The sequence below is a fragment of the Microbacterium zouquanmingi genome, from assembly GCF_052266695.1.
Lineage (GTDB): Bacteria > Actinomycetota > Actinomycetes > Actinomycetales > Microbacteriaceae > Microbacterium.
Genome location: NZ_JBQPQZ010000002.1, coordinates 395,455 through 453,125, shown reverse-complemented (window position 1 = coordinate 453,125; position 57,671 = coordinate 395,455). Strand labels below are relative to the sequence as shown.

Annotated in this window: 54 protein-coding genes and 1 tRNA gene (2 of these 55 only partly in view); 49 read left to right on the top strand and 6 right to left on the bottom strand. The window is 65.0% G+C overall.

Annotation, left to right across the window (positions count from 1 at the left end):
* Nucleotides 1-921 carry the 3' end of a RelA/SpoT family protein gene (locus ACTU6U_RS06365; RefSeq protein WP_443468313.1) on the top strand. It extends 1,329 nt beyond the left edge of the window, so 921 of the gene's 2,250 nt are visible here — the last part of the coding sequence; its start codon lies beyond the left edge, outside the window; its stop codon occupies nt 919-921.
* A 2-nt stretch (nt 922-923) separates the two neighbouring features.
* Here the strand turns inward: ACTU6U_RS06365 and ACTU6U_RS06360 are convergent, their stop codons facing one another.
* The gene (locus ACTU6U_RS06360; RefSeq protein ID WP_443468312.1) at nt 924-1,460 is read right to left on the bottom strand and encodes a hypothetical protein; all 537 of its coding nucleotides are present in this window, start codon (nt 1,458-1,460) and stop codon (nt 924-926) included.
* Nucleotides 1,461-1,510: 50 nt separating this feature from the next.
* Nucleotides 1,511-2,863, bottom strand: a complete 1,353-nt coding sequence (locus tag ACTU6U_RS06355; RefSeq protein WP_443468311.1) for a DUF349 domain-containing protein — start codon at nt 2,861-2,863, stop codon at nt 1,511-1,513.
* Nucleotides 2,864-2,972: 109 nt separating this feature from the next.
* Here ACTU6U_RS06355 and ACTU6U_RS06350 point away from each other — a divergent pair, with 109 nt between their 5' ends.
* Nucleotides 2,973-3,188 carry a hypothetical protein gene (locus ACTU6U_RS06350; RefSeq protein ID WP_443468310.1) on the top strand — a complete coding sequence of 72 codons (216 nt, stop codon included), beginning with the start codon at nt 2,973-2,975 and terminating at the stop codon, nt 3,186-3,188.
* Between the two features lie 112 nt (nt 3,189-3,300).
* Here the strand turns inward: ACTU6U_RS06350 and ACTU6U_RS06345 are convergent, their stop codons facing one another.
* Nucleotides 3,301-3,588: a hypothetical protein gene (locus ACTU6U_RS06345; RefSeq protein ID WP_443468309.1), complete on the bottom strand. Its 288-nt coding sequence runs from the start codon at nt 3,586-3,588 to the stop codon at nt 3,301-3,303.
* Between the two features lie 86 nt (nt 3,589-3,674).
* Between ACTU6U_RS06345 and ACTU6U_RS06340 the strand changes: the two genes are divergently transcribed.
* The 15 genes from ACTU6U_RS06340 to ACTU6U_RS06270 all read left to right on the top strand — a co-directional run bounded on the left by ACTU6U_RS06340 (nt 3,675) and on the right by ACTU6U_RS06270 (nt 20,804).
* On the top strand, nt 3,675-5,006 hold the full coding sequence (locus ACTU6U_RS06340) for a replication-associated recombination protein A (protein ID WP_443468308.1): 1,332 nt from the start codon (nt 3,675-3,677) through the stop codon (nt 5,004-5,006).
* 190 nt (nt 5,007-5,196) lie between these two features.
* The gene (gene rpsD, locus ACTU6U_RS06335; RefSeq protein WP_443468307.1) at nt 5,197-5,826 is read left to right on the top strand and encodes a 30S ribosomal protein S4; all 630 of its coding nucleotides are present in this window, start codon (nt 5,197-5,199) and stop codon (nt 5,824-5,826) included.
* Nucleotides 5,827-5,932: 106 nt separating this feature from the next.
* Nucleotides 5,933-6,121: a hypothetical protein gene (locus ACTU6U_RS06330; protein ID WP_443468306.1), complete on the top strand. Its 189-nt coding sequence runs from the start codon at nt 5,933-5,935 to the stop codon at nt 6,119-6,121.
* A 66-nt stretch (nt 6,122-6,187) separates the two neighbouring features.
* Nucleotides 6,188-8,848 carry an alanine--tRNA ligase gene (gene alaS, locus ACTU6U_RS06325; protein WP_443468305.1) on the top strand — a complete coding sequence of 887 codons (2,661 nt, stop codon included), beginning with the start codon at nt 6,188-6,190 and terminating at the stop codon, nt 8,846-8,848.
* Nucleotides 8,845-9,318, top strand: coding sequence for a Holliday junction resolvase RuvX (ruvX, locus tag ACTU6U_RS06320; RefSeq protein WP_443468304.1), 474 nt, complete (start codon nt 8,845-8,847; stop codon nt 9,316-9,318). Before alaS ends, ruvX begins: the two co-directional genes overlap by 4 nt.
* Before the next feature lie 2 nt (nt 9,319-9,320).
* On the top strand, nt 9,321-10,724 hold the full coding sequence (gene mltG / locus ACTU6U_RS06315; RefSeq protein ID WP_443468303.1) for an endolytic transglycosylase MltG: 1,404 nt from the start codon (nt 9,321-9,323) through the stop codon (nt 10,722-10,724).
* A 4-nt stretch (nt 10,725-10,728) separates the two neighbouring features.
* Nucleotides 10,729-11,550 (top strand): shikimate dehydrogenase family protein, encoded by an 822-nt coding sequence (locus ACTU6U_RS06310; RefSeq protein WP_443468302.1) that lies wholly within the window; start codon nt 10,729-10,731, stop codon nt 11,548-11,550.
* A gap of 4 nt (nt 11,551-11,554) precedes the next feature.
* Nucleotides 11,555-12,784: a chorismate synthase gene (gene aroC, locus ACTU6U_RS06305; protein ID WP_443468301.1), complete on the top strand. Its 1,230-nt coding sequence runs from the start codon at nt 11,555-11,557 to the stop codon at nt 12,782-12,784.
* Entirely contained in the window at nt 12,771-13,289 is a 519-nt protein-coding gene (locus ACTU6U_RS06300; protein ID WP_443468300.1) for a shikimate kinase, read from the top strand. Before aroC ends, ACTU6U_RS06300 begins: the two co-directional genes overlap by 14 nt.
* Nucleotides 13,286-14,374 (top strand): 3-dehydroquinate synthase, encoded by a 1,089-nt coding sequence (gene aroB, locus ACTU6U_RS06295; protein WP_443468299.1) that lies wholly within the window; start codon nt 13,286-13,288, stop codon nt 14,372-14,374. Before ACTU6U_RS06300 ends, aroB begins: the two co-directional genes overlap by 4 nt.
* A complete protein-coding gene (locus ACTU6U_RS06290) occupies nt 14,371-14,808 on the top strand; it encodes a type II 3-dehydroquinate dehydratase (protein ID WP_443468298.1) in 438 nt (145 codons plus the stop codon). The genes aroB and ACTU6U_RS06290 overlap by 4 nt, the downstream gene beginning before the upstream one ends.
* Before the next feature lie 55 nt (nt 14,809-14,863).
* Complete coding sequence (gene efp / locus ACTU6U_RS06285) at nt 14,864-15,424, top strand: elongation factor P (protein ID WP_417512101.1); 561 nt, start codon at nt 14,864-14,866, stop codon at nt 15,422-15,424.
* Between the two features lie 3 nt (nt 15,425-15,427).
* The gene (gene nusB / locus ACTU6U_RS06280; protein ID WP_417511913.1) at nt 15,428-15,838 is read left to right on the top strand and encodes a transcription antitermination factor NusB; all 411 of its coding nucleotides are present in this window, start codon (nt 15,428-15,430) and stop codon (nt 15,836-15,838) included.
* Between the two features lie 37 nt (nt 15,839-15,875).
* Nucleotides 15,876-19,148 carry a DEAD/DEAH box helicase gene (locus ACTU6U_RS06275; protein WP_443468297.1) on the top strand — a complete coding sequence of 1,091 codons (3,273 nt, stop codon included), beginning with the start codon at nt 15,876-15,878 and terminating at the stop codon, nt 19,146-19,148.
* Nucleotides 19,149-19,226: 78 nt separating this feature from the next.
* Nucleotides 19,227-20,804 carry a Rieske 2Fe-2S domain-containing protein gene (locus ACTU6U_RS06270; RefSeq protein ID WP_443468296.1) on the top strand — a complete coding sequence of 526 codons (1,578 nt, stop codon included), beginning with the start codon at nt 19,227-19,229 and terminating at the stop codon, nt 20,802-20,804.
* A gap of 3 nt (nt 20,805-20,807) precedes the next feature.
* On the opposite strand, the gene ACTU6U_RS06265 is transcribed toward ACTU6U_RS06270, so the two are convergent.
* The gene (locus ACTU6U_RS06265; protein WP_443468295.1) at nt 20,808-21,491 is read right to left on the bottom strand and encodes a TMEM175 family protein; all 684 of its coding nucleotides are present in this window, start codon (nt 21,489-21,491) and stop codon (nt 20,808-20,810) included.
* 107 nt (nt 21,492-21,598) lie between these two features.
* On the opposite strand from ACTU6U_RS06265, the gene pyrR reads away from it, so the two are divergent.
* The 27 genes from pyrR to pyk all read left to right on the top strand — a co-directional run bounded on the left by pyrR (nt 21,599) and on the right by pyk (nt 52,263).
* On the top strand, nt 21,599-22,129 hold the full coding sequence (gene pyrR, locus ACTU6U_RS06260; RefSeq protein WP_417511907.1) for a bifunctional pyr operon transcriptional regulator/uracil phosphoribosyltransferase PyrR: 531 nt from the start codon (nt 21,599-21,601) through the stop codon (nt 22,127-22,129).
* Nucleotides 22,126-23,091, top strand: coding sequence for an aspartate carbamoyltransferase catalytic subunit (locus ACTU6U_RS06255; RefSeq protein ID WP_443468294.1), 966 nt, complete (start codon nt 22,126-22,128; stop codon nt 23,089-23,091). The genes pyrR and ACTU6U_RS06255 overlap by 4 nt, the downstream gene beginning before the upstream one ends.
* Nucleotides 23,088-24,392, top strand: coding sequence for a dihydroorotase (locus tag ACTU6U_RS06250; RefSeq protein WP_443468293.1), 1,305 nt, complete (start codon nt 23,088-23,090; stop codon nt 24,390-24,392). The genes ACTU6U_RS06255 and ACTU6U_RS06250 overlap by 4 nt, the downstream gene beginning before the upstream one ends.
* Entirely contained in the window at nt 24,389-24,898 is a 510-nt protein-coding gene (locus ACTU6U_RS06245) for a PH-like domain-containing protein (RefSeq protein WP_443468292.1), read from the top strand. The genes ACTU6U_RS06250 and ACTU6U_RS06245 overlap by 4 nt, the downstream gene beginning before the upstream one ends.
* The gene (carA, locus tag ACTU6U_RS06240) at nt 24,895-26,046 is read left to right on the top strand and encodes a glutamine-hydrolyzing carbamoyl-phosphate synthase small subunit (protein WP_443468291.1); all 1,152 of its coding nucleotides are present in this window, start codon (nt 24,895-24,897) and stop codon (nt 26,044-26,046) included. The genes ACTU6U_RS06245 and carA overlap by 4 nt, the downstream gene beginning before the upstream one ends.
* Nucleotides 26,046-29,333: a carbamoyl-phosphate synthase large subunit gene (gene carB / locus ACTU6U_RS06235; RefSeq protein WP_443468290.1), complete on the top strand. Its 3,288-nt coding sequence runs from the start codon at nt 26,046-26,048 to the stop codon at nt 29,331-29,333. The genes carA and carB overlap by 1 nt, the downstream gene beginning before the upstream one ends.
* Nucleotides 29,330-30,190: an orotidine-5'-phosphate decarboxylase gene (pyrF, locus tag ACTU6U_RS06230; RefSeq protein WP_443468289.1), complete on the top strand. Its 861-nt coding sequence runs from the start codon at nt 29,330-29,332 to the stop codon at nt 30,188-30,190. The genes carB and pyrF overlap by 4 nt, the downstream gene beginning before the upstream one ends.
* Nucleotides 30,183-31,088: a guanylate kinase gene (gene gmk, locus ACTU6U_RS06225; protein WP_443468288.1), complete on the top strand. Its 906-nt coding sequence runs from the start codon at nt 30,183-30,185 to the stop codon at nt 31,086-31,088. The genes pyrF and gmk overlap by 8 nt, the downstream gene beginning before the upstream one ends.
* A 65-nt stretch (nt 31,089-31,153) precedes the next feature.
* Nucleotides 31,154-31,411 carry a DNA-directed RNA polymerase subunit omega gene (gene rpoZ, locus ACTU6U_RS06220; RefSeq protein WP_033107065.1) on the top strand — a complete coding sequence of 86 codons (258 nt, stop codon included), beginning with the start codon at nt 31,154-31,156 and terminating at the stop codon, nt 31,409-31,411.
* 14 nt (nt 31,412-31,425) lie between these two features.
* A complete protein-coding gene (metK, locus tag ACTU6U_RS06215; RefSeq protein WP_443468287.1) occupies nt 31,426-32,622 on the top strand; it encodes a methionine adenosyltransferase in 1,197 nt (398 codons plus the stop codon).
* A gap of 43 nt (nt 32,623-32,665) precedes the next feature.
* Nucleotides 32,666-34,627: a primosomal protein N' family DNA-binding protein gene (locus ACTU6U_RS06210; protein WP_443468286.1), complete on the top strand. Its 1,962-nt coding sequence runs from the start codon at nt 32,666-32,668 to the stop codon at nt 34,625-34,627.
* A 34-nt stretch (nt 34,628-34,661) separates the two neighbouring features.
* A complete protein-coding gene (fmt, locus tag ACTU6U_RS06205) occupies nt 34,662-35,579 on the top strand; it encodes a methionyl-tRNA formyltransferase (RefSeq protein ID WP_443468285.1) in 918 nt (305 codons plus the stop codon).
* Between the two features lie 59 nt (nt 35,580-35,638).
* Nucleotides 35,639-36,997, top strand: coding sequence for an RsmB/NOP family class I SAM-dependent RNA methyltransferase (locus ACTU6U_RS06200; protein WP_443468284.1), 1,359 nt, complete (start codon nt 35,639-35,641; stop codon nt 36,995-36,997).
* Nucleotides 36,998-37,001: 4 nt separating this feature from the next.
* Complete coding sequence (gene rpe / locus ACTU6U_RS06195; RefSeq protein WP_443468283.1) at nt 37,002-37,682, top strand: ribulose-phosphate 3-epimerase; 681 nt, start codon at nt 37,002-37,004, stop codon at nt 37,680-37,682.
* A complete protein-coding gene (locus tag ACTU6U_RS06190) occupies nt 37,679-37,942 on the top strand; it encodes a phosphoribosyl-ATP diphosphatase (protein ID WP_417511882.1) in 264 nt (87 codons plus the stop codon). Before rpe ends, ACTU6U_RS06190 begins: the two co-directional genes overlap by 4 nt.
* A 38-nt stretch (nt 37,943-37,980) precedes the next feature.
* Entirely contained in the window at nt 37,981-38,820 is an 840-nt protein-coding gene (hisG, locus tag ACTU6U_RS06185) for an ATP phosphoribosyltransferase (RefSeq protein WP_443468282.1), read from the top strand.
* On the top strand, nt 38,820-39,581 hold the full coding sequence (gene hisF / locus ACTU6U_RS06180) for an imidazole glycerol phosphate synthase subunit HisF (RefSeq protein ID WP_443468281.1): 762 nt from the start codon (nt 38,820-38,822) through the stop codon (nt 39,579-39,581). The genes hisG and hisF overlap by 1 nt, the downstream gene beginning before the upstream one ends.
* Nucleotides 39,578-39,934, top strand: coding sequence for a phosphoribosyl-AMP cyclohydrolase (gene hisI / locus ACTU6U_RS06175; RefSeq protein ID WP_443468280.1), 357 nt, complete (start codon nt 39,578-39,580; stop codon nt 39,932-39,934). Before hisF ends, hisI begins: the two co-directional genes overlap by 4 nt.
* Complete coding sequence (locus ACTU6U_RS06170) at nt 39,931-40,521, top strand: Trp biosynthesis-associated membrane protein (protein ID WP_443468279.1); 591 nt, start codon at nt 39,931-39,933, stop codon at nt 40,519-40,521. Before hisI ends, ACTU6U_RS06170 begins: the two co-directional genes overlap by 4 nt.
* A gap of 47 nt (nt 40,522-40,568) precedes the next feature.
* Nucleotides 40,569-40,799, top strand: a complete 231-nt coding sequence (locus ACTU6U_RS06165; protein ID WP_443468278.1) for an HGxxPAAW family protein — start codon at nt 40,569-40,571, stop codon at nt 40,797-40,799.
* 2 nt (nt 40,800-40,801) lie between these two features.
* Nucleotides 40,802-41,599, top strand: a complete 798-nt coding sequence (gene trpC, locus ACTU6U_RS06160) for an indole-3-glycerol phosphate synthase TrpC (protein ID WP_443468435.1) — start codon at nt 40,802-40,804, stop codon at nt 41,597-41,599.
* Nucleotides 41,596-42,813 (top strand): tryptophan synthase subunit beta, encoded by a 1,218-nt coding sequence (gene trpB, locus ACTU6U_RS06155; RefSeq protein WP_443468277.1) that lies wholly within the window; start codon nt 41,596-41,598, stop codon nt 42,811-42,813. The genes trpC and trpB overlap by 4 nt, the downstream gene beginning before the upstream one ends.
* Nucleotides 42,810-43,613, top strand: coding sequence for a tryptophan synthase subunit alpha (gene trpA, locus ACTU6U_RS06150; RefSeq protein WP_443468276.1), 804 nt, complete (start codon nt 42,810-42,812; stop codon nt 43,611-43,613). Before trpB ends, trpA begins: the two co-directional genes overlap by 4 nt.
* A gap of 10 nt (nt 43,614-43,623) precedes the next feature.
* A complete protein-coding gene (gene lgt, locus ACTU6U_RS06145; protein WP_443468275.1) occupies nt 43,624-44,622 on the top strand; it encodes a prolipoprotein diacylglyceryl transferase in 999 nt (332 codons plus the stop codon).
* Nucleotides 44,623-44,730: 108 nt separating this feature from the next.
* Nucleotides 44,731-49,299, top strand: a complete 4,569-nt coding sequence (gltB, locus tag ACTU6U_RS06140) for a glutamate synthase large subunit (RefSeq protein WP_443468274.1) — start codon at nt 44,731-44,733, stop codon at nt 49,297-49,299.
* Nucleotides 49,292-50,749, top strand: coding sequence for a glutamate synthase subunit beta (locus ACTU6U_RS06135; RefSeq protein WP_443468273.1), 1,458 nt, complete (start codon nt 49,292-49,294; stop codon nt 50,747-50,749). Before gltB ends, ACTU6U_RS06135 begins: the two co-directional genes overlap by 8 nt.
* Before the next feature lie 65 nt (nt 50,750-50,814).
* Entirely contained in the window at nt 50,815-52,263 is a 1,449-nt protein-coding gene (gene pyk / locus ACTU6U_RS06130) for a pyruvate kinase (protein ID WP_443468272.1), read from the top strand.
* 49 nt (nt 52,264-52,312) lie between these two features.
* Here pyk and ACTU6U_RS06125 read toward each other — a convergent pair.
* Nucleotides 52,313-52,398 (bottom strand) — tRNA-Leu (locus ACTU6U_RS06125).
* Between the two features lie 102 nt (nt 52,399-52,500).
* On the opposite strand from ACTU6U_RS06125, the gene ACTU6U_RS06120 reads away from it, so the two are divergent.
* The 3 genes from ACTU6U_RS06120 to ACTU6U_RS06110 are packed head-to-tail and all read left to right on the top strand — an operon-like array spanning nt 52,501 to nt 53,524.
* On the top strand, nt 52,501-53,121 hold the full coding sequence (locus ACTU6U_RS06120) for an ANTAR domain-containing response regulator (protein ID WP_298036184.1): 621 nt from the start codon (nt 52,501-52,503) through the stop codon (nt 53,119-53,121).
* On the top strand, nt 53,118-53,312 hold the full coding sequence (locus tag ACTU6U_RS06115; RefSeq protein ID WP_443468271.1) for a hypothetical protein: 195 nt from the start codon (nt 53,118-53,120) through the stop codon (nt 53,310-53,312). The genes ACTU6U_RS06120 and ACTU6U_RS06115 overlap by 4 nt, the downstream gene beginning before the upstream one ends.
* The gene (locus tag ACTU6U_RS06110) at nt 53,312-53,524 is read left to right on the top strand and encodes a GNAT family N-acetyltransferase (protein ID WP_443468270.1); all 213 of its coding nucleotides are present in this window, start codon (nt 53,312-53,314) and stop codon (nt 53,522-53,524) included. Before ACTU6U_RS06115 ends, ACTU6U_RS06110 begins: the two co-directional genes overlap by 1 nt.
* A gap of 4 nt (nt 53,525-53,528) precedes the next feature.
* Here the strand turns inward: ACTU6U_RS06110 and ACTU6U_RS06105 are convergent, their stop codons facing one another.
* Nucleotides 53,529-53,933 (bottom strand): hotdog fold thioesterase, encoded by a 405-nt coding sequence (locus ACTU6U_RS06105; protein WP_443468434.1) that lies wholly within the window; start codon nt 53,931-53,933, stop codon nt 53,529-53,531.
* A gap of 60 nt (nt 53,934-53,993) precedes the next feature.
* Between ACTU6U_RS06105 and polA the strand changes: the two genes are divergently transcribed.
* Together polA and ACTU6U_RS06095 are read left to right on the top strand one after the other, a co-directional pair.
* Nucleotides 53,994-56,627, top strand: coding sequence for a DNA polymerase I (polA, locus tag ACTU6U_RS06100; RefSeq protein ID WP_443468269.1), 2,634 nt, complete (start codon nt 53,994-53,996; stop codon nt 56,625-56,627).
* 34 nt (nt 56,628-56,661) lie between these two features.
* A protein-coding gene (locus ACTU6U_RS06095; RefSeq protein WP_443468268.1) for a DUF885 domain-containing protein crosses the window boundary here: on the top strand, nt 56,662-57,671 show its 5' portion. It continues 670 nt past the right edge of the window; 1,010 of the gene's 1,680 nt are visible here — the first part of the coding sequence; its start codon is at nt 56,662-56,664; its stop codon lies beyond the right edge, outside the window.

The following is a 57,671-nucleotide window of genomic DNA, read 5'->3' as shown; positions in this document are numbered from 1 at the left end:
ATCGGCCACCGCACCATGGGCGCGAAGGTCAATGGTCGTCTGGTTCCGCTCGAGACGGTGGTCAACAGCGGCGATGTCGTCGAGGTGTTCACGTCGAAGAATCCGGATGCCGGTCCCAGCCAGGATTGGCTGTCTTTCGTCAAGAGCACTCGTGCCCGCAACAAGATCAAGGGGTGGTTCACCAAGGAACGCCGTGAGGAGGCGATTGAGCAGGGTAAGGAGTCCATCGCTCGCGCGATGCGGCGTCAGAACATGCCGCTGCAGCGTTTGATGAACCATGACTCTTTCGCTGAAGTGGCACTCCAACTTCGGTACGAGGATGTCTCTGCCCTGTATGCCGCAGTCGGCGAAGGGCACGTATCCACGCAGTCGGTGCTCGAGAAGGTCACCGCGCTCATCGCTGCGAACGACACGAGCACTGGTGCGATCGATATTCCCGTGCGGCCGCGTGCGCACGTACCGCGAACCGGGGATTCCGGGATTCTGGTGCGGGGTGCGTCTGACATTCTCGTGAAACTCGCCAAGTGCTGCACCCCAGTGCCGGGTGACAAGATCGTCGGGTTCGTGACGCGCGGCAGCGGAGTCTCGGTGCACCGCGCCGACTGCGTCAACGTTCACGCGCTCAGCGACCAGGAGCAGCGCTTCATCGATGTGGAGTGGGGCTCCACGAGCAAGAGCGTGTTCCGGGTGCAGATCCAGGTCGAAGCCCTCGATCGTGGCGGATTGCTCTCAGATGTGACCCGAGTGCTCAGCGAGCACCACGTCAACATTCTCTCGGCCACGGTGAACACCAATGATGAGCGCCTCGCGATCAGCCGGTTCGTGTTCGAGATGGGTGATTCCGTGCATCTTGACCGTGTGCTCAACGCGGTGCGCCGGATCGACGCGGTGTACGACGTCTACCGGGTCACCTCTTCGTAGGGTCACACGCTCCTCAACGCTGATAGTGCCGCGTGCTTCCCTGGCAGGCGTGGTCGGGATTCCACGCGCGCGATCGCACGAGCGACGAGATCGTGTCGACTATCTGCAAGGCACCGCATCCAGTGTGCGGCGGCTTCGTCACTGCTGGCAGCGAGAGCAAGGTCAGTCAGCGTGCGCAGCACAGTGGTGACAGGTGCGCCGCCCACGACCTCGAAGTCGTCCGTGTCAAGAAGCACATCGTGCAGCACGACACCGGGCGGAGCATGCACGCGCTGGCGGCGGGCGATGACCCGCTGCAGGTGGTGCTGCGCTGGGGGAGCATTCCCCGTGCCGTGCACCCACGCCGCCGTCGGCCCACTCGCGGCATAGCCGGGAACCAGGATCGGCTTCAGGGATGCCACGCGTGCGGCCGCATCCTCCGGAAGATCGGGTGGCATGTAGCCGTCGCCGACCTCGAACAGCAGACCATCCAGGCGCGCCGAGTTCAGTTCGGGTTGGGACAGCAGAGCCCCAGGAAAGAAGAGCAGCGATGGATGCACACCTTCAGTGTGCCGCGCTCTGTCCCTTCCCGGGGCTGCTGTGGATAACGTCAGTTACCGAGGGCTCCCAGCCAGGCGCGACGGGCTTCCAGCGCGTCAGCTGCTTCCTTCACGGCCTTCTTATTGCCGGACTTCTCAGCTGCTGCCAGTTCGCTCTCGAGCTTGTCGATCGCGTCCTGCAGCTGCTGGCTCATGTCGTTCGCACGCGCCTTGGTCTCGGGGTTGTTCCGCTTCCAGTCGACCTCTTCGCGTGACTTGAGCGCCTGCTCGATCACGCGGAGCTTGTCATCGAGGGCACGCTCCTGCTCGCGCGGGAAGATGCGGCCCACCTCGTCCCACTGACGCTGAATCTTGGTGAGCAGCGCACGAGCCTGCTTGATGTTCGATTCGTCAGCGACAGCCTTGGCGTCTTCGAGGAGCGCCTTGCGTGCCTCGATCTTCGGTGCAGACTCAGCCTCTTCTGCGGCGGACTGCTCAGCGCGAGCAGCGTACAGGGCGTCGCCGGCCGCCTTGAAGCGAGCCCACAGGGCATCATCGGCCTTGCGTCCGGCACGACCGGAAGCCTTCCAGTCCTCGAGCAGGTTGCGGTACGCGGGGATTCCGTCCACGCCCTTCGGCGCGAGGGCTTCTGCGCGTTCGATCAGCGTGTTCTTGCGCTCACGCGCAGACTTGTGCGTCTCGTCGAGCTCGGCATAGAACGTGCGACGGTTCTTGTCGATGACGGAGCGAGCGTCACGGAATCGCTTCCACAGCTGCTGCGAGATGCCCTTGGGAAGGCGCGGACCGTTCTGCTGCTGGGACTGCCACGTCTCGAAGAGCGTGTTGACCTCTTCAGTGACCTGCTTCCACTGGACCTTGCTGAGATCACGAGCGGCGATTGCCTCGATGCCCTCAACGACGACCGTGCGATCGGCGATCGCCTTGTCAACCTGCTCCTTGGCCTCTTTGGCTTCGGCCTCGCGTGCCTCAGCGAGAGCCGCAGTGAGAGCGCTCAGTCGCGCGTTCAGTGATGCGAGATCGCCGACAGCGGCAGCATCCGTCACCTCGGTGACGAGCTTGCCCGCCTGGCTGGTCAGATCGCTTGCCGAGGCGCCACCTGACTGGTGACGCTGCTCGAGCGTGTGCACCTTGAATGCGAGGTCGTCGAACTTGCGGACGAAGTACGCGAGCGCCTCTTCGGGCGTGCCGTCGGGATACTGGCCGACGACGCGCCACTGCTCGCCTTCGCGCACCTCGACGACGCCGTCGTCAGTGACACGGCCCCAATCGGCGGAGTCGGCCGCAGCCACTGGGGAAGCCGCGGCCGCGGGGGAAGCGACCGGCGCCGATGCGCGAGGTGGCATCGGGATGCGCGGAGGCGCGGGAACGGGCGGTGTGGGCTTGGGGGTCTCGGCTGCAGACACGATGTGCTCCTTGCGCGGTCAGCCCGCGTGAGGGTGGAAAGGACTTCGCTCAGCCTAGTACGCCTGGGGCCAGCCCGCGGATGCAGTGATTGTCGTAGTGGGAGCGGGCATGGTCGCGCACCGCCTCGTGGAGAGCCTGGTCAGCTGCGCGGACGAAGACTTGCAGATCACCGTGATCGGTGGGGAGGGCCGTCTGCCGTATGACCGTGTCGGCCTCACCGGCGACTTCTCCGGTGTGACGCCGAGCGAACTGGGCGGTGGACGGCGCCGACCTGCCCGGATGCTTCGTCTATCGGACTCTCGACGACGTGCAAGCGGTGCGTGACTTCGTGCAGCGGCGACGCAGCCAGCTCGGGCTGGAGACGGCCGGAGCCCTGCAGAGCCTCGACGTCGACACGACCGTCTCACAGACGCGCATCAGGAGTGTGAGATCTCGTCTATTCGATCGGCGTAGCAGCAGGGAACAGGTCTGCGAACGGGTTCTCGAGGACCGCAGGAGTCGACGCCTCGCTCGGCTCGGGCTCGGGGGCGGTCACAGCCGCGTGGACGGACTGGCTGACGATGGCACCCACGATGACGAGCCCTCCGATGACGGCAGCGATCGTGTTGTCCCGTACTCGACGGCTGATCTGGCCCTCATGCCACGAAGTCCGTGCTGCGTACATCCGTGCGCGCTCGGCAGAGGCCTTCGAACGCTGGGCGTCCTTCGATCCACGACTCGCCATCATCTTCCTTCCCACGGCGCGCGGGGTCCGCGCCACAGGTGAGCCTACCGGTGAGCGTTGTCGCCGGTGAGCATTAGCCTGGGTGTATGACCTCCGCTCCGCTGCTCTCGGGACAGACGCCCCTTGCCGTGCGGATGCGCCCCACCTCGCTCGACGAGGTGGCAGGCCAGCAGCACCTGCTGCGCGCAGGATCGCCCATTGTCGCGCTGGCCGATCCGGATGCCGCATCGCCCGGTGCCGTCTCGATCATTCTGTGGGGTCCGCCGGGCACAGGTAAGACCACCCTGGCGCAGGCGATCGCTCGGTCGTCCGGCCGCCGCTTCGTCGAGCTCTCTGCGATCACCGCGGGCGTCAAGGATGTTCGTGAAGTGATGCAGGAAGCGATCACCCAGCGCGACCTGTACGGCCAGACCACGATCCTCTTCCTCGATGAGATCCACCGGTTCACCAAAGCTCAGCAGGATGCTCTTCTACCAGGGGTGGAGAACGGCTGGGTCATCCTCATCGCAGCCACAACCGAGAACCCCTCGTTCTCGGTGATCTCGCCGCTGCTCTCGCGGTCTCTGCTTCTCACTCTTCAGCCCCTGACCGATGCCGATGTCGCACTTCTGATCGAACGCGCGACGACCGACGCGCGTGGGCTCAACGGCAGCGTCTCCGTTGAAGACTCGGCGCGCGCGGCGCTCGTGCGGCTCGCTTCCGGTGACGCGCGCCGCGCGCTCACCGGCCTCGAAGCGGCCGCAGCCGTCGCAGTGTCGACGGCCGAAGCAGGCGCTGATAGCAGCGTCGTCACAGCAGACGACGTCGCCCAGGCGGTTGATCGCGCGCTGCTGCGCTACGACCGTCAGGGAGATGAGCACTACGACGTGATCAGTGCGTTCATCAAGTCCATCCGCGGTTCCGATCCGGATGCCGCGCTACACTACCTCGCCCGAATGATCGAAGCGGGGGAGGACCCGCGCTTCATCGCTCGGCGTCTGGTGATCTCTGCGGCAGAAGACATCGGTCTCGCTGACCCGCAAGGACTGGTCATCGCGACTGCGGCAGCCGACGCGGTCGCTTTCATCGGCATGCCCGAAGGGCGGATTCCGCTCGCTGAAGCGACGGTCTACCTCGCGACCACAGCGAAATCCAACGCGGCTTATTCCGGGATCAACGCCGCAATTGCCGACGTTCGGGCGGGCAACTTCGGTCGGGTGCCGCTGCACCTTCGCGATGCCCACTATGCGGGAGCCAAGCGGCTCGGACACGGCAAGGGCTACAAGTATCCGCATGACGACGATCACGGCATCGTCACTCAGCAGTACCTTCCTGATGAGCTGCAGGGCCGCCGTTACTACCAGCCCAAGGCACTGGGCGCAGAGCGTGAAGTCTCCGCTCGGCTCGAGCGCATCCGTCGGATCCTTGACGGTCGCTGACCACTCACAGGGCGCCGAAACCGCCCGCGACCCGTTCTGTTAGACTTGAGCGGCTCGAAACACAGTTTTCGGGCATCTCTGCGTTCACACCCCACCTTTTGGGCGCCCCGGCGTGCGCACATCAGGCAGAGCGTCGAGATACGTCCGTGAGACGTGAAAGACACGTCCACGTCATCGGAAGGAATACTTCGTGGTTACGAAGTCCCAGGACCGCCGCAAGGTGCGTCTCTCCCGCGCCCTCGGCATCGCCCTCACCCCGAAGGCTGCCCGCTACCTCGAGAAGCGTCCCTACGCTCCGGGTGAGCACGGCCGCACCAAGCGCAAGGCTGACAGCGACTACGCTGTCCGTCTCCGTGAGAAGCAGCGTCTGCGCGAGCAGTACGGCATCCGCGAGAAGCAGCTGCGCATCGCGTTCAACGAGGCACGTCGCGTCGACGGCCTGACCGGTGAGAACCTGGTCGAGCTGCTCGAAATGCGTCTGGACGCCCTCGTGCTCCGTTCGGGCTTCGCCCGCACCACGGCACAGGCTCGCCAGATGGTCGTGCACCGTCACATCATGGTCGACGGTCAGCTCGTCGACCGCCCGTCCTTCCGCGTGAAGCCGGGTCAGATCATCCACGTCAAGCCGCGCAGCGAGGGCACCGAGCCTTTCCAGGTGGCAGCAGCCGGCGGTCATGCCGAGGTGCTTCCGCCGGTTCCCGGCTACCTAGAGGTCGAGCTCGACAAGCTGCAGGCCCGTCTGCTTCGTCGTCCGAAGCGCGCCGAGGTCCCCGTGACCTGTGAAGTGCAGCTCGTCGTCGAGTACTACGCAGCTCGCTGATACAACGTTTCACTCAGAAGGCGCCGGGAGAGATCCCGGCGCCTTCTGCCGTTTCCGCCTACGATGGAAAGGCCGCGTGCCGCGGCCCAATCATGAGGATGGCGACATGAAGAGCTTTCTGTGGTTCCTGATCGGCGTGATCGGCGGATTCGTCGCCGCGCACTTCATGAACAAGGACCCGCGAGGACACGACCTTCTCTCAGAGGTCGACGCGCGGATCACGGGTTTCACCGCGATCCTCTCGGACGCGTACCGTGAGCAGGAAGCCCGTCTCATCGAGCTCCGCGAGAACTGATCACCCTCCCGGATGCCGCATCCCGTGCAGCATCCGTCCGTCTGACACAAGGACAGCCGTACCCAAATGAAAACCGCGGAAATCGCGCAGCGCTACCTTTCCTACTTCGAGAAGAACGGTCACACCGTTGTGCCTTCGGCATCTCTCGTGAGCGATGACCCCACCGTCATGTTCACGATCGCCGGCATGGTGCCGTTCGTGCCGTACCTGCAGGGGCTGCTTCCTGCGCCGTTCCCACGTGCGACCGACCTGCAGAAGTGCATCCGCACCAACGACATCGAAGAGGTCGGAAAGACCGCTCGTCACGGCACGTTCTTCCAGATGCTGGGCAACTGGTCCTTCGGCGACTACTTCAAAGAGGGCGCGATCAGCTACGCCTGGGAGCTGCTGACCTCAGCGGAGGCCGATGGCGGACTCGGCTTCGCCGAGAAGGACATCTGGGTCACCGTCTACGAGACCGATGATGAAGCTGCCGCTCTCTGGCAGAAGATCGCTGGGCTCCCCGCCGAGCGCATTCAGCGCATGGGCAAGGAGGACAACTACTGGCACACCGGCCAGCCCGGCCCCGCGGGCCCGTGCTCTGAGATCTACATCGACCGCGGACCGGCTTACGGCCGCGATGGTGGCCCGATCGTCGACGACAACCGCTTCACGGAGATCTGGAACCTGGTCTTCATGCAGGAACTGCTCTCCGAGGTGCGCTCGAAGGTCGACTTCGACATCGCAGGTCCCCTCCCGAAGAAGAACATCGATACCGGAATGGGTCTCGAGCGCGTCGCCATGTTCAAGCAGGGCGCCGAGAACATGTACGAGACCGATCAGGTTCGGCCGGTTCTCGATCGCGCCATGGAGATCTCCGGCCGCAAGTATGGCGTCTCGCACGAGGACGATGTCCGCTTCCGCGTGATCGCAGATCACGTGCGGTCCTCTCTCATGCTGCTCTCTGACGGAGTCAAGCCGGCGAACGATGGCCGCGGGTATATCCTGCGCCGCCTCATGCGTCGCACGGTGCGCTCGATGCGCCTGCTCGGTGTGGACGCTCCAACCTTCCCTGAGCTGTTCGCCGCCTCGCGTGATGCGATGAAGGCGTCTTATCCCGTCCTCGAGACCGAGTGGGATCGTCTCTCGTCTCTGGCTGTCGCTGAGGAGGAGACCTTCCTTCGCACGCTCGCGCAGGGCTCGACCATTCTGGATCTCGCGCTCGGCGACACGAAGAAGTCCGGAACGCAGATTCTTTCTGGCCCTGAGGCGTTCCTACTGCACGACACTTACGGGTTCCCGATCGACCTCACACTCGAGATCGCCCAGGAGCAGGGTCTGAGCGTTGATCGCGGCGCGTTCGACGAGCTGATGACCGAGCAGCGCACCCGCGCGAAGGCGGATGCGAAGAGCCGTCGCCGCCAGCTCGCCGATGTCTCGGTGTACCGCGACTTCCGCGCACTCGGAGAGACCGCATTCGCCGGGTACACGGATCTCGAGGCGGAGTCCCGCGTTCTGGGAATCCTCGTCGACGGGCACCCCGTCACCGCCGCCTCCGAGGGCGACATGGCCGAGATCATCCTCGCCGAGACTGCCCTCTACGCGGAGTCCGGCGGCCAGGTCGCTGACAAGGGCATGATCGTCGGCCCCGGTTTCGAGCTCGAGGTGCTCGACGTGCAGAAGCCGGTTCCGGGCCTCATCAGTCACACAGTCCAGGTCAGCACCGGAAGCGTCGCCGTCGACGATCGCGCGACGACGGTGGTCGACGCCGCTAACCGCCGCGCTGCGCGTCAGGCGCACTCGGCAACGCACCTGGTGCACGCAGCTCTCCGCGACACCCTCGGGACGAGCGCCACTCAGGCGGGCTCGCTGAACCGCGCGGGCTACATGCGGTTCGACTTCTCCTGGTCGCAGCCTCTCTCTGCAGATACGCGCACCGAGATCGAGGACATCACCAACCGGGCAGTCCAAGACGCTCTTGAGGTGACCACGCGCATCGTCTCGCTCGACGAGGCCAAAGAAGCGGGTGCGATGGCGCTGTTCGGCGAGAAGTACGGCGATGTCGTGCGTATGGTCGACATCGGCGGACCGTGGTCTCGTGAGCTGTGTGCGGGCACGCATGTGTCGTCCAGCTCTGAGATCGGCATCGTCAGCCTGGTTGGGGAGTCGTCCGTCGGCGCATCCAACCGTCGCATCGAGGCTCTGGTCGGTCAGGACGCATTCCGCGAGCTGGCTGCAGAGCGCGCAATCGTCTCACAGCTGACTTCGTCGCTGAAGACCCCTCGCGAGCAGCTGCCGGAACGCATCGCCGAGATCGCCGCGAATCTGAAGGCCGCAGAGAAGCGCATTGCGCAGTTCGAGGCGAAGGAGCGCGAGGGTCGGGTCCCGGCGATCGCCGAGTCCGCCCAGCGCGTGGGCGCGTACCGTGTCGCTGCGGTGTCGGTGGGTGAAGTCGCTTCCGGCGACGACGTTCGCGGTCTCGCGCTGAGCGTGCGCGAGCGTCTCGGCGCAGACGCCGCGGTCGTCGCACTCGGCGGTATCGCCGGAGGACGGCCGATCGTCGTCGTAGCCACCAACGAGGCTGCCCGTGCAGCCGGTGCCAAGGCGGGTGTGCTCGCCAAACGCGCAGCATCCGTGCTCGGTGGCGGTGGCGGCGGGCGTGACGACGTCGCCCAGGGCGGCGGTACAGATGCGGCATCCCTTAGCGCCGCACTCGAGGCCATCACGACCGACCTGCGCAGCGCGTGACCGGTTTTCGTCGGGGCGTGCGTCTCGGTGTCGATGTCGGTAAAGCCCGCGTCGGAATCTCGCGGTGCGACCCCGACGGGATGCTCGCCGTCCCCGTCGAGACGGTGCCTCGTTCGGACTCTTCGCTCGCCCGCATCGCAGAGATCGCGAGAGAGTACGAGCCGTTGGAGTTCGTTGTCGGTCTGCCGGTAAACATGCAGGGTGCGGAAACGCCGTCCACTGCGGACGCCCGCGAGTTCGCCGCGGCGCTGCAGGAGCTGACATCGATCCCGGTACGGCTGATGGATGAGCGTCTGAGCACGGTGTCCGCACACGCCGCACTGCGCTCATCTGGCAGAACACAGCGAAATTCTCGTAGCATTGTCGATCAGGTCGCCGCGGTGGTTCTGCTGCAGCACGCGATCGACACGGAGAAGAGCACCGGCAGCCCGGCGGGTGTTCTGGTTCCGCGATCTGAGGAGCCCATCTGAGCATGCCTGAACGAGAGCAGCGCGAGCAGGAATCGCAGAGTCTGTCTGATGATCTGTTCGCGAATCTTCCTGAGCCGCTTCATCAGGCGCCGGCAGTGAACTCCGCACCCCCCACGCCCGGCTCGCGCCGAGCGATGCGCGAGCAGACGCAGCAGGCTCGCAGGGCCTCACATGTTGAGAATGGCTCTGTCGCTCCACAGGCGGATTCCGATGACGCGCTTCCCGCGGAGAATGCCCCCGTTCCCACTCCAACGGCAGGGGACAAGCCCGCAGCCACGCTCGATGACCTCTTCGCTGCCGACGATGATGACGGCACCGGCTCCGGCGGCAGGCGGCGCAAGAAGCGGCGCACGGGCTGTCTCGTTGCGCTGGTCATCGTTTTGGCACTGATCGGCGGCGCAGTCGGCGCGGGTTTCTGGGTGATGAACACCTACGGTGATCAGATCAGCGACGTCATGGGATGGGGGCCTCCCGCAGACTGGGAGGCCGGGCTCGCCACCGGCGAAGCGGCCGTCACGATTCGCGAGGGCGACACCGGATCCAACGTTTCGACCGCGCTGTACGAGGCAGGCGTGACGCGGACCGATGGTGTCTTCTATGACTACCTGGTCGATGAGAACATCGCATTCACCTTCTACCCCGGCGTGTACACCCTGCAGCAGAAGATGACGTCAGCGGCCGCTCTCGAAGCTCTCCAGGATCCTGCCAACAAGTCCGAGAACACCGTGGCTATCGCAGAGGGCGGCACCGTGGAGTCCTCCCTTCCGCTCATCTCCGAGGGCGTAGGCATTCCTCTCGAAGAGCTGCAGGCCGCGGTCGCCGACCCCAGCGTCTATGACGTGGCAGCAGCGGATCTCGAAGGCTGGCTCTTCCCCGCCGTGTACACCTTCGATCCGGAAGCGACGGCCACTCAGGTGATCGCCCGCATGGTCGATCGCACCCGCGAGTCGCTCAGTGCGGCTGGTGTGGCCCCAGGCGACGAGCAGCGGATCCTCACCATCGCATCAATCATCCAGCGAGAAGGTCGAACGGATGACTTCGCCAAGGTCTCACGCGTCATTCAGAACCGTCTCGACGACGGAATGAAGTTGCAGATGGACTCCACCTCGCAGTACGGCTACGGCGAATTGCACGCGGGCGTTCTGAGCACCTCTGAGGAGGCGCAGTTCGATGACAACCCGTGGAACACCTACGTCCATGAAGGACTGCCGATCGGCCCCATCGCCAGCCCGAGCGACGCGGCCATCGAGGCTGCGATGCATCCGTCAGACGGCCCATGGCTGTATTTCGTGACGATCAACCCGCAGACTGGCGAGACCGTCTTCTCCACGACCTACGAAGAGCACCAGGCCGCCATCAAGGTCTGGCAGCAGTGGTGTCAGGCGAACCCCGACCAGGGATGCTGACGCCATGACGCGTCACCGTCTCGAGGTCTGGGGCGATCCAATCGAGCACAGCAGATCGCCGGCACTTCACACCGCGGCCTACCGCGCGCTCGGGCTGGACTGGCAGTACGGGCGAAGGCGCGTGAGCGCCGAGAGCTTCAGCGGCGAATTGGGCGCACTCGATGAGACCTGGCGAGGCCTGTCTCTTACGATGCCGCTGAAAGATGCAGCATTTGCCGCAACCTCTTCGCGCGACCGCCACGCCGAACTGACCGGTGCAGTGAACACGATGCTGCTGGGCTCAGAGCCGCAAGGATTCAACACCGATGTCGGCGGCATCATCGATGCGTTGGCAGAGAACGGAATCGAAGATTTCGCTGCCGTGCGTATTCTGGGCGCCGGGGCCACTGCCGCATCCGCCCTCGTCGCGGCATCCGAATGCGGCGCATCCCGAGTAGAGGTGCACGCACGACGGCCCGAGCGCGCAGAAGGACTCTGGGCCTTGGGGGAGCGGCTCGGCATGCGGGTCGACGTCACCGAGCTCGACGCCAGCGGAGCACTGGTGGATCTGACGATCGCGACCCTGCCCTCTGGCACTGTTCTTGATGCATCCGTGAGCGCCGCACTCGCAGAATCCGGCGGCGATCTCTTCGAGGTGGCGTACGAGCCATGGCCCTCTGCATTGGCCGACGCATGGCACGGCGGACGGGTCGTCTCCGGCTCCGAGATGCTGCTGCATCAAGCGGTTCGCCAGGTGCGGGTGTTCCTGCACAGCGACCCGCTGCACCCGCTTGATGACGAAGCACGAGTGCGTGACGAAATGCGATCGGCGTACGTGGGAGACTAGAGCAATGCTCCGCGTGCTCACAGCCGGCGAATCGCACGGCCCCGAACTCATCGCCGTCATGGAGGGTCTGCCCTCCGGCGTCCCGATCTCCTCTGAGGCGATCCAGGCCGACCTCGCCCGTCGAAAGCTGGGCTACGGCCGCGGCTCGCGGATGAAGTTCGAGCAGGACGAACTGACCATCTCCGGCGGTGTCCGCCACGGCAAGACACTCGGGAGCCCGATCGCGCTGCGCATCGGCAACACGGAGTGGCCGAAGTGGATCGAGGTCATGAACCCCGAGCCCATCGAGATCACCGAAAAGTCACGTGGTCGCTCAGCCCCGCTCACAAGGCCCAGGCCCGGGCACGCGGACCTCGTCGGTATGCAGAAGTATGACTTCGACGAGGCGCGCCCGATCCTCGAGCGGGCGAGTGCTCGTGAGACCGCTGCGCGTGTCGCGCTGGGCGCTGTCGCGCGGTCTTTCCTGAGCGAGCTGGGGATCCGACTGGTCAGCCACACCCTGTCGATCGGTCCGGTGCGTTCGCCGGAAGACGCAGCTCTGCCGACCCCTGACGATGTCGATGCTCTCGATGCTGATCCGCTGCGGTGCTTCGACAGCGCGACCTCCGCGCGGATGGTCGACGAAGTCGATGACGCTCGCAAGGCCGGCGACACGCTCGGCGGCATCGTCGAGGTGCTCGCCTACGGACTGCCTCCTGGGCTCGGCTCGCACGTGCACTGGGACCGTCGCCTGGACGCACGTCTCGCACAGGCGCTCATGAGCATTCAGGCGATCAAGGGCGTCGAGGTCGGCGACGGCTTCGAGACGACGCGTCGTCGCGGCTCTGCTGCGCATGATGAGCTCTTCGTCACCGACGACGGCATCACTCGCGCATCCGATCGCGCCGGCGGTACAGAGGGCGGTATGTCCACCGGCACGGTGCTGCGCGTCCGAGCCGGCATGAAGCCGATCGCGACCGTCCCGCACGCACTGCGCACGATCGACACCGCAACCGGCGAGGCGGCGAACGCACATCACCAGCGTTCAGATGTCTGCGCAGTTCCGGCCGCTGGCGTCGTCGCTGAAGCGATGGTCGCCGTCGAACTCGCGCGCGCCGTGCTCGAGAAGTTCGGAGGCGACAGTATCCGTGAGACGCGCCGCAACCTCGAGAGCTACCTCGACGCGATCCCCGCTGAGCTGCGTACGGCGCCCGCGTCGGAGGTAGCTCTGATCGCTCACGATGAGCAGCTCTGACCCGCTGACGCTTGTGCTCGTAGGCCCCATGGGCGCGGGCAAGACCAGCGTCGGTCGCCGGGTGGCCAAGCATCTCGGGGTGGCTTTCATCGACACGGACAAGCGGATCGCGTCTGAGCATGGCGCGATCGCAGAGATCTTCACCGCACGCGGTGAGGAGCAGTTCCGTGAGCTCGAACGCCGAGCGGTGGCAGCGGCCCTCCAAGAGGGCGGTGTCATCTCGCTGGGGGGAGGCGCGGTGGTGAGCCCGCAGACGCGTGAACTCCTGCAGCAGCACCCGGTCGTCTTTCTCGATGTCACCGCTGATGCTGTCGCGCAGCGGGTCCGCGGCAGCGGACGACCGCTTCTCGCAGGTGATAACGACCCGCTCGTCCGTTGGAAGAAGATCTACGAACAGCGCCGTGGCTGGTACGACGAGGTCGCGAATGCGACCTTCGACACTTCTCATAGGCCGATGCAGCGCATCGCCAGTGAGATCGCGGCATGGAGGAGAGAGCAATCATGAGCAGCACCACGATCAATGTGACCGGCCAGGCGTCCTACGACATCACTGTCGGTCGGAACATCCTCGATCAGGTCTCGAGCGCTCTGGACCCGGCGGTCCGCAAGATCCTCATCGTTCATCCTCCGACGCTTGCCGCGCGCGCTGCGGAGCTTCGGGACCGGCTACTGGCTGATACCGCGAATGCGGGACGCGAAGTGATGCTCGCCGAGGTGCCAGACGCAGAGCAGGGCAAGCGCATCGAGGTCGCCGCATTCTGCTGGCAGGTCATGGGCCAGTCCGACTTCACCCGCACCGATGCGGTGATCGGCTACGGCGGCGGATCGGTCACAGACCTGGCAGGCTTCGTCGCGGCAACCTGGCTGCGCGGCGTGCAGGTCGTACAGATCCCCACCACGGTGCTGGGACTGGTCGATGCGTCGGTCGGCGGCAAGACCGGCGTGAACACCGCGGAGGGCAAGAACCTCGTCGGCGCATTCTGGGCGCCGCGTGCGGTCATCGGCGACCTCGATGAGCTCGGCAGCCTCAGTGCCAACGAGGCGACCGCAGGCTATGCCGAAGTGGTCAAGGCCGGTTTCATCTGGGCGCCGGAGATCCTCGACATCATCGAAGCGGATCCTTCCCGCGCAGTCGACACGACAACCGATGAGTTCCGTCGCACGGTCGAGCTCGCGATCCAGATGAAGGCGACGGTGGTCTCGGAGGACTTCCGCGAAGCAGGTCAGCGGGAGATCCTCAACTACGGACACACGCTCGGACACGCCATCGAGCACGCGGAGCGCTATCAGTGGCGACATGGCGCGGCGATCTCGATCGGCATGATGTACGCGGCAGAGCTCTCCCGTCTTGCAGGGCGGCTCTCGGATGCCGCGGTCGATCGGCACCGCTCGATCTTCGAGTCCCTGGGGCTGCCGACCACGTACCGCGCCGGCGCCTGGTCTCAACTGCTGGCGTCCATGCAGCGCGACAAGAAGAGCCGTGGCGGGATGCTGCGCTTCATCGTCCTCTCCGACATCGCCAAGCCGACAGTGCTGCAGGCGCCAGACGAGTCGCTGCTGTTCGCCGCGTATCAGGAGATCGGCGCATGACCCGGCGCCTGCTGCTCGTCAACGGGCCGAACCTGAACCTCCTCGGCATCCGGGATCCCGCCACCTACGGCACCTCGACACTCGCCGACGTCGAGAAGATCACGTCGGATGCCGCGGCGCAGGCCGGTTTCGACCTGCGCACGATCCAGAGCAATCACGAGGGCGTGCTCATCGACGCCATCCACGCGGCGCGCGAAGACTGCGTAGGCATCGTTATCAACCCCGGGGGGCTGACGCACACCTCCGTGGCACTGCGCGATGCGCTCACGGGAGTGTCGTTGCCGTTCGCTGAAGTGCACATCTCGGACGTCAATGCACGAGAGGAATTCCGACGTTTCTCGTACCTGCACGATGTCGCCGCCGTCCGAGTGATCGGCGAGGGCGTGGCGGGATACGCGACCGCCGTCGCACGGCTTGCTCCACTCATCCCGTAGAATCGACAGTCGACCACACTTTGGTCACCCCGCATACGAAACGGAACTCTCTCGAATGGCATCCACCGCAGACATCAAGAACGGCGTCGTCCTCAATCTCGACGGACAGCTCTGGACCGTTGTGGAGTTCCAGCACGTCAAGCCCGGCAAGGGCGGCGCGTTCGTGCGCACCAAGCTGAAGAACGTCGTCACCGGACGCACCAACGACAAGACCTTCAACGCCGGCGCAAAGGTCGACATCGAGAACGTCGACCGTCGTGACTTCACGTACCTCTATGCCGATGGCGACGGCTATGTGTTCATGGACACGACCGACTTCGATCAGCTCACGCTGAGCGATGTCGTCGTCGGCGACGCGAAGAACTTCCTCCTCGAGAACACTCAGGTCACGATCGCGCTCAACAACGGCAACCCGCTGTACATCGAGTTGCCGACGTCCGTCATCCTCGAGGTGACCTACTCCGAGCCCGGCCTCCAGGGCGACCGCTCGTCCGCGGGCACCAAGCCCGCAACCGTCGAGACCGGCTACGAGATGCAGGTGCCGCTGTTCGTCGAGACGGGCACCAAGATCAAGGTCGACACTCGCACGGGCGACTACCTCGGCCGCGAGAAGTAAGGCGTGAGCGCTCGGACGAAGGCGCGCAAGCGCGCACTCGACATTCTCTTCTCCTCGGATGTCCGCGGAGACGAGATCGCTGTCACGCTCGCGGCGGAGGCCAAGCGAGCAGCGAGCGAGCCCGCTCGTGAGGCCTCTTGGCTGTACGCTCGCGAGATCATCGACGGAATCATCGATCACCGTGATGACATCGATGAGAGCATCGTGACCCACAGTCGCGACTGGAAGCTCGAGCGCATGCCGGCTGTTGACCGTGCGCTGCTGCGGATGGGCGCGTGGGAGATCCTCTACAACGACGAGGTGCCGACCGCCGTCGCGATCGATGAGGCCGTCGAGCTCGCCAAGGAGTTCTCCACTGATGACTCCGGTGCATTCGTGCACGGAGTGCTCGCCAGAGTCGCACGCGCAAGCTGACTGACAGGTTGTCGGTGGTTCGCGGGAGGATCCCGGTATGCCCGCACCGCTGATAGATCTGTCTGCGCTGCGGCGGTTCACGGACGCCGGCAGCTTCGATCGTGGGCGCGCTTATGCCCGCGACGGCATGGTGCACCGTTCCCGATGGAACGACGACTTCTCGGTGCTCTCAGCGGACGTGCGCGGCTCCGCGCAATCCGACTATCACTGTGTCATCCGTGTCACACCGGGTCGTGAGACCGCGGCGGTCGCATCGACGTCCTGCAACTGCCCTGTGCGCTCGGGTTGCAAGCACATCGTCGCGACCGTCCTGGTGAGCAACGCCCAGGTCGAGGCTTCGCCACCTGCCACTGTGACTGCCACGGGTTCAGAGGTTCCCGGTCAGCCGAGCTGGCGGACCCTGCTCGAATCCTCACCTCCAGCCTCCAACGCTGCCTCGTTGGCGCTCGGTATCGAGGTGCGCCATCGCGAAGACAAGGGCGTGCATCAGTGGGCACCGCGTCCGATGCGCACCGCGACCGTGCGTGACGTCGTCAAAGGCGGGGGTGAGCTTCTGCTCGGAATGCGTCCGCTCATGCGCAGCCAGTCCACGGGCGCCTGGATCCAGGGACAGGCCTCCTGGGATGCGATCCGACGTCCAGGTTCGCAGTTCCGGCCCGAACAACTGCGCTGGTTCGCCGACCTCCTGAGCATCGCCCGCGAGTCGCTGCTGTCTGGAACGGCGGGAGACTGGCTCATGCTCGATCATGTGCAGTCGACTCTGCTCTGGCCGCACCTGCGTGCGGCGGCCGGGCTGGGCATTCCACTCGTGTCCGCTCAGAAGAGCTTCCAGGTGGGGGTCGCCTCCACGGGCTCCGTCGCAGCGCAAGTCGAGCGCATCGGCGAAGATCTTTCGATCACCGCCGATGTCGTTCTTGACGATCGACCCGCGGATGCTGCGCATGTGCGCACGATCGGACACACCGGCATCTACGTCGTCGAACCAACCGGCAGCAGAGCGACCGTGACCCTTGCGGAGGTACCGCTGAGCCCCGTCGTTCACGCGCTGCTCACCGCGCGGTCGACACTCGTCGTTCCTGCCGCAGAGGAGGGCGCTTTCCTTCACGATGCGTACCCCGCGCTCGCGCGACGTGTACCGGTGCACACGGTCGGGGCAGTAGAGCTTCCGGTCATGCCGGTGCCGGCTCCGACCCTCGTGGTGGCGCACCACCCGCGGGACCGAATCGACTACGCATTCGAGTGGACCTACCAGGGATACGGCAGGTATCCGCTCACTGCGACCTCCGACGCCGTGCGCGACGACGTGCGCGAACAATCCGGCCGCGACGCGCTCGAGAAGATCTGGGAGCGCGTCACTGGCGTGCAGTTCCAGGCCACCGGCACGTTGCACGATGTCGATGCCGCTGAGTTCGCCACGCACATCGTGCCGGGGCTGCAGGAGCAGGGCGTATCGGTGGTGCGGACAGGCAGAGCGAAGAACTATCACGAGCTCAGCGGGGCGCCCGAGATCACGGTCTCCACGGTGGAGAGCGCTGATCCGGACTGGTTCGACCTCGGCATCCTCGTCAGGATCGATGGCCGCAGCATCCCGTTCGCGCCGCTGTTCACTGCCCTGAGCATGCGGCGCACGAAGCTGCTGCTGATCGACGGCAGCTATTTCTCACTCGCGCATCCGGCGCTTGATGCGCTGCGGGAGCTCATCGATGAGGCGACTGATCTCACCGAGTGGGAGACGGCGCCGCGCATCAGCCGGTACCAGACCGATCTCTGGGAAGAGTTCGAGGACCTCGCTGACGAAGCGATTCCGTCCACGACGTGGCGCGCGACTGCCGAGGGGCTGCGCGACGCGACCGGGGTGCCCCCCACCGCGCTTCCCGATTCGCTGAAGGCCGAGCTCCGCACATATCAGAAGGCCGGTTTCGACTGGCTTGCTTTTCTCTGGGAGCACCACCTCGGCGGCATCCTCGCCGATGACATGGGCCTTGGGAAGACGATCCAGCTGCTCACCCTGATGCTGCACGCACGCGCAACGGGGGAGAAGCGACCGTTTCTCGTCGTCGCGCCGACCTCGGTGCAGGCAACCTGGCAAGACGAGGCGGCGAGGTTCGCCCCATCGCTGAGCGTGCACGTGGTCGACGGCACACTGGCGCGACGCCGTTCGTCAGTCGAAGAGCTCGCCCGCGAGGGCGACATCGTGGTCACGTCCTACACGCTCGTGCGACTCGACGCCGAAGAGTACGCGTCGACCGAGTGGGCTGTGCTCGTGCTCGATGAAGCACAGTTCGTGAAGAACGCGTCGACGAAACAGCACAGAGCGGTGGCATCCATCCCCGCGCGCGTGACGTTCGCCGTGACCGGAACGCCGATGGAGAACAGTCTCAGCGACCTGTGGGCGCTGCTGAAGCTCACCGCCCCCGGGCTGTTCGCCTCCGCCCGAAAGTTTCGTCAGGACTACATCCAACCGATCGAGAAGGGCAAAGTGCCCGAGAACGAAGAGGGCAGCGAGTACCGCCAGCGACGGCTCGAGCGGTTGCGCCGCCGCATTCGGCCTCTGATGCTGCGCCGCACCAAGGAGCTTGTGGCCACCGACCTCCCGGAGAAGCAGGAGCAGCTGCTGCACGTTGAGCTCAGCGCTCCGCATCGCGTGCTGTACGACACCGTGCTGCAGCGCGAGCGGCAGAAGGTGCTCGGGCTCCTGCAGGACCTTGATCGGAACAGGTTCATCGTATTCCGCTCTCTCACGATGCTGCGCATGCTCAGCCTGGCTCCCGGACTGGTCGACGAAGCAGATGCGCATGTCGGCTCCCGAAAGATCGACACCCTCATCGAGCGGGTGATCGAGTTGCACGCCGAGGGGCATCGCGCGCTGGTCTTCAGCCAGTTCACCTCATTCCTCAAGATTGCCGCGGACCGGCTGCAGCAGGCTGGCATCCCGTTCGCATATCTCGATGGCTCTACCCGCAATCGTCGTCAGGTGATCGACGGGTTCCGCAAGGGCGAACAGCCGGTCTTCCTCATCAGCCTCAAATCAGGCGGGTTCGGTCTCACGCTCACAGAGGCCGACTACGTCTTCATGCTCGATCCCTGGTGGAACCCTGCGGCAGAAGCGCAGGCCATAGATCGCACGCATCGCATCGGCCAGCACAGGCCCGTCATGGTCTATCGGATGATCTCCACGGGCACGATCGAAGAGAAGGTGCTGGCCCTTCAACAACGCAAAGCCCGCCTGTTCACCGCGGTGATGGACGATGAGGCGCTTTTCGCGCAATCGCTGACAGCCGACGACATCCGCGGGCTGTTCGAGGGGTAGGGCATTTACCCGGCCCCGCTGGGTCGGCGCCAAGGGCCCCACAGGTAGAATCGTGGTGTCCACAGCAGGAGGAGCGCAATGCGGATCACAGGACTCGGCCACGCCGGGATGTTCATCGAGACACTCGGCGGAAACATCATCTGCGACCCCGTCGTGGGCCCGTCGTTCTTCGGCTCCTGGTTCCCCTTCCCTGACAACCGTGGGCTCGACTGGGAGAGACTCGGCCGTGAAGCCGACTTCCTGTACATCTCCCACCGGCACCGCGATCACTTCGACCCGAAGCTTCTGCAGCGTTTCATCCGCCGCGACATCGAAGTCCTGCTGCCGGAGTACCCCATCGATGACCTCGAGCAGGACATTCGGGCTCTGGGCTACACCAACATCACCTACGCACCAGCCGGAGAAGTGATCGAACGCGGCGAGCTGAAGATCATGATCACGCCACTGCGCGCGCCCAGCGACGGTCCGATCGGCGACTCATCGCTCAGCGTTGATGACGGCACCGCTTCGATTCTCAACCAGAACGACTCGCACCCTCTCGATCTCGAGCGGCTTCTGAGCTTCGGCAAGCCCGACGCGTACTTCACTCAGACCTCCGGAGCCATCTGGTGGCCGATGGCCTACGACCTCCCGCAGGACGCCAAGCAGAACTTCGCACGCCTCAAGCGCGATGCGCAGAACAAGCGCGCGATGTACTACGTCGAGAAGGTCGATGCGCCGGTGGTGTTCCCGATGGCAGGCCCGCCGATGTTCCTGCGCGATGAGTTGTTCCAGTACAACGGCTACGGCCAGAACGACGATTCGATCTTCACCGATCAGAAGCAGTTCATCACGCACATGAACGAGCTTGCCCCGCAGTACGACGGACGCCTGTTCGTTCCGGGAACCGTCGTGACGCTCGAGAACCGTGAACTGGTCTCGATCGAGCAGACGCTGTACACGCAGGACGAGATCGACAGCATCTTCGACGACAAGTGGACCTACCTGGAGGCTCAGCGCGCCAGTCGCCAGCAGGAGATCCGCGATGAAGTCGCAGAGCGCGCCGAACCGCTGCCGGCAGGAGAGATCCTTGCCGCGCTCAAGGCATGGTGGGAGCCGCTGCTGAAGAAGTCCCGCACCATCCGTCTCGGTGTGGGCGGCTGCGTGCGATTCCGCATCGGCGACCTCGATATGGTCGTCGACTTCCCCAAGGCCAAGGTGCGTGAATACGCGGGGGAGGAGTGCATCTACTGGTACACGCTCCCCGCTGACCTCGTCTCCACGAACATCCGGGACCACGAGATCGACTGGTCCAACTCGATCTTCCTGTCGATGCAGTTCTCGGTGGGACGAAGCGGCAAGTTCAACGAGTTCCTCACCACGTTCCTCAAGTGCCTGTCGGTGGATCGCATCGAGTACGTCGAGAACTGGTACTCCGAGCAGACCGACCAGACTGAGGATGCCCAAGTCGGCGATTGGGTCGTGCAGCGTCGTTGCCCGCACCTGCGCGCTGACCTGACGAAGACCGGAAAGGTCGACGAAGACGGCGTTCTCACGTGCAGCATGCACGACTGGAAGTGGGATCTGAAGACGGGCAAGTGCCTGACGACCACCGGTCACGAGATCCGCGCCGAGCACTGTCCGGTCACCGAGGACGCACTGCGGCTGGACGCCTGAGACTCAGCGGTCATCCGCCGTCCTGCGCTGAACGAAGATTCCCGCGAGCGGGTTCAGTACGACGAGGATCAACCAGGTCAGTTTGGCGGTGTTCGCATCGACGAATAGCGCAACCGGAACCGATGCGAGGAACACCACAGGGGTGGTGAGAGCCGCGAGAAGCTCGAAACGGTTCTGGCGGTTCGTGCGGCGCGGATCCTCGAGCCCGCGCGCACGGGCTACCTGATACATGAGGACCTGCGACGATGAGACCGCGGCGATGTTCAGCGCATACAGCGCTGTGGGCAGGGCGAGCTCGGTCGTCACCGGGTCGCTGATGCCCTGTGTCGTGAAGGCGATGATGATCACGAGGGCTGTCGTCAGCAGATTCAGCGCTGTGACCGGACCGTCCATGCCTGAGAGTCGGCGCATGAGCCGGACGTTGGCGCGCCAGACGACGGCGATGACGACGAAACTCAACGCGAAGCCCAGGAACTGGGTCGATGCCCCGGATGCCATCAGCGCATCGAGACTCTCCCACGCCTCTTCCGGCGGGGGATCGACGTTTGCGATCAGGAGCGTCATGGCGAAGCCATAGACCGCGTCGAAGAGTGAGACACCACGGCTGAACGGCATCGAATCCGTCGCGTCGACCGTATCCACCCGCGCACGCCGGGCCACAGGTGCGGGGTCAGCGTCATCGCTCATGCCCACAGCGTGGCACCAGCGTGTGCGGCGGGGCAACCGAAACCGGTAGAATGGGCAGCGCAAGCAACCTTTAACACCGTCCAGAGAGGCGGAGAAGGGAGCGGCTGATGAACGCACGCACTGTGCTGCAGCAAGCCGATATCTCGCGGGCTCTGACCCGCATCGCCCATGAGATCCTCGAGTCGAACAAGGGCCCGGCCGATCTGGTGCTGTTGGGCATCCCCACGCGCGGCGTCGCTCTGGCTGCGCGTCTGGGAGCGCTGATCACTTCGATTACGCAGACCGAGATTCCCGTCGGATCTCTCGACGTCACGCTGTTCCGGGATGACCTCGCGCAGCATCCGACGCGGTCTCCGCAGCCCACCGAGATCCCCTCCGGCGGCATCGACGGGAGAACTGTCGTCCTTGTCGACGATGTGCTCTTCTCCGGGCGCAGCATCCGTGCCGCCCTTGATGCCATTCAGTCGATCGGACGACCCGCGGTGGTGCGTCTGGCCATCCTCGTCGATCGCGGCCACCGCGAGCTGCCGATCCGCCCTGACTTCGTCGGCAAGAACATTCCGTCGGCACGCACCGAGCGCGTCAACGTCCGTCTCAGCGAGAACGACGGCATCGATGAGGTGACGATCGGCGAATGAGACACCTTCTCGACACCAAGACACTCGATCGCACCACCGCGCTGCGCATCCTCGACGTCGCCGAAGACATGTCGGACACGCAGTCCCGCGAAGTCAAGAAGCTCCCCACGCTTCGCGGCAAGACGGTCGTGAACCTCTTCTTCGAGGACTCCACGCGCACGCGCATCTCCTTCGAAGCAGCAGCCAAGCGCCTCTCGGCCGATGTCATCAACTTCGCGGCGAAGGGGTCAAGCGTCTCCAAGGGCGAGAGCCTGAAGGACACCGCACAGACGCTGCAGGCGATGGGAGCGGATGCCGTGGTCATCCGCCACTCGGCCTCCGGAGCTCCGCGCACGCTCGCGACGAGCGGGTGGATCTCCGCTGGCGTCGTGAACGCCGGCGACGGTACCCACGAGCATCCGACGCAGGCTCTGCTGGATGCCTTCACAATCCGCAAGCGTCGATTCGGCGCAGAGAGCCGCGGGCGCGACCTGTCTGGTGTGCGGGTCGTGATCGTCGGCGATGTGCTGCACTCCCGTGTCGCCCGGTCGAACGTCTGGCTGCTCGCCACTCTCGGTGCTGAAGTGACTCTGGTCTCCCCGCCGACGCTGATCCCGCAGAACATCTCGGAGTGGCCGGTTCAGGTGAAATACTCGCTCGACGATGCCCTTGCCGATGGCCCGGATGCCGTCATGATGCTGCGCATCCAGCTCGAAAGGATGAACGCAGCATATTTCCCCAGTGAGCGGGAGTATTCCCGCACGTGGGGATTGGACGCCGTGCGCGCGGCGGCCCTTCCGGACGATAGCATTGTGATGCACCCCGGACCGATGAACCGTGGGCTCGAGATCTCGTCCGAAGCTGCGGATTCACCGCGCTCGACCGTACTCGAGCAGGTCACCAATGGTGTGTCCGTGCGGATGGCTGTGCTGTACCTGCTGCTGGCAGGAGAACGTATCGAGGAACGAGGGAGAGACCTGTGAGCGAGACCCTCGTGATCACCGGAGCTCGGATGCTCGGCGAGAACGCCGCAGATATCCGCGTCGAAGACGGAATCATCACCGAGCTCGGCACCGGCGTCAGCCGCGACGGCGCTCGTGTCATCGACGCCGACGGACTCGTCGCACTGCCGGGTCTTGTCGATCTGCACACGCACCTGCGCGAGCCGGGCTACGAAGCATCCGAAACCATCCTGACCGGCACCAGGGCCGCTGCAGCCGGTGGATTCACCGCTGTCTTCGCCATGCCCAACACTGAGCCGGTCGCCGATTCAGCCGGCGTCGTCGAGCAGGAGCTCGCGCTCGGCGAAGCAGCTGGTTACGCCACAGTGCAGCCGATCGGCGCCGTGACCATCGGGCAGAGGGGCGAACGCCTCGCCGAGCTCGGAGCCATGGCGAATTCGCGCGCCAAGGTGCGGGTGTTCAGCGATGACGGGTTCTGCGTCTTCGATCCACTGATCATGCGCCGTGCGCTGGAGTACGTGAAGTCCTTCGGCGGCGTGATCGCTCAGCACGCGCAAGACCCTCGACTCACCGAGGGCGCCCAGATGAACGAGGGCACCGTGTCAGCTGAGCTCGGTCTCACCGGTTGGCCAGCCGTCGCCGAGGAGTCGATCATCGCTCGCGACGTGCTCCTCGCCGAGCACGTCGGCTCCCGGTTGCACGTCTGTCACCTCTCGACCGCCGGATCGGTCGACATCATTCGCTGGGCGAAGAAGCGGGGCGTCAACGTCACGGCTGAAGTGACCCCGCACCACCTGTTGCTGACGGATGAGCTCGTTCGCGGATACGACGCACGCTACAAGGTGAACCCGCCGCTGCGCCGCGAAGAAGATGTGCTCGCCGTGCGCGAAGGACTCGCCGACGGAACCATCGACATCGTCGCGACCGACCACGCACCGCACCCTTCCGAGAACAAGGCCTGCGAATGGCAGGCGGCGGCCAACGGCATGGTCGGTCTGGAGAGCGCCCTTCGGGTCGTGCACCAGGCGATGGTGCAGACAGGTCAGCTCGACTGGGCTGATGTCGCACGCGTGATGAGCGCCGCGCCCGCACGCATCGGAATGATCTCCGGACACGGCACGCCGCTCGCGGTGGGACAGCCGGCCCAGATCACGCTGTATGACCAGAGCGTCGCGGGGGAGTTCACCGCTGCGGATCTGCATGGACGCAGCCAGAACTCGCCGTACCTGGGCCGTGAACTCCCAGGTCGCGTGCAGTGGACGATCCACCACGGCGTCGTCACTGTGGCAGATGGCGAAGTCGTGCCGGAGCTGAACCGATGAGCATGCGCGATATCGCCGTCGCCATCACGATCGCCCTCGCCGTCATCGCGCTGATTGCAATGCTGTTCGCCTGGCGGCGACGGTTGCGGCGAGACTCGATCTACACGGCCCCGCTCGGGGTGCCAGAGCACGCCGAGATCACCAGCCGCTACGAAGTGCTGTATGTGTCGACAACGCGTCACGACCAGCCGCTCGAGCGACTCGCGATAACGCCGCTGGCCTACCGCGCCCGCGGCGAACTCGCGGTGACAGACCGCGGGATCGCCCTGTGCCTGGACGGATCGCCGACAGTCTTCCTCCCGAAGGACAGGCTCTACGGGGTCGACCGAGCCACCGTCACCATCGATCGTGTGGTCGAGCCTGGTGGCCTCGTCCGAATCGCGTGGCGCGCGGACGCCGACACCGTGGTCGATTCCTATCTGCGCAGTGCCACCAGCACCCCAGACACTCTTATCTCAGAACTGCAGCGGCTCACCCCCGCACACGACTCAGGAGCCACGTCTTGACCAGCTCACACGCATTGATACCCGCCGTTCTCGTTCTCGAAGACGGCACCCGCTACGCAGGCCGCGCATACGGCGCGGTCGGCACGACCCTCGGCGAAGTCGTCTTCGCCACGGGGATGTCGGGCTACCAGGAGACCATCACCGACCCGTCCTACGCAGGACAGATCGTTCTGCAGACGGCGCCGCACATCGGCAACACCGGGATGAACGATGAAGACGCCGAGTCGCACCGTATCTGGGTTGCCGGCTACATCGTGCGCGACCCCTCACGAGTGGTCTCCAACTGGCGTGCGAACACTTCACTGGACGACGTGCTCGTTCAGGACGGCATCGTCGGCATCAGCGGGATCGACACCCGTGCGGTCACTCGCCGCATCCGTTCGGCCGGTTCCATGCGCGGCGGCATCTTCTCGGGCCAAGCAGCCGCGCTCGACGCCGCTGAACAGCTTCGACTCGTGCAGGAAGCACCGGAGATGAGTGGCCAGAACCTCTCCGCACAGGTCTCGGTCGACGTCGCCACCATCACCACCGCGATCGGGGAGCGCATCGGCAACCTCGCAGTGCTCGATCTCGGCGTCAAGCAGGCCACGATCGACAATCTCGCCGCTCGCGGTTTCGAGGTCCATGTGCTGCCGCAGAGCTCCACAATCGAAGACATTCGCGCAATCGACCCCGTTGCGGTCTTCTACTCGAACGGTCCAGGCGACCCGTCGGCATCCGATGATCACGTCGCGATTCTTCGCGCCGTGCTCGATGCGGGCCTGCCGTTCTTCGGCATCTGCTTCGGCAACCAGCTGCTCGGGCGTGCGCTCGGCCTCGGCACCTACAAGCTGCCGTTCGGTCACCGCGGCATCAATCAGCCCGTGCTCGACAAGACCACCGGCAAGATCGAGATCACCGCACACAACCACGGCTTCGCTGTGGACGCGCCGCTGGAGGGCACCTTCGACAGCCCGAACGGCTACGGCAAGGTGGAGGTCAGCCACATCGGCTTGAACGACAACGTCGTCGAGGGGCTGCGTGCCCTCGAGATCCCGGCCTTCTCGGTGCAGTACCACCCTGAGGCCGCAGCCGGTCCGCACGACGCCAACTATCTTTTCGACCGCTTCGCAGAGCTGGTCATCTCCACGCAGAAGGGCGCCAAGTAATGCCAAAGCGCAGCGACATCAACTCCGTGCTCGTCATCGGCTCCGGCCCGATCGTCATCGGCCAGGCCTGTGAATTCGACTACTCCGGCACCCAGGCGTGCCGCGTGCTGCGTGAAGAGGGCGTACGCGTCATCCTCGTGAACTCCAACCCCGCCACGATCATGACCGACCCCGACTTCGCAGACGCGACCTACATCGAGCCCATCACATGGCAGGTCATCGAGACGATCATCGCGAAGGAGAAGCCCGACGCGATCCTCCCGACCCTCGGCGGACAGACGGCGCTGAATGCGGCCATCGAGCTCCACAACCACGGGATCCTCGAGAAGTACGACATCGAGCTCATCGGTGCGAACTTCGAGGCGATCAACAAGGGTGAAGACCGCCAGATCTTCAAGGAGCTCGTCCTCGAGGCGGGCGCAGACGTCGCAGCATCCGTCATCTGCCACACCATGGATGAACTCATTACCGGCGCCGAGACTCTCGGCTACCCACTGGTCGTGCGCCCGAGCTTCACCATGGGCGGGCTCGGCTCGGGCTTCGCCTACGACGAGGAAGACCTCCGCCGCATCGGCGGGGCAGGTCTGCACGACTCACCCACCACCGAAGTGCTCCTCGAGGAATCGATCCTCGGTTGGAAGGAGTACGAGCTCGAGCTCATGCGCGACACTGCCGACAACACGGTCGTCGTCTGCTCGATCGAGAACGTCGACCCTGTCGGCGTGCACACCGGCGACTCGATCACGGTCGCTCCGGCTCTCACACTCACCGACCGCGAATACCAGAAGATGCGTGACATCGGCATCGACATCATCCGCGCCGTCGGCGTCGACACCGGTGGCTGCAACATCCAGTTCGCGGTCGACCCGAGCAACGGCCGAATCATCGTCATCGAGATGAACCCGCGCGTCTCGCGTTCGAGTGCACTGGCATCGAAGGCGACCGGATTCCCCATTGCCAAGCTCGCAGCCAAGCTCGCGCTGGGCTACACGCTCGACGAGATTCCGAACGACATCACCGGGGTGACGCCAGCGAGCTTCGAGCCGACGCTCGACTACGTCGTGGTGAAGGTTCCGCGCTTCGCGTTCGAGAAGTTCCCGGCAGCAGACGCGACTCTGACGACGACCATGAAGTCCGTCGGCGAGGCCATGGCGATCGGCCGCAACTACTCAACTGCTCTGCAGAAGGCGCTGCGTTCACTCGAGAAGCGCGGTTCGAGCTTCCACTGGGCTGAAGAGAGCCGTTCTCTCGAAGAACTGCTCGAGATCTCGAAGACCCCGACGGACGGCCGCATCGTCGTTCTGCAGCAGGCGCTGCGCAAGGGCGCGACGATCGAGCAGGCGTTCGAGGCGACCGCGATCGACCCGTGGTTCATCGACCAGATGGTCCTCATCAACGAGGTGGCAGAGACTGTCCGCACCGCGGGCGAGTTCGATGCCGAGATCATCCGCCACGCGAAGGAGCACGGCTTCTCCGACGCCCAGCTCGCGCAGCTGCGCGGCATCACCGAGGCTGAGGTCCGCGGCGTCCGCCACGGACTCGGCATCCGCCCGGTGTACAAGACGGTCGACACGTGCGCGGGCGAGTTCCCGGCATTGACGCCGTATCACTACTCGAGCTACGACTTCGAGACGGAGGTCGCGCCCTCGGATCGCACCAAGGTCGTCATCATCGGATCGGGTCCGAACCGCATCGGTCAGGGCGTCGAGTTCGACTACTCGTGCGTGCACGCATCCTTCGCGCTGTCGGATGCCGGGTACGAGACCGTCATGGTCAATTGCAACCCCGAGACCGTCTCGACCGACTACGACACCTCGGATCGGCTGTATTTCGAGCCGCTGACTCTCGAGGACGTCCTCGAGGTGCTCGATGCAGAGGCCGCCAGCGGCACGATCCTCGGCGTCGTCTGCCAGCTCGGCGGACAGACGCCCCTGGGCCTTGCGAAGGGCATCGAGGCTGCGGGATACCCCGTGCTCGGCACGAGCCCCGAGGCCATCGACATCGCAGAGGAGCGCGAGCTCTTCTCGCAGCTGCTGGGTCGCGCTGACCTCGTCGCACCGCGTCACGGCACGGCGATCGACGTCGACGAAGCGGTGGCCATCGCAGAAGACATCGGCTACCCGGTGCTCGTGCGCCCGAGCTTCGTGCTCGGCGGACGCGGCATGGAGATCGTCTACGACACCCCGAGCCTGCGCGACTACTTCGTGCGCACCGCCGGCGAGGTCATTGTCGGCCCCGGCACCCCGCTACTGGTCGACCGCTTCCTCGACGACGCGATCGAGCTGGATGTCGACGCGCTCTACGACGGCGAGGAGCTGTACATCGGCGGAGTCATGGAACACCTCGAAGAGGCCGGCATCCACTCCGGTGACTCGAGCTGCACCCTGCCGCCGATCTCACTGGGCCGCAGTGACGTCGACCGTATTCGTGTGGCGACGCTCGCGATCGCCGAGGGCGTGGGAGTGCGCGGGCTGCTGAACGTGCAGTTCGCCATCAGCGCCGGCGTGCTCTACGTCATCGAGGCGAACCCTCGTGCCAGCCGCACCGTTCCGTTCGTGTCGAAGGCCCTGGGGATACCGATGGCCAAGGCCGCCAGCCGCATCATGGTCGGCGCCACGATCGCTGAGCTGAAGGAAGAGGGGATGCTCCCGGCATCCGACGGCTCGCGTGTTCCGCTGGGTGCACCGGTGTCTGTCAAGGAAGCAGTGCTGCCCTTCAAGCGCTTCCGGACCAAGGACGGCAAGATCGTCGACTCGGTTCTGGGCCCCGAGATGCGCTCCACCGGCGAGGTCATGGGAATCGACAAGGACTTCCCGACCGCGTTCGCGAAGAGCCAGGCTGCCGCATACGGCGGCATGCCGACCTCGGGCACCGTGTTCATCTCGGTCGCAGACGCAGACAAGCGCGCCGTCATCCTGCCAGCCCACCGTCTGCAGCAGCTCGGGTTCACGCTCGTTGCCACCGAGGGTACCGCTGAGATCCTCTCTCGCAATGGCATCGCGGTCACCGTGGTCGCCAAGTACAGCGAGACTCAGCAGGACGGCGGCGAGAACATCGTCGATCTCATCAACAACGGCCAGGTCGACATCGTGGTGAACACGCCGTCCGGCGGCGCAGCACGTGCCGACGGATACGAGATCCGGGCAGCGGCAGTCGCGGCAGATAAAGCACTGTTCACGACCATGGCCGTGCTCGGCGCCGCGGTGAGCGGTATGGACGCCGCCGACACCGGCTTCGATGTGCGCAGTCTGCAGGAGTACGCACTCGACCGGCAGGCGGCTCTGTGACCGAAGAGGACACCGGTTCGCGATTCGGTGAGCGCGTCCGGCACGCGCTCTCCGAATACGGCCCGCTCTGCGTCGGTGTCGATCCGCATGCCGCTCTTCTGCGCGCGTGGGGACTGGACGAGTCGGCGTCTGGCGTGCGTCAGTTCGGCATGCGCACCGTGAATGCCGCGGCTGGTCGCGTCGGATTTGTGAAGCCGCAGGTGTCGTTCTTTGAACGTTTCGGCTCGGCGGGCTTCGCGGCTCTCGAGGATGTCCTGGATGCTGCGCGGAGGAGCGACCTCATCGTGATCGCCGACGCGAAGCGCGGCGATATCGGAACGACCATGGACGCGTACGCGGCGGCCTGGCTCACTCCGGGTTCGCCGCTGGAGGCCGACGCATTGACCGTCAGCCCCTACCTCGGTGTCGGCGCTCTCGACGGCACCTTCTCGCTGGCAGAGACACACGGCAAGGGCGTGTTTGTCCTCGCCGCGACCAGCAACCCCGAAGCACTGGGCGTGCAGCGCTCTCAGACGTCGCAGTCGCAGACAGTCTCTGCGCAGATCGTCGAAGAGGTCAGCGCCCGCAATGCCACCAGCACGCCTGCAGGACAGTGGGGGAGTCTCGGCTTCGTCATCGGAGCCACGGTGGACTGGACGGATGCGGGGCTCACCCCGTTCACTCCAGCCGCCCCCATCCTCGGTCCCGGTTTCGGCGCACAGGGCGCTGAGCCCGCCGAACTGCAGCGCCGTTTCGGCGCAGCATCGCCGACTGTGATCGCGTCTGAGAGCCGGAGTATCCTCTCGGCTGGCCCCGATGGCCTGGCATCGGCAATCGACGCACGCGTCGCTGACTACCGGAAGGCTCTCGATGTCTGAACGAACCGTGCCAGAAGTGGACCGTGCTGCTGCCGCACGTCGCGCGGTCGAGCGTCGGCGCGCACGCGCGTCGCTCAAGCGCGACCTCACGATGCGCGTCATCACCCCGCAGACTGCCGCGGCTCGCGCCTTCGAGGACGCTGATTCTGTCGCCGGCTCCATGCGGATCACGGACTTCCTGGTCGCTCTTCCCGCGATCGGCGTGGGAAAGCGCGACCGCATCCTCGCTGACCTCGAGATCGCTCCAGTCAAGCGACTCGGCGGTCTCGGAGTGCGTCAGCGCGCGAGCCTCACCTGCTGGCTCGACGAGCGCTTTCCCGAGCCCGTGCCGCGCGCAGGTCGCAGCCGGTTGCTCGTCCTCGCCGGCCCCACCGCCGTCGGCAAGGGCACCGTCGCCGCACACATCCGAGCGAATCATCCGGAGATCCATCTCTCGGTATCCGCGACGACACGGCCGTCGCGCCCGGGCGAGATCGATGGAGTGCACTACTACTTCGTCGACGACAGCGAGTTCGATCGGCTGATCGCAGACGGGCAGCTGCTCGAGTACGCGGTCGTCCACAACAAGTCCCGCTACGGCACTCCTCGCGCACCGATCGACACCGCGCTGGCCGAAGGGAAGACCGTGCTGCTGGAGATCGACCTGCAGGGTGCCAGGCAGGTTCGCGCGGCTGAGCCGTCGGCAACTCTCATCTTCCTGCTCCCGCCATCATGGGATGAACTGGTGCAGCGTCTGATCGGGCGCGGCACCGAGGATGAAGAGGAACGCACCCGCAGGCTGCGCACTGCGAAGGTCGAATTGGCTGCTCAGAGCGAGTTCGATTACCGCATTGTGAACGAGGACGTCGCCGCAGCAGCTCGCGAGGTCGTAGAATTGTCTGAGGCGACCGCGCGCTGAACGCTTTAGCGTGCCCGCCGATTCGACTTCGCGACGAACCCGTCGCCTGATCTGGAGGTCCCACCATGGCCGGACACCACACCAAGGGCATCATCGATCCGCCTATCGACAACCTGCTCGACCGCGTTGAGTCCAAGTACGAACTGGTCATCTACGCGTCCAAGCGCGCGCGTCAGATCAACGACTACTACGCGGATCTCCACGAGGGCAACCTGTTCGACAACGTCGGACCGCTGGTCGACTCGTCCGTCGAGGACAAGCCGCTCACCATCGCGCTCCACGAGATCAACGAGGACAAGCTGCGCCTTCGCCACGCTGAGTGAAGGCTGCTTCCTCGATGAGCGCGCTGCGCCTTTTCACCTCTGAGTCCGTCACCGAAGGCCACCCCGACAAGATCTGCGACCAGATCTCGGACAGCATCCTCGACGGCCTGATCGCCAAAGATCCTGCTTCGCGTGTTGCTGTGGAGACCCTTGTCACCACAGGACTGGTTCACGTGGCCGGCGAGATCCGCACCGAGGCGTACGTCGACATCCCCACGATCGTCCGCGAGGTCGTCAACGGGATCGGTTACACCTCGAGCGAGACAGGCTTCGATGGCGACTCGTGCGGCGTGAGCATTTCAGTGGGGGAGCAGTCCACCGATATCGCGCACGGTGTCGACCTCGCTCAGGAGCACCGAGACGGCAGCTCCAGCGATGCGCTCGACGGGTTGGGTGCTGGCGACCAGGGCATCATGTTCGGCTTCGCGACCATCGAGACGCCCGAACTGATGCCGATGGCCGGACACACCGCGCATCGCATCGCCGAGCGGCTGACCGCGGTGCGCCGCTCTGGCGAACTGGGCTTCCTGCGCCCTGACGGCAAGACCCAGGTCACGCTCGGCTACGAGGGCTTCGTCCCCAAGACGATCGACGGGGTGGTGCTCTCCACCCAGCACCACCCCGACATCTCGCAGAGCGAGCTCACCGAGCAGGTGCGCCGCCTGGTCATCGACCCGGTTCTTGAGAACACCGGTCTCGAGATGCCTTCGGACGATCGTTACTTCATCAACCCCGCAGGCCCGTTCGTCACCGGCGGACCCAAGGGTGATGCCGGCCTCACCGGACGCAAGATCATCATCGACACGTACGGCGGAGCAGCTCGCCACGGCGGCGGCGCATTCAGCGGCAAGGACCCGTCGAAGGTCGACCGGTCCGGCGCCTACGCTATGCGCTGGGTCGCGAAGAATGCCGTTGCGGCAGGTCTTGCCGACCGCCTCGAGGTACAGGTCGCATACGCGATCGGCGTCGCACGCCCCGTCGGGCTCTATGTCGAGACGTTCGGAACCGGCAAGGTGTCGGAAGAGGTGATCACCAATGCGATCCGCGAGGTCTTCGACCTCCGACCGCAGGCGATCATCGAGCAGCTTGACCTCCTTCGCCCGATCTACAGGCAGACGGCGGCGTACGGCCACTTTGGCCGTGAGCTTCCCGACTTCACCTGGGAGCGCACCGACCGCGCTGACGAACTGCGTCGCGCCGCGGGACTCTGATGTCCAGGCGCGGGGCGAGCCCGTGCACTCGAGGAGCGCCCCGGTGACCCGACGGATCGCGCGAGTGCTCCTGGACTCTCCGCTCCCGCAGCTCGATCGCCTCTTCGACTACGTTCTGCTCGACGAATTCGGCGACGTCCCGATCGGCGTCCGGGTTCGCGTGCCGTTGCGCACCGCAGGGCGCATGGTCGATGCCTACGTCGTCGAGATCGCCGAAGAAGACGACGCATCGCGAGCGCTGTCCACCCTCGACAGCGTTGTCTCGCAGGTTCCGGTGCTGCCGGAACGCCTTTACCGGCTTGCGCGTCGTGTGGCGGATCGTGCTGTCGGCTCAGCGTCCGACATTCTGCGCCTCGTGATTCCCAAGCGCCAGGTGCGCGTCGAGAAGGCCTGGAAGGCAGACGCCGTCGCGGCGGAGCCTGACGAAGAGTCGACTGCTCGCGCCGATGCCGTTCTCGGCGAGTACGACGGACTCGTCGCTGTCATCGACGAGGGCGGACGCGCAGCGGTAGAAGCGATTCCGGGTATGGAGGCGACGACGCCGCGCTGGACACAGCTGCTCGCGGCTGCCGCGACGCGGATGCTCGCATCCGGAGCATCCACGATCATCGCCGTCCCCGACCATCGTGACCTCGATCGTCTGCTCGCTGCCCTGGAGGAGCTGGTCCCTGCGGGAACTATCGTCCGGTATGACTCGAGGCAGACCAATCCCGATCGGTATCGCGGCTTCCTGCGGACCCTCGAAGACGCCCCCTGCATCGTGGTCGGCAATCGCTCTGCCGTGTACGCCCCCGTTCGCGCAGGGCTGGTTGCCATCTGGGACGACGGCGATCCGCTGTACAGCGAGCCGCTCGCCCCCTACGTGCACAGCCGGGACGCGATGCTGCTACGTCAGGAGCAGGAGAGATCTGCGCTGCTGTTCGCAGGCCATACCCGCACCAGCGACGTCGAAAGGCTCGTGCAGCTCGGTTGGCTGACCGACGTTCGCGCCGCACGGCGTGTGCTCCCGCGAGTCATTCTCAGCAGCCCCCAAGACATGGAGCAGCCCGCACAGCGAGTGCACTCCGGAGCCTTCGTGGCGGCGCGAAAGGCGACCGAGGAAGGGCCAGTGCTCGTGCAGGTCGCCCGGCCCGGCTTTGCTCCGACGCTCGTCTGCGCCGAGTGCCGCGCGCCGGCCCGATGTGCGCACTGCGGCGGCCCACTGGGGGCGGCCCACCGTGGCGCGGTCCCGGTGTGCGGATGGTGCGGCCGGTCCGCAGGCGCCTGGAAGTGCCCGTCGTGCTCGTCAGCGCAGCTGCGTCTGGCTGCATCCGGCAGTGAACGCACGGCAGATGAGCTGGGTCGTGCTTTCCCCGGCGTCCGCGTGATCGTGGCGGACGGCGCGCACCCCGTCGAAGCGGTGTCGGACAAACCTGCGCTCGTGGTCGCGACGCGAGGCGCAGAGCCGATCGCTGAGGGCGGTTATCGCGCCGTCCTTCTTCTAGACGGTGTGCGGATGCTGCAGGCCCCTGATCTGCGCATCGGAGAGTCCTGCCTTCGCTGGTGGTCGAACGCAGCTGCTCTCGCAGCGCCGGGCGCACCGATTCATCTGGTGGGGGTGGATGGCCCGACAGGCCGAGCCCTGGCCACCTGGACTCAGGCCGGGTACGCCCGCTCCGAGCTGGAGAGCCGTGCGCCGCTGCATCTTCCGCCCGCGACACGGGTAGCGCTGGTCGAAGGTCAACCGGCCTCCGTCTCCCGCGCGCTGGAGATTCTCGACGAGATCCCCCTGCCACCGGGAGCCGTGCTCGGCCCGGTTCCGATCGAAGTCGACCCCGCTTCGGTCACGCACGACGACGGCCGTGTGCGCGCACTCGTTCGATTCGAGTACGCCGCTGGAGCCGCCGTCGCCAGCCGCCTTCGTGGTGCTGTCGTCGCTGAGGCGGTCAAACGTCGCCGCGGCCGAGGACAGAGCAACCGCATCCCGCTTTCCGTCCGTCTCGATATGCTCGATCCTGAGCTTTGAGCCCCTTCCCTCGAGCTTCTTCCGGAGTACATTCATGCGTCTCGTCTTCGCCGGCACACCAACGGCTGCCATACCGACACTGCGCGCCCTCGCAGAAGTGCACGACATGGCCGCGGTGATCACCCGGCCGGATGCTCCACTGGGCCGCAAGCGCGTTCTTACTCCCTCGCCGGTTGCCCAGGCCGCCGAGGAGCTCGGTCTGCCGATCATCAAAGCAGTGCGCCTCGATGAGGATGTCACGGCGCGTATCGCCGCGCTGAAGCCAGAGCTCGGCGTCATCGTCGCGTACGGCGGACTTGTGCGTGAGCCGCTGCTGTCCATCCCGGCCCACGGCTGGATCAATCTGCATTTCTCGATCCTTCCGCAGTGGCGCGGGGCTGCTCCAGTACAGCGCGCACTGATCGCCGGTGACGCCGCGCTCGGTGCGAGTGTGTTCCAGCTCGTGCCCGCGCTCGATGCAGGTGATGTCTTCGCTGCACGGACGGTCGATGTCGCCCCCGATGCCACGGCCGATGTTGCGCTGGACGTGCTCGCTCACGATGGTGCGGGGCTGATGGCAGACGTCGTCCGAGGTATCGCTGACGGCACCGCCGTCGCGATTGCGCAGCAGGGGGAGCCCACCTCGGCTGCGAAGCTGGAGTTCGCCGACGGTGCTCTCGACTGGAATCAGCCGCTCGAGCAGGTCTTCGCAAGGTTCCGCGGTGTCACCCCGGAGCCGGGAGCCCACACGAGCATCGGCGGACTGCAGGTGAAGATCCTTGAGGCGTCGCGCTCTGACGAGAGCGCTGTGGCACCGGGCGGGATAGCCCCGACGAAGACGGCGTTGCTGATTGGCACCGGGACGCAGCCGCTCGCTGTCACTCGAGTTCAACCCGCAGGAAAGCAGGCGATGAACGCCACTGATTGGTGGCGCGGTCTCCGTGCCGATGACACGATGCGGGCCGGCGAGTGAACGGTCAGACTGGTCGCCCCGCCCGCCGCGAGCGGGGCGGTTCGGCACCGACGCGGCACGTGCAACCAGCGCGTCGCGTTGCATACGACGTATTGCGTGCGGTGAGCGAATCGGACGCTTACGCCAACCTCGTTCTGCCTTCCGCGATCACCGCGGCCTCTCTCAGCCCGCAGGATGCAGGGCTTGCCACTGAACTCACCTATGGCACGCTGCGCCGCCGCGGCACATACGACGCCATCATCGCCTCTGCCGCCGGTCGCACGATCGAAGAGATCGACCCCGCGGTGCTCGATGCGCTTCGGCTGGCCACGCACCAGCTGCTCGCTACGCGTGTCGCCTCCCACGCCGCGGTCAACGAGTCCGTGAATCTCGTCGCCGCTGAGGTCGGGCGGGGGCCTGCGGGCTTCACGAACGCGGTGCTCAGGAGCATCTCTCGCGACACTCCCGGCGAGTGGCAGGAGCGGATCGAGAACGGCGCCCGCTCGGACGACGAGCGCCTCGGGCTGCGAACCGCGCATCCGGTGTGGATCATCCGTGCGCTGCGCAGGTCTCTCACGGCAGAAGGACGCGCCGATGAGCTCGAGTCGCTCCTCGAAGCCGACAACGTGTCGCCAGAGGTGACCTTGGTCGCCCTGCCGGGGCTCGCGGAGCCCGCAGAACCGCTGCGCCCCTACGCACCGACGGCATTCGGGTCGCCCGGTGGCGACCCGCACCGTGTCATCAGCGGTTCAGGCGGAACCATCCGTGTGCAGGACGAGGGCTCGCAGCTGGTCGCCCTGGCTCTGGCCGCGGCGGCACCGATCCGAACAGGCGAGCACTGGCTCGACCTGTGTGCCGGGCCCGGGGGCAAAACCGCTCTCCTCGCCGCGATCGCCCACCAGCATGACGTCTCGCTCGAAGCCAATGAGGTCATCCCGGCAAGGGCGGGCCTCGTGCGTGGCGCCCTCAAGGCCGTTCCCGGCGAGGTCGTCGTGCATGAGCAGGACGGGCGCGAACTCACCGCCGCGAATCCTGGCCGTTTCGATCGCATCCTCGTCGACGCGCCGTGCACGGGTCTCGGTGCACTCCGTCGTCGTCCTGAAGCCCGGTGGCGAAAATCCCCGGCTGATGTCGCCGAGCTCGCCCCGCTTCAAGCGCAGCTGCTTTCTGGCGCGCTGGATGCGCTCACCCCCGGCGGCATCGTCGCGTATGTCACATGCTCGCCGCACCTTGCAGAGACTTCAGGCATCGTCTCCGAGGTCATCCGCACGCGCGACGATGTCATCGAGCTGGATGCCGCGGCCGTGTTGTCAGGCGTCGTGAAGAGTCCGATCGACCTCGCGTCCAATGACGCCGGACACGTGCAGCTGTGGCCGCACCGCCACGGCACCGACGCCATGTTCCTCGCGCTCCTGCAGCGCAAACCGACTGGAGAGTGACCTCATGAGTCTTCCTGACGCACCACGCATCAACCCCAGCATCCTTTCGGCTGACTTCGTGAACATGCAGGCCGACCTCGCGCGCATCGCGACCGCCGACTTCGTGCACGTCGATGTCATGGACAACCACTTCGTCCCCAACCTCACCTTCGGTCCGCAGATGGTCGAACGCGTCCAGGCGACCAGCCCCATCCCACTCGATGTGCACCTCATGATCACCGACCCCGATCGGTGGGCTCCCGAATATGCCGAGATCGGCGCGGCCAGCGTGACGTTCCACCTTGAGGCGGCCTCTGACCCCGTTGCACTTGCTCGAAAGCTCCGCGATATCGGTGCGCGGGCGGGGATCGCGATCAAGCCGGGAACCGCGGGTGAGCGCCTCTACGAGATCCTCGACGAGTTCGACCAGGTGCTCGTCATGACGGTCGAGCCGGGCTTCGGCGGACAGGGCTTCATGTCAGAGACGATGCCGAAGCTGAGCGCCCTCGTCGCCGAGGCCCGGCGCCGCGGCTCCGCAACCTGGTTCCAGGTCGACGGCGGCATCTCGGACGCAACGATCGCCGAGGCCGCAGAGGCCGGTGCCGACACGTTCGTCGCAGGATCGGCCGTATACGGCGCACAGGATGTCGAGGCAGCCATCGCAGGGCTTCGAGAGCGCGCTCGAGCCGCTAGCCTTGAATCGTGAAGACTTTCGACGAGCTGTTCGCTGAGCTCAGCGCCAAGGCCGAGACCCGCCCAGAGGGGTCTCGCACCATTGCAGAACTCGATGCCGGCGTGCACACGATCGGCAAGAAGATCGTTGAAGAGGCCGCCGAGGTGTGGATGGCTGCGGAATACGAGTCGGATGCTGAGGCCGCGGAGGAGATCTCGCAGCTTCTGTACCACCTTCAGGTCATGATGCTGGCGAAGGGTCTGAGTCTCGAAGACGTCTATCGACATCTCTGAAGCGCTCCGACTCGTTCCTCTGATCTGAAAGTTCTCTAATGTTGCGCATTGCTGTTCCCAATAAAGGCTCGCTCGCCGAGACCGCCGCCGAGATGCTCGCCGAGGCCGGCTACGCCGGCCGCCGAGATTCCAAGACTCTGCACGTCATCGATGAAGCGAATGACGTCGAGTTCTTCTTCCTGCGTCCCCGCGACATCGCCACCTACGTGGCATCGGGTGCGCTCGACGTCGGCGTCACCGGCCGTGATCTGCTGCGTGATGTTCCGCAGCAGGCTCGCGAGATCGAAGCCCTCGGCTTCGCCCGCTCGACCTTCCGCTTCGCTGCTCCCGCCGGCAAGTTCTCCACGATCGACGACCTTGCTGGCGTCCGCATCGCCTCGGCATATCCCGGTCTCGTCGACGCGTTCCTTCGGGAACAGGGTGTCGAGGCAACGCTGGTGCCGCTGGATGGCGCGGTTGAATCCGCTGTACAGCTGGGCGTGGCAGACGCCATCGCCGACGTCGTCGAGACGGGCACTACGCTGCGCCAGGCGGGGCTGGAGATCTTCGGCCCGGTGATCATCGAATCAGAGGCTGTGCTGATCAGCCGTCCTGGCGATGTGGACGGCACCGAGAAGCTGCTTCGGCGCTTGCGCGGTGTCATCGTCGCCCAACGTTACGTTCTTCTGGACTACGACCTCCCCGCAGACAAGGTCGACGAGGCGACAGAGATCACGCCGGGCGAGGAGTCGCCGACGATCTCGCCGCTGCAGGACCCAACGTGGGTGGCCGTTCGCGTCATGTTGCCGCGCAAGGGCATCAACAAGGTGATGGACGATCTGTACGCGCTGGGTGCGCGGGCCCTGCTCGTCACGGCGATCGAAGCTGCGCGGCTCTGATGACACTCACAAGTCGCGTCATTCCGTGTCTCGACGTCGCAGCCGGCCGCGTCGTGAAGGGCGTCAACTTCGAGAACCTCCGCGATATGGGCGACCCTGTCGAACTTGCTTCTCACTACGCCGCTCAAGGCGCTGACGAGATCACCTTCCTCGATGTCACCGCCACTGTCGATGATCGTTCTACGACGTACGACGTGGTGCAGCGCACCGCCGAGAACGTGTTCGTCCCTCTCACCGTCGGTGGCGGAGTGCGCAGCGTGGAAGACGTCGCGCGCCTGCAGGGTGTCGGCGCCGACAAAGTGGGCGTGAACTCCGCCGCAATCGCGCGCCCGGATCTCATAGGTGAGATCGCCGACCGCTTCGGTGCGCAGGTGCTCGTGCTCTCCTTGGATGTCAAGCGCGCACCTGCGACGGCATCCGGTTTCGTCGTCACGACGCACGGCGGGCGAACGCAGACTACTCTCGATGCCCTGGAGTGGGCGCGTGAGGCCATCGAGCGCGGTGCGGGGGAGCTGCTCGTGAACTCCATCGACGCCGACGGCACACGCGACGGTTTCGACCTCGAACTGGTGCGCGTGATGCGTGAAGTCTCGTCGGTCCCGGTGATCGCTTCCGGCGGTGCGGGCACGGCTGCCGACTTCGCCCCGGCCATCAAGGCGGGCGCTGACGCCGTGCTCGCTGCGAGTGTGTTCCACTCCGGCGCTCTGACCGTCGCGGATGTGAAGGACGCCATGCGTGCAGAAGGGATTCTGGTCAGGTGAGCGACATCGATACGCGGATTGCCCAGGTCGTCTGGAACTCCGACGGCCTTGCACCGGCGATCGTGCAGCAGTGGGACACCCACGAAGTGCTGATGCTCGCCTGGCTCGATGAGGAAGCGCTGCGCCGCACCCTGACCACGGGTCGGGTGACGTACTGGTCCCGCTCTCGTGGGGAGTACTGGCGCAAGGGCGATACCTCTGGCAACATCCAGCGAATTCATGAGGCGCGTCTGGACTGCGACGGCGATGCCATTCTGCTGCTCGTCGACCAGACGGGGCCCGCCTGCCACACCGGGACACGCACCTGCTTCGACGCGACGGATCTCGAAGCGGTCGATGGCGTGACCGAATGAGCATCGCACAACGCGGACGCAGCGTGTCCGCCATCGGTCTGCTGCTCGCCGGCGGCATCGGCATCATCTCGTCCACCCAGACGTGGTTGACCGTGACGCGAGCGGATGCCGCAGAGCCGATCCTCGTGCCCGGTGCTGATGCGATGGCACTCCTCGCGCCGTTGAGCCTCGCAATCCTGGCCATCGGCGCCGCGCTGACCCTCGTGGGAGTGGTGCTCCGCTACGTGTTCGCAAGCCTCGCGCTGCTCGGAGGCGTCCTTCTCACCTGGTGGACCGGGGAGATCCTCTTCACCTTGCCCGTATCGGCTGTCGCTCCGACCGTCACTGAGACCACGGGCCTTGCGGGCACGGCGACAGTGACCGACATGATCGCCGCTATCGAGCCATCCGCTTGGCCCACGATTGCGCTGATCGGCTGGGTGATCCTGATCGTCACCGCGATTTTCGTTCTGCTCACCGCACACCGGTGGAAGCGCGGCGGTCGTCGGTTCCAGAGGGATCAGTCATTCCCCGACGAGCAAGACGGCCCAGTCGATGCCATCGATTCCTGGGACGACCTGTCGCGTGGCTCCGACCCCACGCGATGACACCGATAGACTGAACTGAACCACCCACGACCGCCTCGGAGGAGAACATGACCAACCCGATCGCCGACCCCGGCCACGGACACTCGCCTGCGGCCTGGACCGCTGTAGTGGTCATGCTGATCGGCGTCGCCGCCGGCACCATCGCTTTCTGCTTCGATCAGCCTGTGTTCGTGTGGGCATCAGTCGGCATCATCGTGGTCGGGCTGCTGCTCGGCGTGATCCTTGCCAAGGCCGGTTACGGCGTCAACGGACCCAAGTACACGCCGAAGGGCCACTGATGGTGCTCGCCGACCTCACGGCCGGCGCAGTCGAAGACGCCGAGCGTCGCGCTCTCACACGTTCGCTCGCAGAGGTCGAGCGCGCGGCAAGTGAGTGCCCGGCAGCGCTCGATGCACTCTCGGCACTCGCACCGGCATCACGTGTGAAGATCATCGCCGAGGTCAAGCGGGCCAGCCCTTCTCGGGGTGCGCTCGCTGCGATCCCGGACCCAGCGCACCAGGCATCTCTGTACGAGACCGGTGGTGCATCTGCCATCAGTGTCCTCACGGAGGAGCGTCGTTTCGGCGGCTCGCTGGCCGACCTCGAGGCCGTCACTGAGCGCGTCTCTCTTCCCGTGTTGCGCAAGGACTTCATCGCGACGCCGTACCAGGTCGCCGAGGCGCGCGCTGCTGGCGCAGACCTCGCTCTGCTGATCGTCGCGGGCCTCGAGCGCAAGGCGCTGTGCGAACTGTACTCGCTGATCCTCGATTTCGGCATGACACCTCTGGTTGAGACGCACTCTGCAGAAGAGCTCGACGTCGCAATCGACCTCGGAGCATCGCTCATCGGTGTGAACGCCCGCAATCTCTCGACCTTCGAGCTCGATCGCGACCTCTTCGGGACTCTCGTCGATCGCATTCCCGCAGACGTGATCAAGATCGCAGAATCCGCGGTCCTCGAACCCGCTGATGTCACCCACTACCGCGAAGCGGGTGCCGATGTCGTTCTCATCGGCGAGGCACTCGTCACGGGCGACCCTGTCTCCACCCTGCAGTCATTCCTCTCAGCAGGAGATTTCGAGGGGAACGCAGCCCGATGAGCCTTCGTGAGCAGTCAGGGCCGTTCTTCGGCGAGTTCGGCGGGCGGTACATGCCCGAGTCGCTCATCGCCGCGATCGACGAGCTCACTGCGGCTTACGAGCAGGCCATCGCCGACCCCGCGTTCCGTTCCGAGCTCGCGCATCTGCTGAGTTCGTACGCCGGTCGACCTTCCGCGCTCACTGAAGTGCCTCGCTTCGCAGAGCATGCCGGGGGAGCGCGTGTGTTCCTCAAGCGTGAAGACCTCAACCACACCGGCAGTCACAAGATCAACAACGTGCTCGGTCAGGCCCTGCTCACCAAGCGCCTGGGCAAGACCCGCGTCATCGCCGAGACCGGCGCGGGGCAGCACGGCGTCGCCACCGCAACAGCAGCCGCACTGTTCGGCTTGGACTGCACGATCTACATGGGCGAGGTCGACACCGAGCGCCAGGCTCTCAACGTCGCGCGCATGCGTCTGCTCGGTGCCGAGGTCGTCCCCGTGACGACGGGCTCCCGCACGCTCAAAGACGCGATCAATGACGCGTACCGCGACTGGGTCGCCTCTGTTGAGACCACCAACTACATCTTCGGCACGGCGGCTGGTCCGCATCCGTTCCCGGCTATGGTGCGCGACTTCCAGAAGATCATCGGCGAAGAGGCACGTCAGCAACTGCTCGACGAGACAGGTCGCCTCCCTGATGCTGTCGTCGCCTGCGTCGGCGGCGGCTCGAACGCGATCGGCATGTTCGATGCCTTCCTGGACGACGAGAGCGTGAAGCTCTACGGCGTCGAAGCAGCAGGTGACGGCGTCGACACCGAGCGGCACGCGGCATCCATCGAACGCGGGCGCCCCGGCGTGCTGCACGGCGCGAAGACCTACGTTCTGCAGGACGATGACGGGCAGACGATCGAGTCGCACTCGATCTCCGCGGGCCTCGATTACCCGGGTGTGGGCCCCGAGCACTCCTGGCTCTCTGACATCGGGCGCGCGAAGTACATTCCGGCCACTGATGACGAGGCGATGCAGGCGCTCCGTCTGCTCAGCCGCACCGAGGGCATCATCCCCGCCATCGAATCCGCTCACGCTCTGGCGGGCGCCATTGGGATCGGCAAGGAATTGGGGCCGGATGCTGTGATCGCCATCTGCCTCTCCGGCCGGGGCGATAAAGACATGGAGACCGCCGCCACCTACTTCCGTCTTTACGACGAAAAGTCCACGGAGGAGCCCCGATGAGCCGCATCGACGATGCAATCCAGAAGGCGAAGGATGCGGGCCGAGGGGCTCTCATCGGCTATCTGCCAGTGGGTTTTCCTGACCTTCAGACCAGCATCCAGGCAGCCATCACACTCGCTGAGAACGGCGCCGACATCATTGAACTCGGCCCTCCGTACAGCGACCCCGTCATGGATGGTCTCGTCATCCAGGAAGCAACCCAGGCAGCGCTTGCGAATGGCTTCAAGATGCGCGATCTGTTCACCGCGATCCGCGAGATCACCGCAGCAACTGATGTCCCCGTTGTAGTCATGACGTACTGGAATCCGGTCATGCAGTATGGGGTCGATCGCTACGCGGATGATCTGCTCGCCGCAGGCGGGGCCGGGCTCATCACACCCGACATCACGCCTGATGCTGCCGAGGAATGGATCGCCGCGAGCGAGCGCACCGGGCTTGACCGCATCTTCCTGGCGGCTCCCACGTCGACTGATGAGCGCCTTGATCTGGTGGTGAAGTCGTCGACCGGATTCATCTACACGGTCTCGACCATGGGTATCACGGGGGAGCGCGCCGAACTCGACAAGGCGGCACGAACCCTGGTGGCGCGTCTGCGCGACCACGGCGCCAAGCACGCGTGCGTCGGCATCGGTATTTCCAGTGCTGATCAGATCAGCGATGTCGTCGGCTACGCCGACGGTGCTATCGTCGGCACCGCTCTGGTTCGTGCGCTTCGCGATGGGGGCCTTGAGGCTCTCGCCGAGATCACACGTACCCTCGCTGCAGGCACGCCGTCTGCAGTCCGCTCACACGAGAACTAGAATCGCACTCATGCCCCTCGCGCTTCACTCTGCCCTCAGCGGCGTGCTCACCAGCATCCCGAGCCCTGACGTCAGCTATTTCGACCTCGGACCCGTGCGCATTCACTTCTATGCGCTGTGCATCATTGCCGGCATCATCGTCGCGACACTGATCACGAACCGCCGTCTCACCAAGCGCGGTGCGGAGCCATGGGTCGTCATCGACATCGCGATCCTCGCTGTACCGCTCGCGATCATCGGCGCGCGCATCTTCCATGTGCTGACGCACCCGAACTTCTACTTCGGCGAGGGCAAGAACACGTGGAACCCCTTCGAGCCCGGCTCGGTGTGGGCGATCTGGGAGGGCGGAATCGCGATCTTCGGCGCGCTACTCGGTGGCGCCGTGGGCGCCTACCTGGGGTGCAAGTGGACCGGCATCAGGTTCTGGACCTTCGCCGACGCGCTGGCGCCAGGAATTCTGCTCGCTCAGGCGATGGGACGCTTCGGCAACTGGTTCAACCATGAGCTCTTCGGTCTGCCGACTGATCTTCCGTGGGGCCTCGAGATCGAGTCTGACAACTCGGCCTTCCCTCCGGGACTCGCCGAGGGCACGCTGTTCCACCCGACCTTCCTCTACGAAGTGATTTGGAACCTGCTCGGGGTCGTATTCCTGCTGTGGATCGGCCGACGGCTGAGTCTGCAGTGGGGCAAGCTCTTCGCGATCTACCTGATCTGGTACAGCGCTGGACGCGTGGTCTGGGAGTCGATCCGCATCGACCCGAGTGAGATCATCCTGGGTCTGCGCAGCAACGTGTGGGCATCGATTGTCGGCATTGTCGTAGGTCTTGTCATCCTCGTGGTTCAGACGCGTCGCCACACCGGCCAGGAGCCGAGCCCGTATGTGCCAGGGCGCGAGCGCAAGATCAGCGCTGATGTAGAATCGCAACACGACCTCGATGACTTCGTTGACGTGAGTGAGCCTCCCGCCGAAGTCACTGCTGGAGCAACGGCCACAAGCACTGCCTCCTAGGGCGAGGGACCCCCGATAGGCCTCCTCGTCGAGCGAGGCATCCATTGCACTGAACGAGTGGGCCGACGGCGTCCCCGGTGTCACCTGATTACCTGAGGACGGTAACAGATGTACTTCCAGCCTCCTTACGGCGCATCCGGCGCCTACCCCCCGAAGCAGGGCCTGTACAACCCGGCATTCGAAAAGGATGCCTGCGGCCTGGCCATGGTCGCCACCCTCCGGGGTACTGCAGGACACGACATAATCGCGCTGGCGCTTCACGCGCTGCGCAACCTCGAGCACCGCGGTGCGATCGGCTCTGACGCCGGCACCGGAGATGGTGCGGGCATCCTCACCCAGATGCCAGATGGCTTCCTCCGCGAAGTCACAGATTTCGAACTGCCCGATGCCGGCGAATACGCCGCCGGGCTCGCCTTCCTCCCGCTGCAGGCATCTGATCGCCGCGCGCAGAAGGCCGGCATCGAGAAAATCGCTCGCGAAGAGGGCCTCGACGTGCTCGGTTGGCGCGTGGTCCCCACCGCCAACGAGAACCTCGGCAAGCTTGCCGATGAAGCCCGCCCCGCCTTCGAACAGTTCTTCGTCACATCGGCAGGCTCTTCGGCCGCGCTGTCGGGCATTGCGCTGGATCGCGTCGCGTATCGCCTCCGCAAGCGTGCCGGGCACGAGCTGGGCGCCTACTTCGTGTCGCTGTCGAGCAGGACGCTCGGCTACAAGGGCATGGTCACGACTCTCCAACTCGAGCCGTTCTACCCTGACCTGCAGGACGAGCGCTTCGCCTCTGAGCTCGCAGTCGTCCACTCCCGTTACTCCACCAACACGTTCCCGTCCTGGCCTCTCGCGCAACCCCTGCGGATGCTGGCGCACAACGGAGAGATCAACACGGTCGGCGGCAACCGCAACTGGATGCAGGCACGGCAGTCCCAGCTCGAGTCAGAGCTGCTCGGAGACATCCACCCGCTTCTGCCGATCTGCACTCCCGGCGCCAGCGACTCAGCGTCCTTCGACGAGGTACTGGAGCTCCTTACCCTCACCGGGCGCAGTCTGCCGCACGCCATCATGATGATGGTTCCCGAGGCATATGAGAAGCAGACCGATATCTCGCCAGAGCTGCGGTCGTTCTACGAGTACCACTCCAACCAGATGGAGCCCTGGGACGGCCCCGCCGCGCTGATCTTCACCGATGGAACGCTCGTCGGTGCGACCCTCGACCGCAATGGCCTCCGCCCCGGGCGTTGGACGGAGACGACCGACGGACTCGTCGTCATCGGTTCGGAAACAGGTGTGCTTGAGTTTGAGCCGGAGCGCATCAAACGCCGCGGTCGTCTCCAGCCCGGCAAGATGTTCCTCGTCGACACCGCCGCTCACCGCATCGTCGAAGACGAAGAGATCAAACACGAGCTGGCCACGCTGCACCCGTGGCAAGAATGGCTCGATCAGGGTGCTGTGCGCCTGGCTGATCTTCCTGAGCGCGAGCACATCGTTCATCCGCCAGCATCGATCACCCGCCGACAGCGCACTTTCGGGTACACCGAAGAGGAGATTCGCATTCTCCTGCGGCCGATGGGACAGACCGGTGCCGAGCCGCTCGGCGCCATGGGCTCTGACACACCCATCGCCGTCCTGAGCGACCGTCCGCGGCTGCTGTTCGACTACTTCACCCAGCAGTTCGCCCAGGTGACGAACCCACCGCTGGACTCGATCCGCGAAGAGGTTGTCACGAGTCTTCGCTCATCGCTCGGTCCTGAGCGGAATCTGCTCAGCTGGGGCCCGGAGCACACCCGAACCGTGGCCATCGACTTCCCGGTGATCGACAACGACGAGCTCGCAAAGATCCGCCACATCGACAAGGCGCTGCCTGGGCGCTCGGCCGTCACGATCAGTGGGCTCTACCACTTCGATGCCGGCGCGCACACGATGCAAGCGCGTCTCGACGAGATGTGCGCCGAGGCGGATCAGGCGATCGAGAACGGTGCGGAGTTCATCATCCTCTCTGACCGGGACTCGAACAAGGATCTCGTGCCGATCCCTTCGCTGCTCATGGTGTCGGCGATCCATCACCACCTCATCCGTCGCGAGAATCGAATGAAGGTCGGCCTGCTGGTCGAAGCCGGAGACGTGCGAGAAGTTCACCATGTCGCCACGCTGATCGGCTATGGCGCTTCGGCAGTCAACCCGTATCTCGCCATGGAAACCGTGGAGCACCTGGTGCGCACCGGCTTCATCGTCGATGTGACGACTGAGAAGGCCGTGCGCAACCTCATCTATGCGCTCGGCAAGGGTGTACTGAAAATCATGTCCAAGATGGGCATCTCAACGGTGCCGTCCTATGCGGGCGCTCAGGTCTTCGAGGCCGTCGGACTCAGCCAGGACTTCGTCGACGCGTACTTCACCGGTACCGAGACGAAGCTCGGTGGCATCGGCATCGAGGACGTCTTCGCCGAGAACCAGGCACGTCACGATTACGCCTACCCGGAGGATGCAGCGGCGCGAGCCCACGAACGGCTGTGGACTGGTGGCGAGTACCAGTGGCGCCGTGACGGTTCACCGCACCTGTTCAGCCCGGAGACGGTCTTCAAGCTGCAGCACTCGACGCGCAACCGCCGCTACGACATCTTCCGCGAGTACACGAAGCTCGTCGACGATCAGGCAGCAGAGCTCAAGACCCTGCGCGGACTGTTCTCGCTGCGCAAGGGCACGCGCCCCGCAGTGCCGATCGATGAGGTCGAACCCGTCAGCGCAATCGTGAAGCGCTTCTCCACCGGCGCGATGAGCTACGGTTCGATCTCACGCGAAGCCCACGAGACCCTGGCGATCGCGATGAACCGCATCGGCGGCAAATCGAACACGGGGGAGGGCGGCGAAGACGTCGATCGCCTGCTCGACCCGGAGCGACGCAGCGCGATCAAGCAGGTCGCTTCCGGCCGCTTCGGTGTCACCAGCCTGTATCTGACCGAGTCTGACGACATTCAGATCAAGCTCGCGCAGGGGGCCAAGCCCGGTGAGGGCGGTCAGCTGCCGCCGGCGAAGGTCTACCCTTGGGTGGCCAGGACCCGGCATGCGACGGCGGGCGTCGGACTCATCTCGCCTCCACCGCATCACGACATCTATTCCATCGAAGACCTCAAGCAGCTGATCTTCGACCTCAAGCGTGCAAATCCGAATGCCCGCATCCACACCAAGCTCGTCAGCCAGTCGGGCATCGGCGCGGTGTCGGCTGGAGTCGCGAAGGCGCTCAGCGACGTCATTCTGGTTTCCGGTCATGACGGTGGAACGGGAGCCAGCCCGCTGAACTCCCTCAAGCACGCCGGCACGCCGTGGGAATTGGGGCTCGCGGAAACGCAGCAGACGCTCATGCTCAACGGCATGCGCGATCGGGTCGTCGTGCAGGTAGATGGTCAGCTCAAGACCGGCCGCGACGTCATCATCGGCGCGTTGCTGGGGGCCGAGGAATTCGGCTTCGCGACCGCACCGCTCGTCGTCAGCGGCTGCATAATGATGCGCGTGTGCCACCTCGACACCTGCCCAGTCGGCGTTGCGACTCAGAACCCCGTCCTGCGCGAGCGATTCGCCGGCAAGCCGGAGTTCGTCGTCAACTTCATGGAGTTCATCGCCGAAGAGGTGCGCGAGATTCTCGCCGAACTCGGGTTCCGCTCTCTCGACGAGATCATCGGCCGCGCCGACCTCATCGAGGCGAACAACGCGATCGCGCATTGGAAGACCGAGGGGCTCGACCTCTCGCCGATCCTCGAGGGCCCCCAGTTCCCGGCATCCGAACCGCGCAGGCATGGGCGCGCACAGGAACACGAGCTCGATCGGCACTTCGATGTTCAGCTCATCGAGATGTCGCAGGATGCTCTGCACGCGCAGGATCCGGTGTTCATCGAGCTGCCGATCCGCAACACCGAACGCGCCGTCGGCACGATGCTGGGGCACGAAGTCACTGCTCGTTTCGGGGCGGAAGGACTGGCGCCTGGAACGATCGACATCACGCTGCACGGCACTGCCGGGCAGTCGCTCGGAGCATTCATGCCGCGCGGCATCACTCTGCGGCTGGAGGGCGACGCCAACGACTACGTCGGCAAGGGGCTCTCCGGCGGCGATATCGTCGTTCGACCCTCGCGCGAGGCGCACATCGCACCGCACCAGAACGTGATCGCCGGGAACGTGATCGGCTACGGGGCCACGTCCGGAACGATGTTCATCTCGGGCGTCGTGGGCGAACGCTTCCTGGTACGGAATTCGGGTGCGACTGCGATCGTCGAGGGGGTCGGAGACCACGCCCTCGAGTACATGACAGGCGGGCTCGCCGTGATTCTCGGCACCACCGGGCGAAACCTCGGTGCAGGTATGTCCGGCGGAGTCGCATATGTGCACGGGCTCTCACCTGACAAGGTGAACCGGGAGGGGCGCGCCAGCGGCGAGCTGCGTCTCGAGCCGCTGGACCGTGCGGATCTCGAAGTGCTCCGCGGTCTTCTCATCGAACATGCCGAACGCACCGACTCGCCGCTCGCCGAGCGAATGCTGTCTGACTTCGACTCTGCGGCATCCCAGTTCACAAAGGTGCTGCCGCGGGACTTCGCAGCTGTACAGACCATGCGCCAGGAGGCAGAGGCCTCTGGCATCGATCCGGACGGCGAGTCCGTCTGGAACCGCATCCTGGAGGTGACCGGTGGCTGATCCCAAGGGCTTTTTGAAGGTGACGGAGCGTGAGCTGCCCGCACGCCGTCCTGTTCCGGTTCGCATCATGGACTGGAAAGAGGTCTACGAACCCGGCGATAAGAACGTGCTCCGTCGTCAGGCCGGTCGATGCATGGACTGCGGTGTTCCGTTCTGCCACGCCGGGTGCCCGCTGGGCAACCTGATTCCGGAGTGGAACGATCTGACCTGGCGCGGCGAGGACCGTTCGGCGATCGAGCGGCTCCACGCGACCAACAACTTCCCGGAGTTCACCGGCCGGCTGTGCCCCGCCCCGTGCGAGAGTGCGTGCGTGCTGGGCATCAACCAGCCCGCTGTCACCATCAAGCAGATCGAGGTCTCGATCATCGACGAGGCCTTCGCGAAGGGCTGGGTCGAGCCGCAGCCTCCTGAGCGTCTGACGGGCAAGACCGTCGCGGTCGTCGGATCGGGCCCCGCAGGGCTCGCCGCAGCGCAGCAGCTCACGCGTGCCGGCCATACAGTTGCCGTGTTCGAGCGTGACGACCGCATCGGTGGCCTGCTTCGCTACGGCATCCCGGACTTCAAGATGGAGAAGAGTCACGTCGAGTCTCGTCTTCGTCAGATGCAGGAGGAGGGAACCCGGTTCCGCGCTGGCATCGAGATCGGCAAAGACATCACTTGGGCAGAGCTGCGCGCGCGTTACGATGGCGTCGTCATCGCCACCGGTGCCACCGTGCCGCGCGATCTCGCCATTCCCGGGCGTGATCTCGACGGTGTGCACTTCGCAATGGAGTACCTGGTCGAATCGAACCGCGCAGGCGCGGGCGACGCGGTCGCGAACCAGATCACCGCTGAAGGCAAGCATGTCATCGTGATCGGTGGTGGTGACACCGGAGCGGACTGCATCGGAACGGCGCACCGCCAGGGCGCTCTCAGCGTCACCAATCTCGCAATCGGCAAGCAGCCGAGCGATGAGCGCCCCGATCACCAGCCCTGGCCGATGATGCCGACCCTCTTCGAGGTCCAGTCTGCTCACGAAGAGGGCGGCGAACGGAAGTATTTGGCCTCCACCGTCGAGTTCCTCGCGAATGAAGCCGGAGAGGTGCGCACACTGCGTGTCGCTGAGACTGAGTACCTCGACGGACGTCGCGTGCCCAAGAGTGGCACAGAGCGCGAGATCCCCGCGGACCTCGTGCTGATTGCCATGGGGTTCACGGGCCCCGAAACAGACACCTTCACTGACGAGCTGCATCCGCAGATCACCGAGCACGGTGCATTCGTTCGAGAAGATTCCTACGAATCAACCATCCCTGGTGTCTTCATCGCCGGTGACGCCGGCCGTGGGCAGTCGCTCATCGTGTGGGCCATCGCGGAAGGACGCGCGGCGGCGGCAAGCGTGGACCGTTACCTTATGGGAGAATCAGTCCTGCCAGCGCCGGTGCGACCGTCTGATCTCGCAATCGGTCTGTAGGCCGCGTAGGCTGGCGGCGGCAACGTCGCCATAATTCCCCCATCCTCTTACCCTGGAGAATTCTATTGAGACGCGCGAAGATCGTCGCCACGCTGGGCCCGGCAACATCCAGCTATGAGAATGTCCGAGCCATCATCGAGGCTGGGGTTGACGTTGCCAGACTGAACCTCAGCCACGGCGACTACACCGTCCACGACGCGAACTACGCGAACGTACGCCGTGCTGCGGATGACGCGGGCAAGGCAGTCGCCATCCTCGTGGACTTGCAGGGCCCGAAGATCCGCCTCGGCAAGTTCGAGGCGGGCCCTTACGAGCTCGCCGAAGGTGACATCTTCAAGATCACCATCGAGGACATCGTCGGTAACCGTGAGATCTGTGGCACAACGTTCAAGGGTCTGCCTCAGGACGTCAAGCCCGGTGATTTCCTGTTGATCGACGACGGCAAGGTGCGCGTCGAGGTCGTCGAGACCGACGGAACCGTCGTCACCACGCGGGTGATCGTCGCCGGCGCGGTGTCGAACAACAAGGGCATCAACCTGCCCGGCGTCGCCGTGAACGTTCCGGCCCTGAGTCAGAAGGACGAGGACGACCTTCGCTGGGGTCTGCGCACCGGCGCCGACCTCATCGCGCTGTCGTTCGTGCGCAACGCGGAAGACGTCACGCGGGTGCACGAGATCATGGCCGAAGAGGGGGTGAAGGTCCCTGTCATCGCCAAGATCGAGAAGCCGCAGGCCGTCGACGCGCTGGAAGAGATCGTCGATGCCTTCGACGGCATCATGGTCGCCCGTGGCGACCTGGGTGTCGAGCTGCCGCTGGAAGCCGTGCCGATCGTGCAGAAGCGCGCCGTCGAGCTCGCCCGCCGCAACGCGAAGCCGGTCATCGTCGCAACGCAGATGCTCGAGTCGATGATCTCGAGCCCTGTCCCGACGCGCGCTGAGACCTCCGACGTCGCGAACGCTGTGCTTGATGGCGCAGACGCTGTGATGCTCTCTGGTGAGACCAGCGTGGGGGAGTACCCGATCGTGGTCGTCGAGACCATGGCGCGCATAGTGGAGTCCACAGAAGAGCACGGACTCGAACGAATTGCGCCACTGACGACCAAACCGCGCACGCAGGGTGGCGCGATCACTCTCGCAGCCCTCGAGGTCGCCGAGTTCGTCGACGCGAAGTTCCTCTGCGTGTTCACGCAGTCCGGTGACAGCGCACGTCGTCTGTCGCGACTGCGCTCGCGCATTCCGATGCTCGCGTTCACGCCTGAGCCCGGCATTCGCCGCCGCATGGCACTCACGTGGGGCATCCGCTCGACACTGGTCGAGTCCGTCCAGCACACCGACATGATGTTCCTGCAGGTCGATGAGTATCTACTCAAGAACGACCTCGCGAAGGAAGGGGACAAGGTCGTCGTGATCTCCGGTTCCCCTCCCGGCATCGTCGGCTCGACGAACGATATCCGCGTGCACAAGGTCGGGGATGCCGTCAACGGCGCAGCTCCGATCTACAAGGCCGGCGCGTAGAAGTCGAAATACGAAGAGGACCACCCCATCGGGGTGGTCCTCTTCGCGTTGGTGCCGGCGGTGGGACTCGAACCCACACGTCCTTTCGGACAAAGCATTTTGAGTGCTCCGCGTCTACCATTCCGCCACGCCGGCGCGGATGTCGCGTCTACGACTTTAGCGCAGTGTGGAGCTTGTTCCGTGCGACCACGGGCGTGTGCGGCGGGCACTCACCGGGCGTCCCCTAGAATGGGTACTGTGACCGAGCAAGAACTGTCTGAGCAGCCCACGGCATCCGCCCCCCGACGCGTTGTCGTCGCTGAGGACGAATCGCTGATCCGACTCGACATCGTTGAGATCCTCCGCGACAACGGCTTCGATGTCGTCGGTGAGGCAGGTGACGGCGAAACGGCTGTTGCTCTTGCCACCGAGCTTCGTCCTGACCTCGTCATCATGGACGTCAAGATGCCGCAGCTCGACGGAATCAGCGCCGCGGAGCGCCTGCACAAGGCGAACATCGCTCCGGTGGTGCTGCTGACCGCCTTCAGCCAGAAGGAGCTCGTCGAGCGCGCAAGCGAGGCCGGCGCACTGGCTTATGTCGTCAAGCCGTTCACGCCGAACGACCTGCTGCCTGCGATCGAGATCGCACTGGCCCGCCATGAGCAGATCATCACGCTCGAAGCTGAGGTCGCCGACATGGTCGAGCGCTTCGAGACCCGCAAGCTGGTCGACCGCGCCAAGGGCCTCCTCAACGAGAAGATGGGCCTCAGCGAGCCCGAGGCCTTCCGCTGGATCCAGAAGGCATCAATGGACCGTCGCCTCACGATGCAGGACGTCGCCAAGGCGATCATCGAGCAGCTCGCGCCCAAGAAGGCGTGACCGATCTCGGAGGCGGCATCCGCCTCCGACCGCTCGAACCAGGTGACGGCGTGGCTCTCGCCGCGTCCTTCATCCGGAATCGCGTGCATCTTGCGCCGTGGGATCCCCTCCGAGATCAGGCATTCTTCACTGGGAGCGAGCAGGAGAGACTTGTCGCTTCGCTCCTCACTGATCGGGATGCTGAGGGCTGATGACGCGTGCAATCTCGTCAGCGATCGAGCACGCGGCAGCCGTTCTAGAACTTCACCGCCTGCAGGCGGCGACGCTACTGCACAACGCTGCGTCACAACGCGTACTGGCCGCCAATGGCTTTGAGCGCATCGGGATGGCACCGAAGTATCTGAGAATCTCGGGGGAGTGGCAGGACCACTATCTGTTCCAGCGCATCCTCAGAGGCGCCTGATCTGTCAGGCGGGCGCGTCCTTCACCAGGTTCGTGATGCGGATGGTGGAGCAGCGCCGATCCTGATCGTCGGTGACGACGATCTCGTGCACCATCACGCTTCGACCCAGGTGAATCGGGGTGCACACGCCGGTGACGAAACCCGACGTCGCAGAGCGGGTGTGCGTTGCATTGATGTCCAAACCGACAGCGAGTTTGGTGGGACCCGCGGCCAGATTCGCGGACATCGATCCGAGCGATTCACCGAGCACGACGTATGCGCCCCCGTGCAGAAGCCCGACAGGCTGTGTGTTGCCCTCGACCGGCATCCTTGCGACGGTGCGCTCAACCGAGAACTCCAGGAATTCGATCCCCATCTTCTCGGCCAGTGCGCCCATCCCGCGCTGGCCCACCCACTCCAGTCCGGTCATCTGGGTTTCGGTCACGGATCCTCCTCAGCGAGTGTCTGCCGTCCTCGTTAGGCTGTGAGAGTGACGGACACCGCAAAGCCTACCCTCATGGTCGTCGACGGCCATTCGCTCGCATACCGTGCGTTCTTCGCACTTCCTGTCGAGAACTTCACGACGAAGGACCACCAGCACACCAACGCGATCTACGGCTTCTTGTCGATGCTCGTGAATCTGATCAAGGCTGAGAAGCCCTCGCACCTCGCGATTGCCTTCGACACGTCGCGTCACTCGTTCCGCACGGACGAGTACCCGGAGTACAAGGCGACACGTTCCGAGACTCCGCAGGAGTTTCGCGGGCAGATTCCGCTTCTGCAGGAGTGCCTGTCCGCCATGTCGATCCCAGTGCTCACCAAAGAAGGCGTGGAGGCCGACGATATCCTCGCAACTCTCGCGCACCAGGGCTCCGAAGAAGGCTATGAAGTGCTCGTCGTCTCGGGTGACCGCGACACGATCCAGCTTGTGAACGACAAGGTGACGCTGCTGTATCCCTCCGTTCAGGGGGTCTCGCAGCTCAAGCGCTACGATCCGAATACTGTGCAGGAGCGCTACGGCGTTCGGCCGGAGCAGTACCCCGATATCGCGGCCCTCGTCGGTGAGACGAGCGACAACCTCCCCGGCGTTCCGAAGGTGGGGGAGAAGACCGCGGTCAAGTGGTTGACGCAGTTCGGCACTCTCGATGACCTTCTGGCCCGCGCCGAAGAGATCAAGGGCGTCGTCGGCGGAAATCTGCGCGATCACCTCGAAGATGTGCGCCGCAACCGTCGACTCAACCGGCTGCTCACCGATGTCGAACTTCCTCTGGCTCCGGCCGGTCTCGCCGTCTCACCTCCTGATGTGCAGGCGATCCGCGATATCTTCGCGCGCCTCGAGTTCCGCACTCTGCTTCCGCGGGTCTTCGACGCGATCGGCGGCGAAGAAGAAGCGGCATCCGCCGAGCCGACCATCGACCTGCCCGTGCCGATGGAGGGCAGCGTCGCAGAACTCGCCGAGTGGCTCGACACGCAAGACGGGGAGCTCGCGCTGACTGTTGTCAGCCACGGGGGTGAGGTCACCCGCATCGGGTTCGCCAACCTCACTGACCTGCGCGAGACCGACTGGTCAGCAGACGCTGCTGCAGCGCTGCGCCCCTGGTTGGAGTCCGACAGCCCCAAGGTGCTCAATGATGCAAAGGCGCAGGTCAAAGCCCTGCTCAGGGCAGATGTCCGGCTCGGGGGGCTTGCGTACGACACGCTGCTCGCGGGTTGGCTGCTGCGTCCGAGTCTTCCCGATAAGACGCTCTCGCACCTCGTGGATCGCTACCTCGGCGAGAAGCTCCCTGTTTCCGACCCGTCGCAGCTCGTCCCAGAGACTGATGGCGCTACGCCCTCTCAAGAGGCGTGGTTCACGCTGCGCACTGCTGCGGCGTTGCGTGACGATCTGCCCGAGTCTGTGGCATCCGTCCTCGTCGATATCGAACTGCCGACCCTCACGACGCTCGCCGACATGGAGCTCGCTGGTGTGGCCGTATCCCACGAGGTGCTGTCGACCTTCTCCGCTGAGCTCTCCACGCGCACCGATGGCATCGCCACCGAAGCGTTCGCGCTCGTAGGACGAGAGTTCAACCTCGGCTCACCGAAACAGCTGCAGGAAGTGCTTTTCGAAGACCTGCAGCTGCCGAAGACACGCAAGACGAAGACCGGGTACTCAACAGATGCCGCCGTTCTCGCCGATCTTCAGGAGAGCAACCCGCATCCGTTCCTCGACTTGCTCCTGCAGCACCGTGAGGCGACGAAGCTGCGTCAGATCATTGAGTCACTCGACACGGCGATCAAAGATGACCACCGCATCCACACGACGTACGTGCAGACAGGCAGCCAGACCGGACGGCTCTCCAGCACCGACCCGAACCTGCAGAACATCCCCGTACGCACCGAGGAGTCGCGCCGCATCCGCAGTGCGTTCGAGGTCGGCGAAGGGTACGAGACCCTGTTGACTGCGGACTACTCGCAGATCGAGATGCGCATCATGGCGCATCTGTCAGGCGACGAGGGGCTCATCGAGGCGTTCAACAGCGGCGAAGACCTGCACCGCTTCGTCGGTTCGCGCGTCTTCGGAGTCGAACCCGCCGATGTCACTTCCGCCATGCGCACGAAGGTCAAGGCGATGTCGTACGGCCTGGTCTACGGCCTCAGCGCCTTCGGCTTGTCAAAGCAGCTGCGCATCGAACAGTCTGAAGCGAAGCAGCTCATGCTCGAGTACTTCGCTCGCTTCGGCGCGGTGCGCGACTACCTCCGGGCGTCCGTCATCAAGGCGAAAGAGGTGGGTTACACCGAGACGATCTTCGGGCGACGCAGGCCATTCCCCGATCTCTCGAGCCCCAACCGCGTTCTCCGAGAGAATGCCGAACGCGCAGCGCTCAACGCTCCCATCCAGGGCAGCGCCGCCGATGTCATGAAGATCGCACTGTTCCGCATCCACGCTGACCTCAACGCCGCCGCGCTGCGCTCACGCGTGCTGCTGCAGATCCACGACGAACTCGTTCTCGAGGTCGCACCAGGGGAGTGGGATGCCACAGAGCAGATCGTGCGCACCCGCATGAACGGCGCCGCCGATCTCTCGGTTCCACTCGATGTGCAGGTCGGCCGCGGACACGATTGGAACGAAGCCGCTCACTGACCACGACGGCGTGTGCGCGGCTACGCTGATCATCATGACGGATACCCCGCGCACACCCACCGCGATCGACAAGGTTGCCGAAGACTGGGTCGACACGCTGACAGGTCTCAATCCGACTCTCGGCACGTACATCGGCCGGGATGCCGGTAATGACCGCTACTCGGATCTGAGCCCAGAAGGACACGAGCGGTATATCGCCGCGGTGCGCAAGGCCCGACGCGACCTGGCCGCACTCGACCCGACTGATGCCGTCGACGACGTCACCAAGACAGATCTGTTGAGTGAACTCGATCTGGAGGTCGAGTTCGACGATGCGCAGTGGCACCTTCGTGACCTCAATGTCATCGAGTCCGCTGCCCAGGATGTGCGTCAGGTATACGACCTCATGCCCACTTCCACCGTCGCGGATTGGGAGACCATCGCGAAGCGACTTTCGGCGATCCCTGACGCCCTGAGCGGGTATACCGCGACACTCCGTGAAGGCCTCGCGCGCGGCGTCGTGCCCGCACGTCGCCAGGTCACCGAGGTTGCCGGTCAGATCCTGCGCTATGCCGCCGACGACGGCTTCTTCGCGTCCTTCGCGAACGGTGCTTCGCTCGACGATGGAGCGATCCCGGAATCGCTGACGCGCGACCTCGCCCGAGGCACGACTGCGGCGAGAGAGGCATACGACGAGCTGCGCGCGTTCCTGACCGGAACGCTGGCACCAGCAGCATCCGATATCGACGCGGTGGGCCGCGATGTGTACGCGCTGCACTCCCGGCGATTCCTCGGCGCAAAGATCGATCTCGACGAGACCTATGAGTGGGGACGCGAGGAGCTCGCCCGCATGGTGACCGAGCAGACCGCCATCGCGAACGAGATTCTTCCCGGCTCGACCGTTGAAGAGGCCGTCGCCCATCTCGAAGCAGACCCCGCACACAAGCTCTACGGCACCGAAGCGCTCCAGAAATGGATGCAGGAGACCAGCGACCGCGCTGTGGCAGAACTGGCCGCCACGCACTTCGACATCCCGGAGAAGATCCGCACGATCGAGTGCATGAT

What these genes read in the sequence shown, in the direction of transcription:
- mltG (WP_443468303.1), top strand. Translation starts at nt 9,321, where the DNA reads ATGCCTGAACGAGAGCAGCGCGAGCAGGAATCGCAGAGTCTGTCTGAT.
- ACTU6U_RS06345 (WP_443468309.1), bottom strand. Translation starts at nt 3,588, where the DNA reads ATGGCGAGTCGTGGATCGAAGGACGCCCAGCGTTCGAAGGCCTCTGCC.
- gltB (WP_443468274.1), top strand. Translation starts at nt 44,731, where the DNA reads ATGTACTTCCAGCCTCCTTACGGCGCATCCGGCGCCTACCCCCCGAAG.
- ACTU6U_RS06170 (WP_443468279.1), top strand. Translation starts at nt 39,931, where the DNA reads ATGAGCATCGCACAACGCGGACGCAGCGTGTCCGCCATCGGTCTGCTG.
- ACTU6U_RS06310 (WP_443468302.1), top strand. Translation starts at nt 10,729, where the DNA reads ATGACGCGTCACCGTCTCGAGGTCTGGGGCGATCCAATCGAGCACAGC.
- ACTU6U_RS06245 (WP_443468292.1), top strand. Translation starts at nt 24,389, where the DNA reads ATGAGCATGCGCGATATCGCCGTCGCCATCACGATCGCCCTCGCCGTC.
- carB (WP_443468290.1), top strand. Translation starts at nt 26,046, where the DNA reads ATGCCAAAGCGCAGCGACATCAACTCCGTGCTCGTCATCGGCTCCGGC.
- aroB (WP_443468299.1), top strand. Translation starts at nt 13,286, where the DNA reads ATGAGCAGCACCACGATCAATGTGACCGGCCAGGCGTCCTACGACATC.
- ACTU6U_RS06110 (WP_443468270.1), top strand. Translation starts at nt 53,312, where the DNA reads ATGACGCGTGCAATCTCGTCAGCGATCGAGCACGCGGCAGCCGTTCTA.
- ACTU6U_RS06330 (WP_443468306.1), top strand. Translation starts at nt 5,933, where the DNA reads ATGAAGAGCTTTCTGTGGTTCCTGATCGGCGTGATCGGCGGATTCGTC.
- ACTU6U_RS06255 (WP_443468294.1), top strand. Translation starts at nt 22,126, where the DNA reads ATGAGACACCTTCTCGACACCAAGACACTCGATCGCACCACCGCGCTG.
- ACTU6U_RS06340 (WP_443468308.1), top strand. Translation starts at nt 3,675, where the DNA reads ATGACCTCCGCTCCGCTGCTCTCGGGACAGACGCCCCTTGCCGTGCGG.
- efp (WP_417512101.1), top strand. Translation starts at nt 14,864, where the DNA reads ATGGCATCCACCGCAGACATCAAGAACGGCGTCGTCCTCAATCTCGAC.
- aroC (WP_443468301.1), top strand. Translation starts at nt 11,555, where the DNA reads ATGCTCCGCGTGCTCACAGCCGGCGAATCGCACGGCCCCGAACTCATC.
- fmt (WP_443468285.1), top strand. Translation starts at nt 34,662, where the DNA reads ATGCGTCTCGTCTTCGCCGGCACACCAACGGCTGCCATACCGACACTG.
- ACTU6U_RS06350 (WP_443468310.1), top strand. Translation starts at nt 2,973, where the DNA reads ATGGTCGCGCACCGCCTCGTGGAGAGCCTGGTCAGCTGCGCGGACGAA.
- hisF (WP_443468281.1), top strand. Translation starts at nt 38,820, where the DNA reads ATGACACTCACAAGTCGCGTCATTCCGTGTCTCGACGTCGCAGCCGGC.
- ACTU6U_RS06105 (WP_443468434.1), bottom strand. Translation starts at nt 53,933, where the DNA reads ATGACCGGACTGGAGTGGGTGGGCCAGCGCGGGATGGGCGCACTGGCC.
- ACTU6U_RS06275 (WP_443468297.1), top strand. Translation starts at nt 15,876, where the DNA reads ATGCCCGCACCGCTGATAGATCTGTCTGCGCTGCGGCGGTTCACGGAC.
- lgt (WP_443468275.1), top strand. Translation starts at nt 43,624, where the DNA reads ATGCCCCTCGCGCTTCACTCTGCCCTCAGCGGCGTGCTCACCAGCATC.
- trpB (WP_443468277.1), top strand. Translation starts at nt 41,596, where the DNA reads ATGAGCCTTCGTGAGCAGTCAGGGCCGTTCTTCGGCGAGTTCGGCGGG.
- trpA (WP_443468276.1), top strand. Translation starts at nt 42,810, where the DNA reads ATGAGCCGCATCGACGATGCAATCCAGAAGGCGAAGGATGCGGGCCGA.
- ACTU6U_RS06265 (WP_443468295.1), bottom strand. Translation starts at nt 21,491, where the DNA reads ATGAGCGATGACGCTGACCCCGCACCTGTGGCCCGGCGTGCGCGGGTG.
- ACTU6U_RS06300 (WP_443468300.1), top strand. Translation starts at nt 12,771, where the DNA reads ATGAGCAGCTCTGACCCGCTGACGCTTGTGCTCGTAGGCCCCATGGGC.
- ACTU6U_RS06270 (WP_443468296.1), top strand. Translation starts at nt 19,227, where the DNA reads ATGCGGATCACAGGACTCGGCCACGCCGGGATGTTCATCGAGACACTC.
- rpe (WP_443468283.1), top strand. Translation starts at nt 37,002, where the DNA reads ATGAGTCTTCCTGACGCACCACGCATCAACCCCAGCATCCTTTCGGCT.
- ACTU6U_RS06165 (WP_443468278.1), top strand. Translation starts at nt 40,569, where the DNA reads ATGACCAACCCGATCGCCGACCCCGGCCACGGACACTCGCCTGCGGCC.
- gmk (WP_443468288.1), top strand. Translation starts at nt 30,183, where the DNA reads ATGTCTGAACGAACCGTGCCAGAAGTGGACCGTGCTGCTGCCGCACGT.
- ACTU6U_RS06290 (WP_443468298.1), top strand. Translation starts at nt 14,371, where the DNA reads ATGACCCGGCGCCTGCTGCTCGTCAACGGGCCGAACCTGAACCTCCTC.
- alaS (WP_443468305.1), top strand. Translation starts at nt 6,188, where the DNA reads ATGAAAACCGCGGAAATCGCGCAGCGCTACCTTTCCTACTTCGAGAAG.
- pyrR (WP_417511907.1), top strand. Translation starts at nt 21,599, where the DNA reads ATGAACGCACGCACTGTGCTGCAGCAAGCCGATATCTCGCGGGCTCTG.
- hisG (WP_443468282.1), top strand. Translation starts at nt 37,981, where the DNA reads ATGTTGCGCATTGCTGTTCCCAATAAAGGCTCGCTCGCCGAGACCGCC.
- metK (WP_443468287.1), top strand. Translation starts at nt 31,426, where the DNA reads ATGAGCGCGCTGCGCCTTTTCACCTCTGAGTCCGTCACCGAAGGCCAC.
- rpoZ (WP_033107065.1), top strand. Translation starts at nt 31,154, where the DNA reads ATGGCCGGACACCACACCAAGGGCATCATCGATCCGCCTATCGACAAC.